Consider the following 57,671-nt stretch of genomic DNA (forward strand, 5'->3'; position numbering starts at 1 on the left):
CTGCTCGCAGTCGGTAGCAGCAACGCCAGTCAAGGTCTTGATAAGGCCCGTATCTGGCCTTCCCGTGCTACCGCAGGTTGCAGTCGCCACGACGCTGCGCGCGATAGCAATCGTCTCGCTTCCGCTATGGGCAGAGCGCCGCCGCGAATAGCGTCCTGGTGTGACCTTATCGTAACCTTTGGATCCGAGCGATCCGCTTCCGCGTGCGCCCACCGTGTGCCGCCGCGTCTCAAATTCAGGAAATCAGCCCATGTTCGGTGGCCTCGCCAAATCCTTGTTCGGTTCGTCCAACGACCGCTACGTCAAGTCGCTCAATCCGATCCTCGCCAAGATCGCTTCGTTCGAGCCGTCGCTCCAGGCGATGTCGGACGAGGAACTCTCCGCGCAGACCGTCAAGTTCCGGGCGCGGCTCGCAGAGGGCGAGAAGCTCGACGACCTGCTCCCCGAGGCGTTTGCGACCGTCCGTGAAGCCGCGCACCGCGTGCTCGGCCAGCGCCATTACGATGTCCAGATGGTCGGCGGCATCGTCCTCCACCGTGGCGAGATCGCCGAGATGCGCACCGGCGAGGGCAAGACGCTCGTCGCCACGCTCGCAACCTATCTCAACGCGCTCCCCGGCGATGGCGTCCACGTCGTCACCGTCAACGATTACCTCGCGGCACGCGACGCGGAGTGGATGGGGCAGGTCTACACCTTCCTCGGCATGACGATCGGCGTCATCATCCCGAACCTGTCGGACGAGGAACGCCGCGCTGCGTACGCCGCGGACATCACCTACGGCACCAACAACGAGTTTGGTTTCGACTATCTCCGCGACAACATGAAGTACGAGCGCAGCGCGATGACGCAGCGCGCGTTCAACTTCGCGGTGGTCGACGAGGTCGATTCGGTGCTGATCGACGAAGCCCGCACGCCGCTGATCATCTCCGGCCCGACCGACGACAAGTCCGAGCTGTACATGCAGGTCGACGCGGTCGTGAAGCAGCTCGATCCCGCCGATTACGACAAGGACGAGAAGCAGAAGACGATCATCCTCACCGAGGACGGTACCGAGAAGGTCGAGCGGATGCTCGAGGCGGCGGGGCTGCTCGAGGGGCAGAACCTGTACGACTTCGAGAATACGCAGGTCGTGCATCACCTCAATCAGGCGCTGCGCGCGATCGTGATGTTCAAGTCGGACATCGACTACATCGTCAAGGACGGCAAGGTCATCATCATCGACGAGTTCACCGGTCGCATGATGGACGGCCGGCGCTGGTCGGACGGCCTGCACCAGGCGGTCGAGGCGAAGGAGGGCGTCCAGATCGAGCCCGAGAACCAGACCATGGCCTCGATCACGTTCCAGAATTACTTCCGCATGTACCCCAAGATCGGCGGCATGACCGGCACCGCGGCGACCGAGGCGGCCGAGTTCTACGACATCTACAAGATCAACGTCGTCAGCATCCCGACCAACGTCGAGGTCAAGCGTGTCGACGAGGAAGACGAGTTCTACAAGGACACCAAGGACAAGTTCGCGGCGATCGCCAAGAAGATCAAGCATCATGCGGACCTGGGCCAGCCGGTGCTGGTCGGCACGGTGTCGATCGAGAAGTCCGAGATGCTGAGCGAGTTCCTGGTCGGCGAGAACGTCGATCACAAGGTCCTCAACGCGCGCTTTCACGAGATGGAGGCGCACATCGTCGCGCAGGCCGGGCGCAAGTCCGCGGTGACGATCGCGACCAACATGGCGGGCCGCGGCACCGACATCAAACTTGGCGGCAACCTCGAATTCCGCATGCTCGACGAGCATCCCGAACTGGTCGAGGGCACGCCGGAGTATGACGAGGCGGCGGCGCGGATCACGATCGAGATCGAGGCGGAGAAGCAGGCGGTGCTCGCCGCGGGCGGTCTGTTCGTGCTCGGCACCGAGCGGCACGAGAGCCGGCGTATCGACAACCAGCTGCGCGGGCGCTCGGGTCGTCAGGGCGATCCGGGCCTGTCGCGCTTCTATCTGAGCCTCGACGACGATCTGCTGCGCATCTTCGGGCCGGACACACTGTTCGCCAAGATGATGCGCAACAACATCGAGGACGGCGAGGCGATCGGCAGCAAGTGGTTGTCGAAGGCAATCGAGACCGCGCAGAAGAAGGTCGAGGCACGCAACTACGACATCCGCAAGCAGGTCGTCGAATATGACGACGTGATGAACGAGCAGCGCAAGGTCATCTACGAGCAGCGCGCGGACATCATGGATGCCGATACGGTCGGCGACGTGGTGACCGACATGCGCGCGGAGACGGTCAACGTGATCGTCGGCGATGCGTGCCCGCCCAACTCGTATCCCGAGCAGTGGGACGTTGCGGGGATGAAGACGCGGCTCGCCGAGGTGATGAACCTCGAACCGCCGATTGATGCCTGGCTGCTCGAGGAGTCGGTCGACCCCGAGGTGATAGAGGAGCGCGTCCGCGCGATGGCGGACGAGGCGATCGCGCAGAAGTCCGCCGATCTCGATACGGAGACGTGGACCTCGGTCGAGAAGTCGATCCTGTTGCAGAATCTCGATCATCACTGGAAGGAGCATCTCGCGACGCTCGACGCGCTGCGTCAGGTCGTCCATCTGCGTGCGTACGCGCAGAAGACGCCGATCAACGAATATAAGCAGGAGGCGTTCTCGCTGTTCCAGCGGATGCTCGAGACGATCCGCGAGGACGTGACCAAGACGATCGCGCATGCGCAGTTCCAGATGCAGGCGCCGGTCGGGTTGCCCGAGCTGCCGGACTTCATCACGACGCATTTCGACCCGTTCACGGGTGAGGATGATTCGAACGACTTCGATGCGGGCACGCGCGGCCACATCACGTCGCAAATGCCGCCGTTGCAGATTCCGCAGCCGCAGGAGGCTGATATCGGCGAGAATCCGGCAAACTGGGAAGGCGTGGTCAGCCGTAATGCACCTTGCCCTTGCGGGTCGGGCCGCAAGTACAAGCAGTGCCACGGGGCTGTTTGATATTTGGACGAACTGACGAGACTTTCCCGAGCTACTACCACCCCGGCGAAGGCCGGGGCCCAGTCGGAAAGGTCGGAGTAACGAAGCGCTCCGGCAATCAGCAACGTCCCCCAACTGGGCCCCGGCCTCCGCCGGGGTGGAGCAATACTCGGTTGGCGTGCAGACACTTTATGCCGCACCCTCCGGTTCTCCCGCGAAGGCGGGAGCCCAGGCTACCAGCGATGGCGTGTGGGACTCCTAGACCCACGCCTTCCGAGGGAACGGTTGTTCGCGGAGGAAGGGATTTCGGAGCCACTCTGCCGACCGATCGTTAGGACCCCATGCGCCAAGCCACCACGATCCTAACCATCGACACCACCCGCCAAGGCCTGATCGACGTTACAGACCAGATCACCCGCTGGACCCGCGACCAACGCTTCACCGAAGGCCTGCTGACGGTATTCTGCCGCCACACCTCGGCCTCGCTTCTGATCCAGGAAAACGCGGCCCCCGAAGTTCGCACCGACCTCGAAGCCTATTTCGCCCGCATCGCTCCTGAGTCACGTGAGTACGAACACGACGACGAAGGCCCGGACGACATGCCCGCCCACCTCCGCACCGCGCTCACCCAGGTCCAGCTCTCGATCCCGCTGATCGACGGCCGACTCGCGCTGGGCACATGGCAGGGCATCTACCTGTTCGAACATCGCCGCCGCCCGCATCGCCGCACATTGGCGCTGCACTTGATCGGCGTTTAGACGAAACGTGAAAAATGAGTCAGTAAGGTGGCGCATTGGAGCGAACCCGTTCATCAACCGTTCCACCACTGACGGCTAATAAGAGGCGTTTCGCCGCACTCGCCGCGAACGGAGACATACCATGTTCATGAAACCTGGTCGCAAGGTCGCATTGGCAGCGCTCGCAACGGGCGCTCTATTGCTGGCCGGTTGCGCGACCGAGACCACCTATCGGCCCGCGACGGGCCAGGGGTTCAGCCGCACCGGCTATAGCGACCGGCAGGTAGAGCCGGGCCGCTTCCTCGTCAGCTTCGCCGGTAACAGCGTTACGTCGCGTGATACCGTCGAGCGTTACCTGTTCTTCCGCGCTGCCGAACTGACGTTGCAGAACGGCTATGACTATTATCTAATGGCCGACCGCGACACCAATCTCCAGTCGCGCACCTATTCGACGCCGGGGATCGGTGGCGGGTTCGGCTATGGCGGCTTCGGCGGCTATTGGGGTCCGTCGTGGCGCTATTACGGGCGCGGCTTTGGCTGGCGTAACTGGAGTCCCTATGGCGGCTTCGGTGGTGGTTTCGGCGGCGGCTATGGCGGGTTCGGTGGTGGCCCATGGGGCAACGACTTCGATATCCGCACGATCGACCGCTACGAGGCGACCGCGGAGATCGTGATGCGCAAGGGCCCGATCCCGCGCGACAACATCCGCGCGTTCGATGCGCGCAAGGTTGTGGACAGCATCGGACCGAGTGTCGTGCTGCCGAAGTAAGCGTTACCTTCGAGATGCCAAAAAGGCCGGGCTACCCCAGGGTAGTCCGGCCTTCTTCGTGCGTTGCTCCCTCTCCCCTTCGGGGAGAGGGTCGGGGTGAGGAGCTGTTGTAGAGGGTAACGCTCGCGGCGCCCCTCACCCAACCCTCTCCCCGAAGGGGAGAGGGCTTAAGAAGCCGCCTTCGCCAAGCCCTTCGACAACTGCAGCGCCCCATGCAGCCGAGCCTTCGGATCGCCCCAGGCCCGCTGCAGCACCAGCTTGCTGTCCGGCCGCAACCGCGCAACCCCGTTCAGCCGCTCGACATACGCCAGCAGCTTGTCGATGTTCGGCGGCTTGTCGTCGTGGAACGAGACCAGCACACCTTTCGGCCCGACGTCGATCTTCGACACGCACGCGCGTTTCGCGTTCAGCTTGATCTCGATGACCTTGATCAAATTCTCGGTCGCATCCGGCAGCGGGCCGAACCGGTCGATCATCTCGGCCGCGAACGCCTCGATCTCCTGGCTCTCGTCGAGGTCGTTGAGGCGGCGATACAGACCCATCCGCAGGTCGAGATCGGGCACGTAATCCTCGGGGATGAGAATCGGAGCGTCGACCGTGATCTGCGGCGAGAAATCGCGCGGCCGGGACGAGGTCATGCCGCCGGCCTTGGCGTCCATGATCGCCTCCTCCAGCATCGCCTGGTAGAGTTCGAAGCCGACCTCCTTGATATGCCCGGTCTGCTCGTCGCCGAGCATGTTGCCCGCGCCTCGGATATCGAGATCGTGGCTCGCCAACTGGAAGCCAGCCCCCAGCGAATCGAGATCGGAGAGCACTTTCAGCCGCTTCTCCGCGGTGACGGTCATCTGCCGCTCGGGTGGCGTCACGAGATACGCATACGCCCGCGTCTTCGATCGACCGACGCGACCACGCAGCTGATACAATTGCGCGAGGCCGAAGCGGTCCGCGCGGTGGACGATCATCGTGTTGGCGGACGCGATGTCGATCCCGCTCTCGATGATCGTGGTCGAGACGAGCACCTCGAACTTCTTGTCGTAAAACGCCGACATCCGTTCCTCGACCTCGGTCGGCGACATCTGGCCGTGCGCGACGACGAAGCGGATCTCGGGCACCTGTTCGCGCAGGAAATCCTCGATCTCGGGCAAGTCCGCGACCCGTGGCGTGACGACGAAGCTCTGCCCGCCGCGGTAATGCTCGCGCAGCAACGCCTCGCGCAACACGACCGGGTCGAACGGCATGATGTACGTCCGCACCGCCAGGCGATCGACCGGCGGCGTCTGGATCACCGACAGCTCGCGGATGCCCGACATCGCCATCTGCAGCGTGCGCGGGATCGGCGTCGCGGTCAGCGTCAGCATGTGGACGTCGGCCCGCAGCGCCTTCAGCCGCTCCTTGTGCGTCACGCCGAACCGCTGCTCCTCGTCGACCACCACCAGCCCGAGGCGCTTGAAGTCGATGTTCTTCGCCAGCAATGCATGCGTGCCGATGACGACGTCGATCGTGCCGTTCGCGAGCCCTTCCTTGGTCGCCTTCGCCTCGCTCGCGGTGACGAGCCGCGACAATCGACCCATGTTCATCGGGAAGCCTTCGAAGCGGGCGACGAAATTGTTGTAATGCTGGCGCGCGAGCAACGTCGTCGGGCAGACGATCGCGACCTGCTTGCCGCCCATCGCCGCGACGAACGCTGCCCGCAGCGCGACCTCGGTCTTGCCGAAGCCGACGTCGCCGACCACCAGCCGGTCCATCGGTTTCCCTGCGGCGAGATCGCCGAGAACGTCCTCGATCGCGCGATCCTGGTCCTCGGTTTCCTCGTACGGGAAGCGGTCGACGAAGCTCGGATAGCCGCTCGCATCGGGTTCGAGCACGTCGCCTGGATGCAGCGCGCGTTCGGCGGCGGTCGCGATGAGTTCGCCGGCGATCTCGCGGATCCGCTCCTTCATCTTCGATTTTCGGCGCTGCCAGCCTTCGCCGCCGAGACGGTCGAGCGTCGCGCCTTCCTCGGACGAGCCGTAGCGCGAGAGGACGTCGATATTCTCGACCGGCACGTACAATTTGTCGCCGCCGGCATAGCTCAGCGCGACGCAGTCGTGCGGGCTCTGGCCAACCGGGATCGAGGTCAGGCCCTCGTACCGCCCGATGCCGTGCTCGGTGTGGACGACGAGGTCGCCCGGCGTCAGCGTGGCCAGTTCGGCTAGGAACGCGTCGGCGGACTTCTTGCGCTTCTTGCGGTGGACGAGGCGGTCACCGAGCATGTCCTGCTCGGTGAGGACCGCGATCCCCGGCGCCGTGAAGCCGTGGTCGAGCGGCAGGACGATCAGCGCGACGCCGAAGCTGCGCGCGGTGTCGGCGATGCCGAGCGCCTCCTGCCAGGTCTCGGCGTGCTTGCCGCCTTTCATGCCGTGGTCGGCGAGCAGGCTCCCCAGGCGTTCGCGTGCGCCGATCGAGTAGCTGGCGAGGATCGGTTTCCGGCCCTGCTTGCGCAATTTCTCGACATGATCCGCGACGGCTTCGTAGATGTTCGTCTGCGCCGCGCGCTCTGGGCCGAAATCGCGCGGGCCGTCGACGTCGAAGTCGAGCACGGTGTCGCTCGGCGGTTCGTGGAACGGCGAGGTGATGTGCGCGGCGAACGCCTCGACGCCGCCGGACCATTCCTGCGCATCGAGATACAGCGCCTTGGCAGGCATCGGGCGGTAGCTGCCGGGCTGGGCCGCCTCGGCGCGCTTGCGGTTCTCGTAATAGTCGGCGATCGATTCGAGCCGGCTTTCGACCGCCGCGGCGACGCCGTTGTCGCGGACCACCACGTCGTCGGCGCCGAGATGGTCGAACAACGTCGCCATCTTCTCCTCGAACAGCGGCAGCCAATGCTCCATGCCCGCGATGCGGCGGCCTTCGGAGATCGCCTGGTACATCGGGTCGCCGGTCGCGGTCGCGCCGAACGCGTCGCGGTAGCGCGTACGGAAGCGCTTGATCGAGTCCTCGTCGAGCAGTGCTTCGGAGGCGGGGAGCAGGACGAAGCCGTCGATCCGGCCGGTCGTGCGCTGGTCGGCGGCGTCGAACGTGCGGACGCTCTCGATCTCGTCGCCGAAGAAGTCGAGGCGCAGTGCATGATCTTCGCCGGACGGGTAGAGATCGACGATCCCGCCGCGCACCGCATACTCGCCCTGGTCGTGGACGGTGTCGGTGCGGACATAGCCGTTCGCCTGGAGCAACATGGCGAGTTTGTCGCGGCCGATCCGTTCGCCGGGCGCCAGACGCGCGACGAGCTGGCGGATGCGGAACGGCGTGAGGACGCGCTGCGTCGCGGCGTTCGCGGTGGTCAGCAGGAGCTGCGGACCCTTGGGTTTGCCTTGCAGGCGTTGGAGCGCGGCGACACGCTCGGCCATGATGCGTAGCGTCGGCGAGGCGCGGTCGTAGGGGAGGCAGTCCCAGGCGGGGAAACTCAGCACTTCGAGATCGGGCGCGAAATACGCCGCGGTCGAGGCAACCGCTCGCATCGCCGCGTCGTCCGGCGCGATGAACACCGCGCGCGTCTTCGCGGCGCGCGCGAGATCGGCGAGCAGCGACGGCTGGAAGCCGGACGGCACGCCGGACAGGATCAGCGGGCTAGTCGCGGAAAGGATCGTCTTGAGGTCTGGCATTGTTTTCCTAAAGCCCTCTCCCCGCTGGGGAGAGGGTTGGGTGAGGGGCTGTTCCGGGCACTGCACTGCTTGGCTGCCCCTCACCCCGACCCTCTCCCCGAAGGGGAGAGGGAGGTACTTACTTCACGACCGTGACGTAATTAATGTCGCGCATCGCCTGCATCATCAGCCCGTCCCACTCGGGCGGACACACGATCGAGCCGATCGCCCAGCCCATGATATCGACGTCCTGTTCCTCCAGCAGCGCCTCGAACCAGTCGAGCTGTTCCGGCGTCCACGTCCGACCATAGGTCGCGAAGAAGCCGCCGATCATCATGTCGGCTTCGCGCGTGCCGCGGTGCGAGCTGCGGAAGCCGAGGCGCTTCAGGCGGGTTTCGTGGTCCATTTCGAACTCCAAACACGAACAGCCGGCGACCGCTGGTGGGAACCCGGCGAAACACTTGCAGGGACCCGTAGCAGCGGACGTCGGCTAGGCTATAGAGGCCAGATAGTCATGCGACCCGAAATCCTCAATCCGCTGTTCGCCGAAACTCTCGTCCTGAAAGGGGTGGGGCCCGCGCTCGCCAAGCCGCTCGACCGGCTCGGGCTCGCGCGCGTCGTCGACGTCGCCTTCCATCTGCCGAGCGGCTACGTTGATCGCTTGCCACGCACAGAGCTCATGTCGAGCGATGCTGGGCGGATCATAACGATTACGCTGACGCCGCGCGACTACAGGATCAGTGCGGGGCGGGGGCCTACGCGGGTGCAGGCGACCGACGAGCTTGGCAATTACGTCAGCCTTGTCTTCTTCGGCGGGAGCTCCGGTTGGGCGAAGAAGCTGCTGCCGATCGGCGAGGCCAAGCGGATTTCAGGCCGGCTCGACGAATACGGCCAGGAATTGCAGATCGTCCATCCCGACATCGTCGAACCCGACGAGGAGTTGCGCGAGCGCGAGCCGATCTATCCGTTGTCGGAAGGCCTCACGTCGCGGCGGCTGGCGGCACTGACCACGCAGGCGGTCGCGCGCGCGCCGGACCTGCCCGAGTGGATCGAACCTGGGCTGAAGGCAAAACGCGAATGGCCCGGCTGGTACGAGTCGCTGGCGCGCATCCACGCCGACCCCTCGGATGCCAAGGCGCGCGAGCGACTGGCGTATGACGAGGTGTTCGCAAACCAGTTGGCGATGACGATCGTCCGCGCGGATACCCGCAAGCGGCGGGGGCGGGCGCTGCGGGGCGACGGGCGGCTGCGCGACCTGCTGAAGCTCCCCTACACGCTGACGGGTGCGCAATCGCGGACGGTCGGCGAGATCGAGGGCGATCTCGCGCAGACCGCGCCGATGCTGCGGCTGCTGCAGGGCGATGTCGGTTCGGGCAAGACGCTGGTCGCGGCGATGGCGATGCTGATCGCGGTCGAGGCCGGCGCACAGGCCGCGATGCTCGCGCCGACCGAAATCCTCGCGCGCCAGCATTACGAGACGCTTCGGAAATCGCTCGCCGGCTTGCCGATCGAGATCGGTGTGCTCACCGGTCGCGACAAGGGGCGCGTGCGCGAGGCGACGCTGATGGCGCTGGCGAGCGGCGAGATCGACATCCTTGTCGGCACGCACGCGATCTTCCAGGATGCGGTCGGCTACAAGGACCTGGGTCTGGTGGTGGTGGACGAGCAGCACCGCTTCGGCGTCGCGCAGCGCATGACGTTGCAGGCCAAGGGTGTCGCGCCGCCACACCTGCTCGCGATGACCGCGACGCCGATCCCGCGGACGCTGACACTCGCGCAGTACGGGGAGATGGATGTGAGCCGCCTCGACGAGATGCCGCCGGGGCGCCAGCCGATCGAGACGCGCGTGATCTCCGAAGACCGGCTAGACGACGTGGTCAACGCGCTCGGGCGGCATCTGGCGGATGGCGGGCAGGCATACTGGGTGTGCCCGCTGGTGGAGGAAAGCGAAAAGAGCGACCTTGCCGCAGCCGAGATGCGCGCCGAGACGCTGCGCGCCCGCTTCGGCGACAAGGTTGCGCTCGTCCACGGCCGGATGAAACCCGTGGAGAAGGACGCGGTGATGGCCGAGTTCTCCGCCGCCCGCACGTCGGTCCTCGTCGCGACGACGGTGATCGAGGTCGGCGTCGATGTCCCCAACGCGACGCTGATCGTGATCGAGCACGCCGACCGCTTCGGCCTTGCCCAGCTCCATCAGCTCCGCGGGCGGGTAGGCCGCGGCACCGGGCGGTCGATCTGCCTGCTGATGCGCGGGTCGTCGCTCAGCGAGACGTCCCGCGCGCGTCTCGCCCTGATGCGCGAGACCAACGACGGCTTCCGCATCGCCGAGGAGGACCTGCGGCTCCGCGGCGCAGGCGAGTTGCTCGGCACGAAACAGTCGGGTGAGATGGCGTTCCGGCTCGCGACGCCGGACATGATGGCCGACCTGCTGCAATGCGCGCACGACGACGCGCGCCTGCTGATCGATCGTGATGGCGGACTGGAGGGACCGCGAGGGCAGGCGGCAAGGACGGCGCTCTATCTGTTCGACCGCGACGCCGGCGTGGCGTTGCTCCGCTCCGGCTGAGGCGTCAGCTGTTGCGGATCATCACCGTCAACATCGTGTAATATTCGGCGAGCGGGATCGTCCGTTCGAGCTCGCAGCCGATCCGACCGCCGAGCGACCAGCGCACGACCGCGTCGACATAGCCGAAGATCGGCAGGCGTATCCGCAGTCGATCACCCGCGGCGGGATCGCCGTCGCACCGTGCCATCAGGCCATTGGCGGACATGTTGACCAGCACCAGCTTGACCATGCGGTCGTCGCCGTCGAGCGCATGCGTGCGGTGCATCACTTCGTCGCGGGGCTCGCCGCGCGCATCGCGAACGGCCATTGCGTAGCGTGGCATCGATCGCTCCCCTGGAATAACCATCCCGCCCGTGTACGGCGTGCGGCGTGAACCCGATACGAACGGTGATGCTTAACGCGACGTTCTTCGAAACGAGAATGCGTCTATTACGAGGGGGTTAGCATCCCATGTCGTTTCTTGCCGAGGCTGAGCCGCACGGGCGATGCGACGTCGATGGTAGCGGTCGGCTCGCGGACGGCCTTGCCATCCACGCGCACCGCGCCCTCGGCGATCTTCCGGCGGGCTTCGCCGTTGGAGGCGACGAAGCCCAGTCCGACGAGCGCTTCGACGACACCGATCGAGCCACCGGAAACGGCGTAGCTCGGTAGCGAGTCGCCCGACGCGCCTTCTTCGAACGTCTTCCGCGCAGTCTCGGCGGCCTGTTCGGCTGCTGCACGTCCGCGACACATCGCGGTCGCTTCGTTGGCGAGGACGATCTTGGCGGCGTTGATCTCCGCGCCTTCGAGCGCCTCGAGACGCGCGATCTCGTCGAGCGGGAGGTCGGTGAACAGCTTCAGGAAGCGGCCGACGTCGCGATCGTCGGTGTTGCGCCAGAACTGCCAGTAATCGAAGTGCGGCAACTGGTCCTCGTGCAGCCAGACCGCACCCGACATCGTCTTGCCCATCTTGCCGCCATCCGCCGTGGTGATCAGCGGAGTGGTGACGCCGTAGACCTCGGTCGAGTCCATGCGACGCGCGAGTTCGATGCCGTTGACGATGTTGCCCCACTGATCCGAGCCGCCCATCTGAAGGCGGCACTCGGCGCGGCGCGACAGTTCGAGGAAGTCGTAGGCCTGGAGAATCATGTAGTTGAATTCGAGGAAGCTCAGCGACTGTTCGCGGTCGAGCCGGAGCTTCACCGAGTCGAACGCGAGCATCCGGTTGACCGAGAAATGCTGGCCGACATCGCGCAGAAACGGGATGTATTCGAGCGCGTCGAGCCATTTCGCGTTATCGAGCATTACGGCATCGGTCGGCCCGTCACCGAACGTCAGGAAGCGTTCGAAGATGCGACGGATCGAGACGACGTTGGCCTTGATCCCGTCCTCGCCGAGCAGCTTGCGCGCTTCGTCCTTGAAGCTCGGGTCGCCGATCTTGCCGGTGCCGCCGCCCATCAGGACGATCGGCTTGTGACCGGTCTGCTGGAGCCGACGGAGCAACATGATCTGGACGAGACTGCCAACGTGCAGCGACGGCGCGGTCGGGTCGAAGCCGATATAGCCGGGCACCACCTGCTTACCGGCGAGCGCATCGAGCGCGGCCGCATCGGTCATCTGGTGGACATAGCCGCGCGAGGTCAGCGTGGTGAGCAGGTCGGACTGGTAGGTCATGGTGCGTCTCGTTCCCCTTCCGCTTGCGGGAGGGGTTAGGGGAGGGGCTTCCTCGCCCCCATGCCCTCCCCCGACCCCTCCCGCAAGCGGGAGGGGAGAATCACGTTCGTGGCAGTTGCGAAGTCGGATCCACCGGAGTCCGCCCCTTGCGCAGTTCGAAGTGCAGTTCGGGGCGATCCGCAAACCCCGTATCGCCCGACAGCGCGATCGTCTGGCCCCGCTTGACGCTCTGGCCGCGTTGCACGAGCAGCTTCGACGCGTGGCCATAGACGCTCGTCCAGCCGCCGCCGTGCTTGATTATGACAAGTCCGCCCAGCGCGGCGATGCCGTCGCCGACATAGGCGACGACGCCGTCCGCGGCCGCGTGGATCGGGGTCGAGACCGGTACGGCGATCTTGATGCCGTCGTTACGTTCGCCGCTGGCGCCGTGGCCGAAGCGTTTCACGACCTTGCCATCGACCGGCCAGAGGAACCCGCCGCTTGCGAGACGCGCCGGCGCGGTGACGACGGCGTTCGACGGCAGCACGCGGCGCGGTGTCGCGATCGGTCTTGCCGGCGCCTGGTTGCTGGCGAGCGCGGGTTCGCCTCCGGTCAGGATGTCGTCGATATCGAGCGTGAACGCCTGCGCTCGTTCGGAGGCGCTCGCGGTGCCGCCGCTTGGCTCGCCGGGAATCTGGATGCGCTGGTCGGCACGCAGCACGTAGGGTTCGACGAGCGCGTTGGCGGCGACGATCCGCGACCATTCGACCCCATATGCGCGAGCGATCGCGATCCCGGTCTCGCCGCGGCGGACCTGGTGATAGCGGCCGCCGGGGATCTGCAATCGTTGGCCGGCTTGGATCGAATAGGGCGATTCGAGGTCGTTCGCGCGCGCGATCGCTTCGAGGCTCGCACCGCTGCGATCGACCACGCGGCTCAGCGTATCGCCGGGCCGGACGACATAGGTCGTGCCGGGGATCGTCTTCGCATCGGCGCTGACGGGGCGTGCCTCCCAGGCGGGGCGCGGAGCGGGCAGGGTGGTGACCTCGCCGGTCTCGCGGCCGGGAATGTCCTGCGGTGGCCGGTCGTCGCGCGGCATATCCTCACGGGGCGAATCGTCACGCGGGCGGGGCGGATCGTCACGGCGGGGCGGGGAACGGTACGGACGCCGTGGCGGATTACCGTAGCCGGCGGGGTGATCGACGTGCGGAATGCACGCGGTCAGCGCGAGCGTCGCCAGCGTAACCAGGACGCCCGCACGCCGCATCAACGATAGGCCTGCGTCAGCATGTCCATCGACTCGAAATGGGTCAGGTCGAGATGCAGCGGCGTGACCGAGACGTACCCCGCCGCGGTCGCTTCAAGGTCGGTCGAGGGCGCCGGCGTCTCGACGGTTCGGCCAAGCGCGAACCAGTGATATTCGTAGCCGCGCGGATCGGTGTTGCTGACGATCTGTAATCGGCCATAGTCGCGGAAACCCTGGCCAACGACGCGCACGCCCTTCACCGCATCGGCGGGGACAGCGGGAAAGTTGACGTTGACCAGCGTGCGCGGGGCCAAAGGTGCGTCGACCAGCGGCCGCAGGACGCGCTCGCCCCACGCCGCGGCGGCCTCGAACGGCACGCTGTCGCCCATGCCTTCGCGGCTGTAGATCTGGCTCAGCGCAATCGACCGGATGCCGCCCAGCGCGCCCTCCATCGCTGCCGAGACGGTCCCCGAATAGGTCACGTCCTCGGCAAGGTTGGCGCCGCGGTTGACGCCCGACAGGATCAGGTCGGGCGGGCAATCCTTCATGATCTTCGCCAGCGCCATCATCACCGCATCGGTCGGCGTACCGGCGACCGCGTAACGCTTCTCGCCATGCTTCCGCACCCGGATCGGCCGCGACAGCGTGAGCGAATGCCCGGCGCCCGATTGTTCCTCGGCGGGTGCGACGATCCAGACGTCGTCGGACAAGGTCCGGGCGATCGCCTCCAGCACCTTGAGACCGGGCGCGTGATAGCCATCGTCATTGGTGAGCAGGATCCGCATCAGCGCTTCGGCTCCAGGACGGTGAGCCCGCCCAGATACGGCTGGAGCACCGCCGGCACCGCGACCGAGCCGTCTTCCTGCTGGTAGTTTTCCAGCACCGCAACGAGCGTCCGGCCGACCGCGAGCGCTGAGCCGTTGAGCGTGTGGACGAACCGCGTGCCCTTCTCGCCCTCGGGCCGATAGCGCGCGTTCATGCGGCGCGCCTGGAAATCGGTGCAGGTCGAGACGCTGCTGATCTCCCGATAGCGCGCCTGGCCCGGTAGCCAGACTTCGAGATCGTAGGTGCGTGCCGCGGTGAAACCCATATCGCCGGTGCATAGGAGCATCCGCCTGAACGGTAGCTGCAACGCATCGAGCACGCCCTCCGCGCACGCCGTCATGCGCTCATGCTCGGCCTCGGACATGTCGGGCGTGACGATCGAGACCATCTCGACCTTGTCGAACTGATGCTGGCGGATGTAGCCGCGCGTATCGCGACCCGCGGCGCCCGCCTCGGAGCGGAAGCACGGCGTCAGCGCGGTGAAGCGCAGCGGCAGTTCGGCTTCGCTGAGGATCTGTTCGCGGACGATGTTGGTCAGGCTCACTTCCGCGGTCGGGATCAGCCAGCGGCCGTCGGTGGTGCGGAACAAGTCCTCGGAGAACTTGGGCAGCTGGCCGGTGCCGAACACGGCCTCGTCGCGGACCAGCAACGGCGGCGAGACCTGTTCGCAGCCGGCGTCGGCGACATGATCGAGCATGAACTGGCCAAGCGCGCGTTGCAGCTTGGCGGCAGGCCCGCGGACCAACGTGAAGCGCGCGCCCGACATCGCCGCGCCGGTCTCGAAATCGAGGCCGATCGCAGGACCGATCGCGTCATGCTCGCGCGCCGTGAACGCGAACATCGTTGGCGTGCCCCTCGTGTGGACCAGCGCGTTGTCGTCCTCGCCGCCGCCCTCGGGCACGTCGGTCGCGGGAAGGTTCGGGATCGCGGCAAGCATGGCCTGGAGTTCGTTGCCAAGCCGCGCTTCGTCGGCCTCCAGTGCCGGCAACGCCTCCTTCAGGCTCGCGACTTCGGCCATCAGCGCCTGCGCCTTGGCCTCGTCCTTCTGTGCCTTGGCCTGGCCGATCGCCTTCGACAGTTCGTTGCGGCGGGTCTGCGCGGTCTGCGAGTCCGCGATCGTGGCGCGGCGCTGTTCGTCGAGCGTCACCAGCGAGGCGGACTGCGGTGCGACACCCCGCTTGGCGAGGGCGGCGTCGAAGGCGGCGGGATCGTCGCGGATCAGGCGTATGTCGTGCATGACTGGGCTATGCCGAGCGCGAGGGGCGTACGCAAGGCGGCGCAACCTCCCCGGCACGCGGCGCGTTCACCCCGCATACGCATAGCGAAAAGGAGAGACACGCATGCATCTTCCCCACAACTCCGTCGTGCTCGTCGCGGACGGCCGGAAAATGCTGTTCCTGCGCAACGAGGGCGACGCCGAGTTCCCCAATCTCGTCGTCGAGAAGGCTCAGGAGCAGGACAATCCGGCGACGCGCGACCAGGCGACAGATTCCGCCGGCCGTGCCTCATCGCCACAGGGCGGTGTGCAGAGTTCGGTCGAGCCGACCGACTTCCACCAGATCGAGGAAGATCGCTTCGCCGCCGACGCTGCGGACTTTCTGAAGACTGGTGCGCTGAAGAACAGGTATGACTCGCTGATCGTGGTCGCACCGCCGAAGACGCTCGGCGAACTGCGCAAGCATTACCACAAGGAAGTCACCAGCCGCCTCAAGGGCGAACTCGACAAGGACCTGACCGGTCATCCGATCAAGGACATCGAGAAGGCCCTGATGAACGCCTGATCGCAGATCAAGAAAAAAAGGCCCCGTCGGAGGATCTCCGGCGGGGCCTTTTCTATGCGAAGGTCCAGCGCTTAAGCTGCAACCGCTTTCGTTTTGGCGAAACGCTTGCGCGCGACGAGCGCTGCTGCTGCCGCACCGAACAGCAACACCATCGGCGGAGCGGGAACGGGTGCCGGCGGACCGCCGCTCGATCCCGTGCTGCCACTCGAACTCGCGCTGCTCGCGCTCGACGCGCTGCTGGCACTGCTTGCGCTCGAACCACTCGATCCGCTCGCGGACGAGCCACTGCTTCCCGACGATCCGGAACTGCCGGACGATCCGTTCGAGCTCCAGCCACCGGTCGAGTTCCAGCCGCCGCTTGATCCCCAACCCTTGCTGCTCGATCCATATCCCGACGAACTACCGCTGCTGGCCGACGACGCGGAGGAGGCGGACGACGCAGACGATGCGCTGCTGGTCGAGGACGACACGTCGCCACTCGATCCGCCCGAGGCCGACGATATGTTGCCGCTTGAGCCACCCGATGCGGACGAGACATTGCCGCTCGACCCACCGGTCGACGAGGTACTAGAAATGGTCGCGCCGCCGGTACTGGTCGACGACCCGCCGCTCGATGTCGAAGACGCGCCGCTGCTGGTCGACGATCCACCGGTCGAAGTCGATCCGCCGCTCGACGTCGAGGAGATGACGATGCTCCCGCTCGATCCGCCGCTGCCACCGAAGCCGCCGCCAAAGCCACCACCGAACCCGCCGCCGAATCCGCCGGGCGTACCGAAGAACCCGCCGCTGCCGCCGACCGCGATCGGGTCCGGACCCGCGCCGCCGCCGCCAATGTAACCGGTGCCGACCGGAACCGGGACGGGCGCTGCGCTTGCGACCGTTACAACGGTCGGGGCGCACGTCTGGCGAGTCGTGGTGACCACGCGGCGGACGCGCGGCCGAGTCACGGCGGCGATCTGTGGCCGCGCGACTCGCTTGACCAGGACTCGCTTGGTATTGGCGGTTCGCTGCGGGCGCTCGGCGATATGCACCGCACCGCCGCCGATCAAAGCGCCACCGCACGCGCACGCGCACAATTTCGCCAGGGCCATCCTCACCGACATATCGTCACTCTTTCGTTGCCGGCACCCTCGTGTTGCCGGATCCCCGTACGCAGTATTCGGAACTGCTATCCGACTAACTGCAAAACAAAGCGTTAAGCGCAAGTAGCTTAACCACATCCGAGATGGTTAAACGAGGATTTACTTATCACGAGGAAGGCATGCCATCGTTAACGTGCCGTGGTGGGACAGAGTCCGCACCGCGTGCCTTGCATCAAGATACGTAGGGTCGAACTGCGGTCGTGAAATTGATGCCGCCGTGGCCGCAATAAAATGTCGGCGAGCAGGTGGAATGCGCAAGTCCTGTCGCTTGTGGTCCCCCGCCCGTGAGACTATAGGCGCTTTCACCATTTGGGGGCGGTTCCTGGAAATCAGCGAGGCTGATGCGACGGGGCCAGAGGGAGAGTGGTATGGCGACCGTAATGAATCGTGTGGACGATACCGGGAATTCCAGTCGAAAGGCCGCCAACGACAGCGGCGAGGATGGGTATCGTCCAGACGCGGACGAGCCCTTCATGAGCTTGAAGCAGCAGGCGTATTTCCGCCGCAAGCTTCAGGAGTGGAAGGAGTCGATCCTGCGGGAGTCGCAGGAAACGCTTTCGCAGTTGCAGGTCGATTCGCTGCGTGAGGCGGATCTCACCGATCGTGCGTCGAGCGAGACCGACTGGTCGATTGAATTGCGCACGCGCGACCGTCAACGCAAACTCGTCTCCAAGATCGAAGCCGCGATTCGGCGGATCGACGAAGGCGAATATGGCTATTGCGAAGTCACCGGCGAGCCTATCAGCCTAGCGCGGCTTGAGGCGCGACCGATCGCGACGATGACGGTCGAGGCGCAGGAACGGCACGAGCGTAACGAGAAGGTGTCGCGCGAGGATTGATCGCGCCCACCGACGGGGAAGAGAAAGCTGTGTTCGATCATGGTAAAATCGGTCGCGGCATGAGCATCGACACCGGGGCGCTCGGCGGCAACGAGAACCGGCGACAGCGTGAGCGGGACAGCTTGCTGCTGGTCGCGCAGGTGCGGATCGGCGACGAGACGACTGCCCGCGAGGCTAGGGTTCGTAACCTGTCCGAGACGGGTTTGATGGCCGAGCTTGCCAAGGTCGTCGATGTCGGGACGCCGGTCACGGTGACGTTGCGCGGGATCGGCGAAGTTGCCGGCACGGTCGCGTGGTGCACCGAGGGGCGGATGGGCATATCGCTCGACTCGCCGATCGACCCGCGGCATGTGCGCAAGCCATCGGGTGCGGCCAAACCCGTGTCGTCATCCTATACGGTCAAGGCGTCGGACAGCGCGTACGCCTTGCGCAATCCGAAGCCACTGTAGCTCCGCCAAGTAGCTCCCCGGATCTAGCCGGGGAGCGGTATCGACGACCGTTATACGCTGACGATCTCTTCCTTCAGTCGCAGCTTCTGCTTCTTCAGGCTCGCCAAAAGGTTCGCGTCGGGTAGCGGACGGTGGGTTTCGTCGGCGATCCGCTGCTCCAGCACGGCATGCTTGGTTTCCAGGGCTGTCTGATGAGTCGTCTGCACGGTGGGTTGCCTCCTGCATTCGGGTTGGGGAACGGAGTAAACCACTCCGTCATCGAAATGTCTTCATCGGAAACGGACCAAATCGATTGGTCGAACGATTTGGCGCGACGGACCGATCGTGCGCGGTGGAGGCGCGCCTCGTCATGAAGTACGTTTTCGACCCCGGTCCGCTCTGCAGGGACGGTTTCACACTCGCGCACTGCGCTGCGTTTGCTAAGGGCAGCGCACACGACGGCAGCCATCGGGGGGCGAGTGGACGACGCGCAGACCAGAGTTCGACTTGATTCATTGCGGATCGAGCATCGCGATCTCGACGACGCGATCGCGGCCCTCGCGCTGGCGTCGACACCCGATCAGTTGCAAATGGCGCGGCTCAAGAAGCGCAAATTGCGGCTTCGGGACGAAATCGCCTCGCTGGAAGACTTGCTGATTCCGGATATTATCGCGTGATTGCAACGTCCTAAACTGGAACGCGCACGTACTGGCGCATTTTGGGACAGGTGATGGTTAGCGGATCGTTAACCTCTCTGGATGACGTCCGGCCGGTGTGCCATTTGTCCAATCGATGACCCACGCCGGCTATGAATCGCGGATGCAGCGCCGCCTGATCGACGCTCTGTATAGCGAAGCGATGCTGCTGGCCGACGAGGCGCGGACCTATTTCGACGAAGCCGGCCGGGTCGAACGCGAGGCGCTCGATCCGCTGATCCGGGTCAGCTTCAGTTGCGAATCGCTCAAGGTGACGACGCGGTTGATGCATGTCATCGCGTGGCTGCTGACGCAACGCGCGGTCCAGGCGGGGGAGCTACGGCCCCGCGACGCGCTCGATCCCTCGCGGCGGCTGGGTGATGCGCCGATTACCGACGCTGCTTTACTTGCAATGCTGCCGACGCGCGCGCGTGAGATGATCGGGGCGAGCACCGATCTGCATCGGCGCGTGGCCCTGATGGATGAGGCGCAGGATATGCCGGAAGTGATCGTGAGTCCGGTTCGGTCGATGCAGAAGCGGATCGCCAACGCGTTCTAGAGCGCTGAGTTTGACTCGGCAGCAGGGCGGCCCGCTGGGCGGTGAGCGCTTACATCATCACGGAGAGTTTGGGTTCGGGGAGGGGGCAAACTCACCCCAATAAAATCGGCAATGGTCGGGGCGATAGGATTCGAACCTACGACCCCTGGACCCCGAGACCAGTGCGCTACCAGACTGCGCCACGCCCCGACAACATTGCCGGTGAGCGCCCTAGCCGCGACATCCCGAACGTTCAAGACAAATATGGAGTGTGTCGGCGATCTATCGCGCACGCGGCGTCGCTGCTAGGAGCGCGCCATGACTCCGCTCGACCGCATCCGCAATTTTTCCATCATCGCCCATATCGACCATGGCAAGTCGACGCTCGCCGACCGGCTGATCCAGGAAACTGGTGGCCTGACCGCGCGCGAAATGTCCGAGCAGGTGCTCGACAACATGGACATCGAGAAGGAGCGCGGGATCACGATCAAGGCGCAGACCGTGCGCCTTGCCTATCACGCGAAGGACGGTCTCGATTACGTCCTCAACCTGATGGACACGCCGGGGCATGTCGATTTCGCCTATGAAGTCAGCCGCAGTCTTGCCGCGTGCGAGGGCGCGTTGCTGGTGGTCGATGCCGCGCAGGGCGTCGAGGCGCAGACGCTCGCCAACGTCTACCAGTCGATCGAGCACGACCACGAGGTCGTGCCGGTGATCAACAAGATCGATCTCCCCGCCGCCGAGCCCGAAAAGGTGCGCAAGGAAATCGAGGACGTGATCGGCATCGATGCGTCCGAGGCGGTGCTCGCGTCGGCGAAGTCCGGGATCGGCATCGTCGAGATCCTCGAGGCGATCGTCACCAAGATCCCGCCACCCAGCGGCGACCCGGAGGCGCCGCTGAAGGCGATGCTGGTCGACAGCTGGTACGATCCGTATCTCGGCGTCGTCATCTTGGTGCGCGTGATCGACGGCGTCCTGAAAAAGGGCCAGCAGATCAAGTTCATGCAGACGGGGACGATGCATCTGGTCGACCGGGTCGGCTGTTTCCGTCCGAAGATCGAGCAGCTGACCGAGCTCGGCACCGGCGAGATGGGCTTCATCACCGCGCAGATCAAAGAGGTCGCGCAGACGCGCGTCGGCGACACGATCACCGATGCCAAGCGGCCTGCGCTCGAAGCGCTCGCGGGCTTCAAGGAAGTCCAGCCGGTCGTCTTCTGCGGCATGTTCCCGGTCGATGCCGCCGAGTTCGAGAAGCTGCGCGAGAGCATCTCGAAGCTGCGGCTGAACGATGCGAGCTTCTCGTTCGAGATGGAGACATCGGCCGCACTGGGCTTTGGCTTCCGCTGCGGGTTCCTCGGGCTGCTGCACCTGGAGATCATCCAGGAGCGGCTGACGCGCGAATATGATCTGGACCTGATCACCACCGCGCCGTCCGTCGTCTATGAGATCGAGCTGACCCACCCCGATCCGTCCGGCACGACGCATATCGAGCTGCACAACCCCGCCGACATGCCCGAGCCGAACAAGATCGCGACGATCAGCGAGCCGTGGATCGAGGCGACGATCTACGTCCCCGACGAGTATCTCGGAAGCGTCCTGAAGCTCTGCCAGGACCGCCGCGGGATCCAGAAGAACCTCACCTATGTCGGCGGTCGTGCGCAGGCGACCTACGAACTGCCGCTGAACGAAGTCGTGTTCGATTTCTACGACCGCCTGAAATCGATGTCGAAGGGCTATGCCAGCTTCGATTATCACCAGATCGGCTACCGCGAGGGCGACCTCGTCAAGATGGGCATCCTCGTCAACGAGGAGCCGGTCGACGCGCTGAGCATGATCGTCCACCGCGGCACCGCCGAAGTGCGCGGCCGCGGGATGGTCGAGCGCTTGAAGGAACTGATCCCGCGCCACTTGTTCAAGATCCCGATCCAGGCGGCGATCGGCGGCAAGGTGATCGCGCGCGAGACGATCAGCGCGATGCGCAAGGACGTGACCGCGAAGTGTTACGGTGGCGACGCGAGCCGCAAGAAGAAGCTTCTGGAAAAGCAGAAGAAGGGCAAGCTGAAGATGCGCGAATACGGTTCGGTCAGCATCCCGCAGGAGGCGTTCATTGCCGCGCTGAGGATGGGCGACGACGCGTAGGCGCCGGAGGTTAAGCGGCGCAGCGCTTAGCTGATGAGGCTAGCGCCAAGCCGGACGGCGACCGACCGAGCTCGTCCTCGGTCGTGTCGTCCGACGACGCGGCTTTGCCGCGGCGCGACCACGTTGCAATCCGTCGTGGCAGGCCTAAGCTCGCTAAATGACGCGAGTCTCATCCAAACCCCTGGAATCGGAATCGCCGATCTCCGCGGAAGCCTATGATCGCTGGCTGCGCGAAAAGGTCGCGCGATCTTTGGCGGACCCTCGTCCATCTATCGCCCACGAAGATGCCATTGCTGCCATGAGATTGGTTGTGTCGTCCATCGATCGGTCAGGCGGAGATCGCTGAAGCTGATCTGGCGCCCCGAGGCGGTTGAGGATGCCACCACTATTCTAGAGTATATCGCCGATTGGAATCCGAGCGCTGCGTCACGCCTGTCGACATTGATCGAGGCATGCGCCGATCGTCTTGTCGATCATCCGTTCGTGTATCGGCCGGGCAGGGCTGACGGTACGCGCGAAGCTGTCGTGCATCCCAATTATCTTTTGATCTATCGTATTGTCTTGGACACGATCGAGGTGATCAACGTCGTACATGCGCGTCGAGATTACCCGTAATCTCGGTAACCAACTGTCATCATACCAACACATTCCCGGCCTAACCGCCCAACCGGGGAGTGAGCGTCGCGAGGCGTCGTCGGGCCGTCCGGGGAGGGCGGTCGATGGCGCGTAGAGACGTTGCGTATTGGGATGTGCGGCCGGTCGTCAGGGACGCCGCTGCACTATTGGGGAATATCATCTTGAAGATTTCGGTCGTTAAGTCGGCGTTGATGCTCGGCGTCGCGTTTGGTTCGGTTGTGGGTGGCTCGGCTGCGTTCGCACAGGCCGCGCCGGTCCAGGATCAGGCCCAGACTCAGGCTGGGCAGTCTGCTTCCGAGGAAGGCTTGGACGACATCGTCGTCACCGCCGAGCGCCGCTCGGAAAACCTCCAGAAGGTCCCGCTCTCGGTCGGCGTCGCGTCGGGCGATGCACTGCGCGCCTATACCGCAGGCGGCGACGACACGCTGCTCGCGCTGTCGGGCCGCGTCCCCGGCCTGTACGTCGAATCGACCACCGGCCGCATCTTCCCGCGTTTCTACATCCGCGGCCTCGGCAATATCGATTTCTACCTCGGTGCATCGCAGCCGGTCACGATCATCCAGGACGACGTGATCCTCGAGCATGTCGTGCTGAAGTCGAACCCGGTGTTCGACGTCCGTCAGGTCGAAGTCCTGCGTGGTCCGCAGGGCTCGCTGTTCGGGCGCAACACCACCGCCGGCATCATCAAGTTCGACACGAACAAGCCGACCAACGACTTCGAGAGCCGCGCATCGGCCTCGGTCGGCAGCTATGGCAGCGTCAGCCTCGATGCGGGCGTCGGTGGTCCGCTGATCAAGGACCTCCTCTCGATCCGCCTGTCGACGCTGCTCCAGCACCGCTCGGATTACATCGACAACGCCTATGCCGGTGTAAGCCAGGACAGCACCGCGACGCCGCGCAAGGACGCGATGGGCGGCTTCGACGATCGCAACGTCCGCGTGCAGCTTGCGCTGACACCGGGCGAACGCTTCACGCTCGACCTGTCGGGCCACGCGCGCTGGTATGACGGCACCTCGACGTTGTTCCACCGCGGCGCGCTCAAGAAGGGTTCGAACGACGTCTCCGCCGAGCCGCGCAACACCGTGTCGCTCGACGAGGGGAACGACAACCCGCAGAGCTACAACACCTATGGCGGCTCGGCGCGTGCGTCCTACGACTTCGGTCCAGCCACGCTGACCTCGATCACCGCATACGAGACCACGTCGGGGTTCAGCCGCGGCGATACCGATGGTGGTGCGGGCGCGAACTTCCCGGTCCGCGGCGTCGCGAACGGCTTCGGCCAGTCGCAGGGCCAGATCCGCGATCTGGATCAATGGTCGCAGGAATTGCGCGTTGCCGGCACCCCCGGTGGCCGCTTCAACTGGCAGCTCGGTGGCTTGTACTTCGACAACCGCGACATCACCGATTTCTACCAGCGGACGTTCTTCCTGACGACGGCGGCGCGCAATCCCAACAACTGGGTGCGGTTGCATGACGTCAATACCTCGTGGGCGGGCTTCGGCCAGGTCAGCTATGAGTTGATGGACAAGCTGACGGTCACACTCGGCGGGCGCATCACCGAGGACAAGAAGCGTACGCAGCTGCTGAAGACCGTTCAGAATGCGGCTGGCGTCAATCAGTATCCGACCAACTTCCGCCGCGACGTCACGCTGAAGTCGACCAAGCCGAGCTGGGATGCGAGCATCCTGTACCAGGCGAGCCCCGACATCAGCCTGTATTCGCGCGTCGCCCAAGGCTTCCGCGGACCGACGATCCAGGGTCGTTCGGCGGTGTTCAACTCCGACTTCTCGACCGCGAATTCCGAGACGATCCTGTCGTGGGAGACGGGGATCAAGACGCGTCTGCTCGACAATACGCTGACGCTCAACGCCACGGTGTTCGGCTACCGCGTCAACGATATCCAGCTGAACGGCAACGACGTCAACGGCAACGGCATCCTGTTCAACGGCAACAAGGCCGAGGCGTACGGCATGGAAGCCGAGGCCAATTGGAAGCCGGTACCGAACCTCACGCTAGGCGCCGGCCTCAGCCTGTTGCACAGCGCGATCCGGGACAAGACGACTGAGGTGCAGATCTGCGCGCTCAATAATATCGTGGTCTGCACGCCCTCGGCGCCGGTCCGCGCGGTTCCCGGCGCTTTCGGTACGACGTACCTGGTCAAGATCGACGGCGAGCCGCTGCCGAATGCGCCGGAATACAATGTCGACCTTACCGCGCGCTATGACCAGCCGCTCGGCAATGGCGGTCGCGCGTTCATCGCAGGCGACTTCAACATCCAGGGCTACACGCAGTTCGTGCTGTACAAGACCAAGGAGTTCACCGCGAACGGCAACTTCGAGGGCGGGCTGAAGATCGGTTACGCGGCGCCGGACGATGCGTACGAACTGGCTGTGTTCGCCCGCAACATCACTGGCGAGAAGAACCTAAAGGGCGTGATCGAGAACTACATGGCGGCGGTATTCAACGAACCGCGGATCATCGGCGTTTCGCTCAGCGGCAAGTTCCGCTGATCTGACCTCCCGCTTGCGGGGGGCTTCTCTTCCCCCCTCCCGTAAGCGGGAGGGGCTGGGGGTGGGCTCGCGCTATCGTCAAGGGCAGCATGTGTTGGGGCCGGGCGCTCACCCCTCGGTCCCCTCCCGCTCGCGGGAGGGGATGCATAAGAGCTATCGGCCCGTCCCTAAACTACGCGTGACGCATTTTTCAGCAGCGCGGGCGCAAACGGCATTGTAGCGCAACGTTGCGGCGAGTTGCCGTTTTCCTTCGGCCGGTTGATACTCGCTCCATGTCGCTCAATCCCGTATTCTATGATGCAAGCGGCCGTCGTCGTCGGCGGTTCACCTTTGGCGTCGCGGCGTTCATCGCCCTGCTGCTGCTGTCGATCGCGATGTTCGCCGTCTCGATCGGTGCGGTGCCGACTGCGCCGCTGCTGCCGATCGAGCCCGAGCACCCTGCGCTCCACAAGCTGCCCGCACCGCGCGGCGGTATCCTCCGCGAGACCCGGCGCGACCTCAATTACTACGCCAAGCAGCTGTTCGGGACGAGTGCGGCCAAGCCCGGTGTCGGCAACGGCGCCAACCCGCCGCTCGCGATCGCCTTCCACGCGCCGTGGGACGAAGCCAGCACGGCGAGCCTCGCGCGGCACGTCGAGCAGCTCGACTGGCTGATCCCCGGCTGGGTATCGATCACCGGCAAGGATCACCACATCACCGTGTTCCGCGACCAGGCCGGGCGCGATATCCTGAACAAGGCGGTGCACCGCCCGATGATCCTGCCGATGGTGCAGAACGCCGTCGACGGCAATTGGGACGGCGCCGGTAGTGCCGCGCTGTTCGCCGATCCGAAGGCGCGCGCCGCCTTCCTCGACAAGCTGGTGCCGTTCCTCAGCGCGAACCATGCCGGCGGCGTATTCTACGATTTCGAGGACCTGCCCGCATCGGCGCAACCCAACTACCGCGCGTTCCTAGCCGAGACACGTGCGCGGTTCGCCCCGCGCGGTTGGGTCGTCGCGATCGCGGCGCCGGTCGCCAACCCCGACTGGAACCTGCCCGCCTACGCCAAGGTGACCGACAAGGTCTTCCTGATGGCCTATGACGAGCACGAGACGAGCGGCGCGCCTGGGCCGATCGCGTCGCAACGCTGGTTCGCGCGCATGGTCGCCGACGCCGCGCGCGGGATCCCCCCCGCCAAGCTGGTCGTCGCGATCGGCTCCTATGCCTATGACTGGCACGCCGGCGCGGACAGCGGCAACGGCGATGCGCTCGACGTCGAGGAGGCGTGGCAGGCCGCAGCGGACTCGGGCACCGTCCCGACCTTCGACAAGACCAGCGGCAACAGCAGCTTCGCCTATTCGGAGGGCGGGGTGCAGCATCAGGTTTGGCTGCTCGACGCGGCGTCGGCGTACAACCAGATCGCGTTCCTGCAAAAGGCGGGCCTCGGCAGCGTCGCGCTGTGGCGTCTCGGCTCCGAGGATCCTGGCCTCTGGTCGATCTGGGGTCGCGACCACCGGAAACTGCCGATCCCCGATTCGATCGATAACATGCCGGCCGGCACCAATGTCGATATCGAAGGCAGCGGCGAAATCCTCAAGATCGCCGCCGAGCCCGTCACCGGCATTCGCGACGCGGTGCCGGCGAAGGACGGCACGATCGCCGACGTCAACTTCACGCGGATGCCATCGCCCTATGTCGTGGTGCGGACCGGCTATCGTCCGAAGCAACTGGCGCTGACGTTCGACGACGGGCCCGATCCCGAATGGACGCCGCAGATCCTCGACATCCTCAAGCGCGAGCATGCGCCCGCGACGTTCTTCGTCATCGGCGAGAACGCGCTCACCGAACGGCCTTTGCTCCAGCGGATGGTCGACGAAGGCCATGAGATCGGCAGCCATACCTATACGCATCCCAACCTCGCGAACGTCTCGCAGCGGCAGGTGAAGTACGAGCTGAACACCACGCAGCGGCTGTTCCAGGCGTTCACCGGGCGCTCGCTCCGGCTGTTCCGCGCACCCTATTTCGGCGATGCCGAGCCGAGCACCGCGGACGAGATCCTGCCCGCGCTCGAGGCGCAGCAGCGCGGCTATATCTCGGTCGGTCTTCACGTCGATCCCGACGACTGGAAGCGGCCCGGCGTACAGGCGATCATTGACCGGACCATTGCGGGCGTCGAGGCGGGCAACCCGGAGCGCAGCGGTAACGTCATCCTGCTCCACGACGCCGGCGGCAACCGCGCCCAAACCGTCGCTGCACTCCCAATCATCATCGAGCGATTGCGCGCGATGGGCTACAGCTTCGTCCCCGTCTCGACGCTCGCGGGGCTCTCGCGCAATCAATCGATGCCGGTGATCTCGTCGAGCGACCGTGTCGCCGCGGTTGCCGATCTCGCGCTGTTCAGCACGCTCGGCGGCATCGTCGTCGCGCTCCGCTGGATCTTCGGGATCGCGATCACGATTGGCATCATTCGCGCGCTGGCCCTGTCCGCACTCGCGTTGATTCAGGCCCGTCGCGAATTGAAGACCGTGTTTCCGGCGATCGATCCGTCGCGGTTCGTCACGGTGATGATCCCCGCGTTCAACGAGGAGCGCGTGATCGTCCGCGCCGTGGAGGGCGTGCTGGCGTCGAACGACGTCGCGATCGAGGTTATCGTGATCGACGACGGATCGAGCGACGGCACCAGCCGCGTCGTCGCCGAGGCGTTCGCCGGCGACGACCGGGTCCGCCTGCTGACGTTGGAGAATGGCGGCAAGGCGCGCGCGCTCAACCGCGGGCTCGAACTGGCGCGCGGCGAGATCGTGATCGCACTCGACGCCGATACGCAGTTCGAGCCGATGACGATCGCTCGCCTCGCACGGTGGTTCGACGATCCGAAGCTCGGCGCGGTTGCGGGTAACGCGAAGGTCGGCAACCGCGTCAATCTGATCACCAAATGGCAGGCGCTCGAATACATCACCGCGCAGAATCTCGAACGGCGTGCGCTCGCGCGGCTGAACGCGATGACGGTCGTGCCGGGTGCGGTCGGCGCATGGCGGCTGGAGGCGATCCGCAGCGTCGGCGGTTATCCCGACGACACGCTTGCGGAGGATCAGGACCTCACGATCGCGATCCAGCGCCACGGCTGGAAGGTGCAGTACGATCAGTTCGCGATCGCCTGGACCGAGGCGCCCGAGACGATGCGTGCACTTGCCAAACAGCGGTTCCGCTGGGCGTTCGGGACGTTGCAGTGTCTCTACAAGCACCGGTCGGCGATCGGCAGTTCGCATCCGCGCGGTCTAGGTTGGGTAGGGTTGCCGCAGGCGATCGTGTTCCAGATCGTGCTCGCATCGATCTCGCCGATTATCGATCTCGCGCTGCTGGTCAGCTTCGCCTCGACCTATCTTGCGGTGCAGGCGCATGGCTGGGAACAGACGAGCCACGACGTCTATACGATGCTCGCCTATTGGCTGATCTTCACCGCGATCGATTTGCTCGCAGCGACGATCGCGTTCGCGCTGGAGCGCAAGGAACGCTGGCGGCTGCTCTGGCTGCTGATCCCGCAGCGGATCGGCTACCGTCAGGTGATGTACTACGTCGTGCTGAAGGCGATCGCCCAGGCGTTGCGTGGGCCGCTGGTCGGCTGGGGCAAGCTGGCGCGGACCGGACGGGTCACTGCGAACTAGGCGCGCAACGTATCGAACCGACTGGCGTTATGGCCCGGCGCTATATATCGGTACGCGCAGAGTTCGAGAGGTAGGTGGCATGCGGTATCTGACGACGGCGCTGGTGATGGCGGCAAGTCTTGGGGTGACGGGTGCGCAGGCACAACAGCGCCCTCCGTTGGTGCTCGCTGCCGCGTCGTTGCAGGAGTCGCTGACCGCGGCCGCCGACGCATGGGCGAAGAAGGGGCATGTAAAGCCGACGATCTCGTTCGCGGCATCGTCGGCGCTCGCGCGGCAGGTCGAGTCCGGTGCGCCGGCGGATTTGTTCGTGTCGGCGGACGAGGATTGGATGAATGAACTCGCCACTAAGAACCTGATCGTCGCCAGCACCCGCGTCACGTTCCTCGGCAACCGTCTCGTCGTCGCGGCGCCGGCGGGTAGCAAGGTAAGAATCCCGGTGCGCCCACCCGCTGCGCTTGTTCGCGTACTGACCGCCGGACCGTTGGCGATGGCGGATACCGCCGTGCCCGCCGGAAAGTATGGTCAGGCGTCGCTTGAGAAGCTCGGAGTCTGGGCGCAGGTGTCGCCAAAGGTGGTGCGCGCGGAAAATGTCCGCGCAACGCTGGCGCTGGTCGAGCGCGGCGCGGCGCCGCTCGCGATCGTTTACGCGACTGATGCCAAGGCGTCGGCCAAGGTTCGTATCGCTGGCGTCTTCCCGGAGGCAACGCACCCGGCGATCACTTATCCGATCGCGCGGCTGAAGACGTCGATGAACCCGGAGGCCGAGGGCTTCCGCCGCTTCCTCGTCTCGCGTGCGGGCAAGGCGATTTTCGTCCGCTACGGGTTCTCCGCGCGCTAGTGCTCGACGCGACCGAATGGGGGATCGTCGCGCTGTCGTTGAAGGTCGGCGGCGTCGCGATGGCGGCGACCTTGCCGATCGCGTTCGCGCTCGCGTGGCTGCTCGCGCGCGTCCGTTTTCCGGGCAAAGTCGTCGTAGACGCGGCGATCCATCTGCCGTTGGTCGTGCCGCCGGTCGTCACCGGTTGGCTGTTGCTGCTCGCGTTCGGTCCCAATGGCCCGATCGGCGCTTGGCTGCAGGAGTGGTTCGGCGTGACGGTCTTGTTCCGCTGGACCGGCGCGGCGATCGCGGCGGGCGTCATGGCGCTGCCATTGATGGTGCGTGCGATGCGGATCTCGATCGAGGCGGTCGATAGGCGGCTCGAGAATGCGGCGCGAACGCTGGGTGCGGGGCCGTGGCGCGTGTTCTGGACGCTGACGTTGCCGCTCAGTATCCCAGGCGTGCTGGCCGGCGCGGTACTCGGCTTTGCGCGATCGATCGGTGAGTTCGGCGCGACGATTACCTTCGTTTCCAACGTGCCCGGCGAGACGCAGACCTTGCCGCTGGCGATCTATTCGGCGCTCCAGCAACCCGGCGCCGATGCGCTTGTGTGGCGATTATCGTGCGTATCCGTGGGCTTGTCGTTGATCGCTCTGATTGCGTCGGAACTGTTGACGCGCCGGGCGGGGCGGGGTCTCCATGTCCTTTGAGATCGATATCGAGAAGCGGCTCGGCGATACGCAGGTGTCTTTGACGCTGGAGGCGGGCGAAGGGGCTACGGTGCTGTTCGGCCCGTCTGGCGTCGGCAAATCCAGCGTTCTCAACATGGTCGCCGGGCTACTCCGCCCCGACCGCGGCCGGATCGCGGTCGATGGCGAAACGCTGTTCGGCGACGGCTTGGACGTACCACCCGAGCGCAGGAGAGCGGGATATGTCTTTCAGGAAGCGCGATTATTCCCGCATAAGCGCGTGCGCGCGAACCTGCTGTACGGCGTTCGTGGCGAAGCGGAGCGGTTCGAGGACATCATCGGCTTTCTAGGCATCGGTCATCTGCTCGATCGCTGGCCGCGCACGCTCTCCGGCGGCGAAGCGCAGCGAGTGGCGATCGGCCGGGCGCTGCTCAGCCAACCGCGCTTCCTGTTGCTCGACGAGCCGCTGTCGTCGCTCGATCGTGCGCGCCGCGAAGAGATCATGCTGGCGATCGAGCATGTTCGCGACGTGCTCAAGCTTCCGATCCTGATGGTGACGCACGACCCTGAAGAGGCCGAGCGGATCGGAAACCGGGTCGTGCGGATGTAACTTCGCGGATGAGCAAGGTTATGCGAGTTCGAAGCTCTGTTTTTCGCCATTGACCGAACTCGTCGCCACCCAGAGGTCGAACAGGCCCGGTTCGATCACCCAATCGCCGTCACCCCAGAAGCGCAGGTCTTCGCGCTTCAAGGTAAGTGTCACGCGCTTCGATGCGCCGGGTGCCAGCGAGACGCGCGCGAACCCCTTGAGTTCGCGGACAGGCCGCGTGCGGCTGGCGACCCGGTCGTGGATGTAGAGCTGCACCACTTCGTCGCCGGCTCGGGCACCGGTGTTCGTAACGGTGGCGGTCACCGTGAGCGCACTGGTCATCCGCGCTGGCATGACGACGTTCGATACCGCGAAACTTGTGTAGCTCAGGCCGTGACCGAACGGATAAAGCGCTTCGTTCTTGGTTTCGCGATAGCGCGATTTATACTCTTGGCTACCCGTATCCGGCGCCGGGCGACCAGTGTTCTTGTGATTGTAGAAATACGGTTCCTGCCCGCTCTCGTTGGGGAAGCTGGTGGAAAGCTTGGCTGAAGGGTTGACGTCGCCCAACAGCACGTCGGCGATCGCGTTGCCGCTTTCGGACCCGAGAAACCACGTCGCGAGGATGGCTGGTGCGGCCTTCACTGCGCCGTGCAGGGCAAGAGCACGGCCGTGGCGGAGGAGGACAATCATTGGCTTGCCGGTCTTCGCGATGGCTTCGGCGAGCGCCATCTGCGGTGCGGGGATAGTAATTTCGGTGCGCGATTGCGCTTCACCCGACATAAGTTGCGATTCACCGACCGCGAGCAGGACGATGTCCGCGTTTTGCGCAGCGGCAACGGCTGCGGCAATTCCGCCGGGCAGGGGGGCTTCGATTTCCGACCCCGGCGCTGTCGTGACCGTCAGTCCGCGTGCGCGGAGCCCTTGGGCGATCGAGACGTTGAGCTTTTCGTCAGCCATGAACGCCCAGGTGCCGACGACGTTCTTGCGATCCTCCGCGAACGGGCCAATCACGGCGATTCGGCCCGGGTTCTTCTTCAAAGGCAGCAGGTTACCGTCGTTCTTTAGCAATACGATCGAACGTGCACCGGCCTCGCGGCTGAGCTTCAGCATGGCGGGCGTCGAGACGCTGGTGCGTTCCGCCTTCTGGCTGACCGAGCGATAGGCATTGTCGAACAGGCCGATCGCATCCTTCAGGTGCAACACGCGCCGAACGCCTTCGTCGAGCCGCGCGAGCGGGACCTCGCCCTTCTCGACGAGGTCGGGGAGCCACAGATTGAACAGGTTGGACTGCATGGCCATGTCCATACCCGCCATGAACGCCTTCTTCGCGGCGTCGCGGCCATCGGCGGCATAGCCGTGCGCGATCAGTTCCTCGTCCGCGGTATAGTCGCCGACGACCATCCCGCGGAACCGCCATTCGCCGCGCAACAGGTCGGTCATCAGCCAGTGATTGCCACTGGAAGGAACGCCGTCGATGTCGTTGAACGCACTCATCAAAGTCGCCACGCCAGCATCGACCGCCGCCTTGAACGGCGCCAGATGGACTTCGTGCAGCGTGGCGGGCGAAATTTCGGTGAAGTTGTAATCTTGGCCCCCGGAAACCGCTCCGTACGCGGCGAAATGCTTGGCACAGGCAGCGACGCGCGTAGGGTCGCGAAGATCGTTGCCCTGGAAGCCGCTGACGCGTGCTTTGGCCAGTTGCATGCCGAGATACGGATCCTCGCCAGAGCCTTCCGCGACACGACCCCAGCGTTGATCGCGCGCGACATCGACCATCGGCGCAAAGGTCCAGTGGATGCCGAGCGCCGTGGTCTCAAGCGCGGCCGCACGTGCGGTGCGCATCGCTAGGTCGGGGTCGAACGCGCAGGCTTCTGCGATCGGCAGCGGGTATGCAGTGCGCAGGCCGTGGATGACGTCGCCGGCGAAGATCAGGGGAATCTTCAAGCGGGTCGCGAGCGCGGCGTCCTGCGCCGCCTTGGCACCGGCATAGCCGACACCGTTGAAGAGCATGCCGATCTGCCCGGTCTTGATCCGAGCAAGCTGCTCCGCCGCGCCGCCGGTGGCGAGGCCCGGGTTGAAGGGGACGCCGATCGGGCGGATCTGATCCGAGAAGCAACTGAGCTGGCCCGCTTTTTCAGCGGGTGTCATCTTGGCGATCAGGCTCTCGATCCGGTCGCTTTGCGCAAACACGGCGGTAGAGCCGAGCGACAGGCCAGCGATGGCCGCGCCGCCGGTCAACATCTGGCGACGGTCTAGAATGGGCGACATATCCTGCTCCTCAGTCTTTGGAGCGGGGTAGTCGCTGGACCGCGGTTCCGCAAACTTGCAAAACCGCGGTCTGGCCGGTTAGCCCAGCGCGCGCGTGAACAGTCGCGTCAGGCGAGCGGAAAATGCCCGTGCATCGACGGGACGCTCCCCGTCGGCAATCTGCGCTTCGTCGAACAACAGGTGCGCCGCGTCCTCGCGCAGGGCCGTCTCGTCCTCGCCGAGCGCCGCCAGCTTCGCGATCAAGGCTGAGCGCGGGTTTATTTCCAGCACTGGCTTGGCGGCCGGCATCGCCTGGCCGCTCGCCGCAAGGATGCGTTCGAGCTGACGATCCATGCCGCTGTCCGCTGCGACGAGGCAGACAGCGCTGTCGGTAAGGCGCTCGGACGCTCGAACCTCGGAGACGGCATCGGCGAGCGTCGTTTTCACGAACGCGATGAAGTCCGCGACTTCGGGCGTCGTATCGGCGGTCGGCTGTTCGGCACCGTCGATGAGCGGGATCAGTCCGAGGTCGGCAGCGCCCTGCGTGACCGACTTGAACGGCTTGCCGTCATGATCGATGCCCGCCGTCACCCAGAAGCCGTCGACCGAGTCCGGCAGCAACAGCACTTCGATCCCGCGGGCGCGGAAACCTTCGAGCTGCGGGGAGGCTTCGAGCCGGTCGAGATCGGTACCGACCGCGTAATAGATCGCGGTCTGGTTGTCCTTCATCGCCGCGACGTAATCGGCGACCGAACGCCAAGCACCGCCGGACGTCGTGGTCTTGAAGCGTGCGAGCTTCAGTAGCGCCTCGCGCCGCTCGAAATCCTCGTACAGCCCCTCCTTCAGGACCGCGCCGAAATTCTCCCAGATCTTCGCATAGGCCTCAGGGTCGCGCGTCGCGACCTTGTCGAGCTCGCCAAGCACGCGCCCGGTCACGCCCTTGCGGATTGCCGAGAGCATCGGGCTCTCCTGAATCATCTCGCGCGAGACGTTCAGCGGCAGGTCGGACGAATCAACCAACCCGCGCATGAAGCGGAGATAGCGCGGCAAGACTTCTGCATCGTCGGTGATGAAGACGCGTTTGACGTATAACTTCATGCGGCCGTTGCGGTCGGGATCGAACAGGTCGAACGGCTTGGCGCCCGGCACATAGGCGAGCACCGTATATTCATGCAGCCCCTCGGCACGATAATGAAGCGTCAGCGCGGGCTCGTCATACTGGCCGGAGACGCTGCGGTAGAAATCGGCATAGTCCTCCGCGGAAATATCCGCCTTCGGCTTGGTCCACAGCGCGGCACCGTCGGCGATGTCGACCGGCTCGGCATCGGGCTTTTCGCGCAGGGTGATCGGCACCGGGACGTGCCCCGACTGGTCCTTGATGAGGCGCTCGACGGTGAACCGGTCGGTATAGGTGGTCGCGTCGTCGAGCAGGTGAAGTACGACGCGAGTGCCGCGGGCAGGCGCGTCGGCGGTCGGCACGTCGGCGATCGTGTAGGTGCCGAGGCCGTCCGACGACCAGAGCGAGGCGGTGTCCGCGCCGGCGCGACGCGAGATCACATCGACCTTCGATGCGACCATGAACGCGGAATAGAAGCCGACGCCGAACTGGCCGATCAACTGCGCGCCATCCGAACCGCTGGATGCCGCGATCCGATCCATGAACGCCTTGGTGCCCGAGCGCGCGATCGTGCCGAGCGCTTCGCCCATGTCCTCGGTGGTCATGCCGATGCCGTTGTCCTCGATCGTCAGCGTCTTGGCCTCGGGATCGAGCGTGATCGCGATTGCCAGCCGGGTCTCGTCGCCAAGCAACTCGGGCGCGCTCAACGCTTCATACCGCAGCTTTTCACACGCATCAGCGGCGTTCGAGATCAGTTCGCGCAGGAATACGGTCTTATCCGAATAGACCGAATGCACCATCATGTGGAGCAGCCGCGCGACGTCCGCCTCGAAGGCGTGGGTCTCGGGCGCGGACGTCTCGGCAGCGGAAGCGGTTTCGATGGTCATAGGATGTGACAGGTCTCTTGGTAAAATGATCAGTCCGAGAATTGGCTGGAGCACGTACCGAATTCAAGGCCCGCGTGTTCGTACGGGTTATCGCCACAAGATCGTCACCGCGGCGTTAAAGATTTCATTTGCGTTACATGCCAAAGCAATGTTCAATCCGGATCGTCCAGTCAAAAGATGCAACGTGTCGAGATATCGCGTGCAAAGGAACGATCTGTTCTTTTGCGATCGCTGTCTGACGTCCATCGGGGCTGGCGGGGGATGATGATCCTGCAAGGCTGCTGACGGGTTCGATCCGCCGGCAATTCTGATGTTCGGCAAACCCAGGGGGGTGCCGTTTCGGGGGGCCTTGATGACTAGACACGGTGTGATGACACGCAGGACCTTGTTGGGCCGACTTGGCCTGATGGGAGGGTTGAGCGCTACGCTTGGCGCAATGCAGGCTTTGGGTCTTACCAATGGATTGATCGGTACCTCGCAGGCGGAGGGGCTGGCGATGCTGCCGCCGGGGGTCGGCAAGGGAACACATGTCGTCGTGCTCGGGGCTGGGATCGCCGGGCTGACCGCGGCATACGAACTCGAACAAGCGGGCTTCCAGGTCACCTTGCTCGAAGCCCGCGAGCGGGTCGGTGGGCGCGCCTGGACGGTGCGTGACGGCGACAAGATCGAGATGATCGGCGAGCAAACGCAGACTGCCAAGTTCTCCGACGGAATCTACTTCAACGCGGGGCCGGCGCGCATTCCGAGCTTTCACCAAGGACTGATCGGGTACGCGAAGAAGTTCGACGTGCCGCTGGAGGTCGAGGTCAATTCTAGCCGTTCGGCGTACGTGATGGGCGAGAACGGCAGCAAGATCCGGATGCGGACCGCGATCAACGACATGCGCGGCCACATCGCCGAACTGTTGGCGAAGGCGATCAATCAGGGTGCGCTCGATCAGTCGGTGACGGCGGCGGACAAGCAGAAACTCCTGCCGTTCCTCAAGGCATATGGCGACCTCGGTACCGACTATGCGTTTGCGGGCACCGAGCGATCGGGGTTCGGGACGGCGCCGGGTGCGGGCGTCACCTTCTCGTCGGCGGGCAGCGCAGTGCCGATGGACCAGTTGCTGGCGAACGAACGGCTGCCGATGACGCTGTTCGAGGACAACCTCTACATGCAGGCGACGATGTTCGAGCCGGTCGGCGGCATGGACCGGATCCATGCCGGGTTCGATCGCAACCTGCGCCGTCCCGCGATCCGCGGTGCGGAGGTCACGAAAGTCCGTCACACCGCCCGCGGCGTCGACGTCGTCTACCGTGACAAGGCGAGCGGCGTGGTCGACACAGTGACGGCGGATTACATCATCTGCACGATCCCGTTCCCGGTGCTCGCGACGATCGATACCGACTTCTCGCCCGCGTTGAAGAAGACGATCGCCGGGGTGGTCTACGATCACTCGAACAAGGTCGCGTTCGAAAGCCCGCGCTTCTGGGAACGCGAACAGATCTATGGCGGCATCTCGTTCGTCGGCGGCCCGACGACACTGATCTGGTACCCATCGGCAGGGCTGCACTCTGCCCGCGGCATGATCCTGGGCTGTTATTCGTCGGGACCCAATGCCGCCGAGTTTGCCAAGCGGCCGATCGCGGAACAGATCGCCTTTTCGCGTGGGGTGATCGATCGGCTGCATCCCGGGCATGGCGGCGATCTGGTCAATGGCATCGCGGTGAACTGGCACAAGATCCCGTACAGCCTGGGGCCTTGGCCCGACTGGAACGCGGGCAGCGCCAATGGGCGGCAGGAGGGGCATATCGATACGCCCGAGTTTCGCCTGCTCCAGCAGCCCGACGGCCGCGTTTATTTCGCGTCCGCCGCACTCAGCCAAACGCCGGGCTGGCAGGAGGGCGGCATTCAGTCCGCGCAAGGGCAGGTCGTCGCGCTGGCTAAACGCGTCGCGGCGCAGGGCGCCAACCGGGCTGTACTGGGTTCACGCGATGGAAGACGCGCAGCCTAACACCAGTGCCTCAAGGCAAAACGTTGCATATTAGTGACAGTATCAACAATAGTTGTGTATTAAATCTTCGTCAGATCCGAATCAGTTGTCACGCATCTTCCTATAGTCAATCCTGACCAAGGTTAAGGACTTAAGCAAATCAGGGTATGGAACTGCGAAATGGTGTTTCGTGGATCGGGTAACTGTAAATAGATGGCATAAGATCATCGAAGAATATTGAGGATGGCTGAAGGCGCTCAACAATAAGGGGGGAAACCTTATGCGGATCGTTACCAGCATTTCACGCGGCGCACTTATCGTGGCGCTCGCCAGCGCCGGACACATGACGGCCTCCGCGCAAACCGCGTCGGTTACCGTGACCGATCCCCAGACTGGATCATCCGAGATACCCGACGACATCATCGTCACCGGCACGCGCGCGACAGGCATTACCGCGGCCGAAAGCGCTGCCCCGATCAAGGTGCTCGACGCCGAACTCATGAGCCATGTCGGCCAGCCCAATCTCAACCAGGTGCTGACCCAGCTCGTACCGTCGTTTACCGCGCAGGCGTTCGGCGGCGACACCGCCAACCTGACGCTGTCGGCGCGGTTGCGTGGGTTGAGCCCGAACCACACGCTGGTCCTGATCAACGGCAAGCGACGACACGGCACCTCGAACCTCGCCGTCCTCGGCGGACCCTACCAGGGCGCGGCGACCGCCGATCTCGACCTGATCTCGCCAGCGTCGATCAAGCGAATCGAGGTGCTGGAGGACGGCGCCGCCGCCCAATATGGCTCGGATGCGATCGCCGGCGTCATCAACGTCATCCTGAAGGACGACAAGGAAGGCGGCGATGCTTCGCTGACCGCGGGAGAGAATTACGACACCGGCGGCCGCACCTATGGGGGAAGCCTGCACCTCGCGACCAAGGTCGGTGAAAACGGCTTCATCAACGTCACCGGCTTTTACCGCTATCACGACTTCACGCAGGTCGGCGGGCTCGATCGCCGCGTCACCGATATTAACGGCAAGCTGCTGACGAGCGCGACGACGCCGTCGATCACGCCGCTTCAGCAAAGTCTCTATCCGGGGATGTCTGACTTTCCCTACGTGAACAAGATCAGCGGCGATGCGCAGTCCCGCCTCATCAACCTCCAGTATAATTCGGGTTACGATTTCGGCGGTATCGAGGCGTACAGCTTCGGCACCTACTCACGCCGGGTCGCCAGCGCCTATGAGAATGTTCGCGTACCGACCCGCGTGTCGCGCACCGTCGCCGGCGTGACGACCTATTTCGATCCCGAGGGCGATAGCCCGGTCAACGGCTTCTCGCCGCGTGAGAAGATCCGCGAGGAAGACATGGCGTTCACCGGCGGCGTTCGCGGCGACGTCAGTGGGTTCCACTACGACCTGTCGTCGACGTTCGGACAGGACAAGAACGAGATCTATACCGTCAATTCGGCAAACGCCTCGCTCTACGCGGACACCGGCTTTACCCCGACGACCTTCTACAACGGCTTTTTCAAATCGAGCGAGCTGACCGCAAACGCCGACTTCACGCATGAGATCGAAGCGGGCATGGCGGCACCGATCAACCTCGCTTTCGGTGGCGAGTATCGCAAGAACGTCTACGAGATCGGCGCGGGCGATGCTGCGTCCACCTACAAGGAAGGCGGGCAGTCCTATCCCGGTTTCCGCAGTTCGGATGCGGGCGTCAACGGGCGCAATTCGCAGGCAGGCTATGTCGATGTCGCGCTGATGCCGGTCGAGGGCTGGAAGGTCGATGTCGCCGGCCGTTACGAGCATTATTCCGATTTCGGCAGCAAGTTCATCTACAAGGGCACAACCCGCTACGACTTCTCCGATGCGTTCGCGCTGCGGGGTACGTTCTCGACGGGGTTCCGTGCACCGACGCTGGCGGAATCGTTCTACTCCGCGACCAACGTCTCGCCGACTTCCGCGTTCGTTCAGCTGCCGGCCAATTCGGCTGCGGCCAAACTGCTAGGTTTCGCCAATCTGAAACCGGAGAAATCGACCAACTATAGCCTGGGCACGGTCATCCGGCCGGTGCCGCGCCTGACGATCACGATCGACGCGTATCAGGTGAAGATCGAGGACCGTATTCTCGGCACGGGATCACTGTTCGGCGGCGGTGGCGCGACCTCGCCGGTCAACGTCAACTTCCCCGTGGTGACCGCGGCGATCCGTGCGAACGGCAACGTGCTCGATCCGACGGTGACGCAGACCGGCATCAACATCTTCACCAACGGCGCGGATACCCGGACGCGCGGTATCGATGTCGTCGCCAGCTATGCGAGCGATTTTGGCGATTACGGCAACGCCACCTGGACCCTGTCGGGCAACTACAACCAGACCAAGATCACCAAGGTCATGTCGGCACCGCCTCTGGTCAACGTGCTGGGGCAGACGATCACGGTTCCGCTGTTCGACGAGGGCGCTCGCGCCAATATCGAGACCGCATCGCCGCGGGTGAAGGTCATCGGCTCGACCTTCTATTCGATCGACAAGTTCTCGATGACGTTGCGCGGTACGGTCTACGGAAAGAGCTCAGCCCGATACAGCCCGGACGGTGGCAAGTTCTACAAGCAGACGATCGGCACCGCGTTCATCGGCGACGTCGAACTGAATTTCAAGGCGACCGACGACCTGGAGCTGTCGATCGGCGCGAACAACGTCTTCAACAAGAAGTCGCCGACGCTTGGCCTGGTGCCGGGTACGACCAACGCGACCTTGGTCGGCGGCGGCAATCAGCTCGATGCGCCGCTGACGTTCAGCCCGTACGGGATCAACGGCGGCTATTATTATGCGCGCATGAACGTCAGTTTCTAATGTCTGCCGGGCGCCGGAAACATCCGGCGCCCGGTTTCTACGAGGGGATATCCATGACGAAGACTTTTGTTCGATCGCTTGCCCTGTTCGCAGCGCTGGCAGGTGCGTCGGTTGCCGGTGCGCAGGCCCCCAAATCCGGCATCGTCCGCCATACCAATACGCCACCGGGGCTGATCCTGCAGGGTGTCACCGTGCCGGCGGGGGCGAAGATGCTCTATCTCAGCGGACAGTTGGCAGCGCCTATCGATCCGGCGAGCAAGACGCCACCCGTGCAGCTGACGATCGCAGATTTCGGCGATACCAAGACGCAGACGATCAGCGTGTTCACCAAGATCAAGACGATCCTGGCGGCACAGGGCTATGCGATGAGCGATATCATCAAGCTAACCGTGTTCGTCGCGGGCGATCCGAAGCTCGGCGGCAAGATGGACTTTGCCGGCATGAACGATGCGTTCAAGATGTATTTCGGGACGGCGGAGAACCCGAACACCGTTGCGCGGTCGACCGTTCAGGTGGCAGCGTTGGCGGGGCCGGCGTTCCTGGTCGAGATCGAGGCGACGGCGGCGAAATAATTTCGAGCGAAAATGGCCTCGTGTTCGCTTTCGATATCAGGTGTTTGGTCCGGTCGGGCGGTTGGCGGACGGTAATCCGCGACTGGATCGAGGCCAGATCGGATGCGTAACGAATTGACGCTCGGGGCGGTGCGTGGGACGATGTTGCACACATCGGATCGGAGACCGCCATGCTCGTCCCCCCGCTCGTTCACGGACTGATCCTCGCCATCGTCATCGGCATCGTCGCGGGGTTGCGCGCGATGCTGGCGCCTGCCGCGGTAGCCTGGGCCGCGAGCAAGGGGACGTTGCCGTTGCAGGGGACCTGGCTCGCGTTCCTCGGCTACCGGTTCACGCCGTGGATCTTCACGCTGCTCGCGGCCACCGAACTCGTCACCGATCAGCTGCCGTCCACGCCCAGCCGCAAGGTGCCGCCGCAGTTCGTCGCGCGGCTGCTCACGGGCGGGGTATCGGGTGCGGCGGTGGGGTACGGCATCGGCGTGCCGTTGCCGGGGATCGTTCTCGGCATCGTCGGTGCGGTCTTCGGAATTTATGGCGGCTCGGCTTTGCGCGCGCGACTGGCGGCAACGTTCGGCAGCGATCGACCGGCCGCGCTGATCGAGGATGCGGTCGCGATCCTTCTGGCGGTGCTGGTGGTGCTGTCGATCTGATGCGGAATTTCGACGCGATCATCATCGGTGCCGGGCAGGCCGGGCCACCGCTGGCAGGCCGCCTTACCGCCGCGGGCATGACGGTCGCGCTGATCGAGCGGAAGCTGGTCGGCGGGACCTGCGTCAACACCGGCTGCATGCCGACCAAGACCTTGGTGGCGAGCGCCTATGCCGCGCACTTGGCGAGGCGCGCGGAGGATTTCGGGATCGCGACCGGCGACGTCACGGTCGACATGCTTGCGGTTGCGGCCCGCGCGCGCAAGGTCGTGATGGACGCACGATCGGGCAACGAGCGCTGGCTCGAGAATATGGCCGGGCTCACTTTCCTACGGGGCCACGCCCGCTTAACCGGGCCGCGGACGATCGCGGTCGACGGCGAAGAGACGACCGCGCCGCGCATCTTCCTCAACGTCGGTGGCCGCGCGATCGTGCCGGACATGCCCGGTGTCGGCGACGTGCCGCATCTCGACAATACCGACATGGTCGCGCTGGAACAGATTCCCAAGCATCTCGTCGTCGTCGGCGGAAGCTATGTCGGGCTCGAGTTCGCGCAGATGTATCGCCGGTTCGGCGCGGCGGTGACGGTGGTCGAGCGTGGCGAACGCCTGATCGCGCACGAGGATGCCGACGTGTCGGACGCCGTGCGGGGCATATTGGAAGACGAGGGGATCACCGTGCGAACCGGCGCGAACTGCATCGCGTTCGCGCGCCATGCGGACGGCGTCGCGGTATCGGTCGATTGCCAGGCCGGCGATCCGAAGGTGATCGGCAGCCACGTGCTGCTGGCGGTCGGCCGGCGCCCGAATACCGACGATCTCGGGCTCGATCTTGCCGGGATCGCGACCGATGCGAAGGGCTATGTCACCGTCGACGACATGCTGCAGACCAACGTGCCGGGCGTTTGGGCGCTGGGCGATTGCAACGGGCGCGGCGCGTTCACGCATACCGCGTATAACGATTTCGAGATCGTCGCGGCGAACCTGCTCGACCATGACGACCGGACGCTGAGCGAGCGGCTGGTCGGCTATGCGCTCTATACCGATCCGCCGCTCGGCCGGGTGGGGATGACGCAGGCGCAGGCGGAGAAGACGGGGCGGTCGATCCTGGTCTCGAAACGGCCGATGACCCGCGTCGGCCGCGCGGTCGAAAAAGGCGAGACGAAGGGGTTCATGAAGATCGTGGCGGATGCGGATACACAACGGATTTTGGGGGCGGCGATCCTCGGCACCGGTGGCGACGAAGCGATCCACGGGATCCTCGACATGATGAACGCCGACCAGCCGGTGGCCGCGCTGCGCTGGGCGGTTCCGATCCATCCGACCGTGTCCGAACTGATCCCGACGCTTCTGCTCGGGCTCGAACCAGTGGTGCAGACATGAGCGATCTCGGCGCGCGCGACCACCAAATGTTCCCGGTGCTCAACGCGGAACAGCTTCAGACGGCAAAGCGCTTTGCGAGCGGTCCGGCGCGCGTGTTTGCTCCAGGCGAGCAGGTCTATGCGATCGGCGAGCACGGCGTCGCGGCATGGCTCGTGCTCGTGGGAACGATCGACGTCGTCCGTCGCGACGGGCTCAGCCACGAGGCGCCGATCACTACGCACGGCCCCGGGCAGTTGACGGGCGAGGTCAACCAGCTTGCCGGGCGCCCGACGATCGCTGGGGGTACCGCTGGCCCTGCCGGCTGCACCGCACTGCCGTTCGACCCGGCGCACCTGCGCGCGCTGATGGTCGGTTCTGCGGACGTCGGCGAGATCGTGATGCGCGCGCTGATCCTGCGTCGCGTCGGCCTGATCGAGCAGGGCAGCGGGGGGACGGTGATCGTCGGCCTGCCCGACAGTCCCGACGTCGTCCGGCTACAGGGGTTTCTCACGCGGTCGGGCTATCCGAACATCGTCCTCGATGCGGCGTCCGACGACGAAGGGCGTGCTCTGGTCGAGCGGACCGGTGTTGCATCGAGCGATCTACCACTGGTCGTTTGTCCAAACGGTACGGTGCTGAAACGGCCGTCGGATATCGAGGTCGCGGCCTGCCTCGGGATCACGCCCGAGCTTGATCCAAACACCGTGTACGACGTCGCGATCGTCGGTGCGGGGCCGGCGGGGCTGGCGGCGGCGGTGTATGCGGCGTCGGAGGGACTGTCGGTGATCGTGCTCGACGAGCGCGCGATCGGCGGACAGGCGGGGGCGTCGGCGCGGATCGAGAACTATTTGGGCTTCCCGACCGGTATCTCGGGACAGGCGCTGGCCGGGCGTGCATTCAACCAGGCGCTCAAGTTCGGCGCGGAGATCGCGATCCCGTTGACCGTCGAGCATCTCGATTGCGACGAGGATCGGCCCACGGGCGATCCGCTAGCGCTCGAACTGCCGGGCGATCGGCGCGTCCAGTCGCGGACGGTGATCGTGGCGTCGGGCGCGCGGTATCGGCGGCCGGACATCCCAGACCTGGCGGAGTTCGAGGGCGCTGGCGTGTCCTATTGGGCATCGCCGATCGAGGCGCGGTTGTGCGAGGGCGAGGAGGTCGCGCTGGTCGGTGGCGGCAACTCGGCCGGGCAGGCGGTGGTGTTCCTCGCACCCCGCGTGAAGCACCTGCACCTGATCGTCCGCCGCCCGCTGGCCGCGACGATGTCGAAATATTTGATCGATCGGATCGCCGCGCTGCCCAACGTGACGATCCGCGTCGGCACCGAGATCGTCGGGCTGGAGGGCGAGCGCGCGACAGGGCTAACCGGGGCAATCTTCCGCCAACGCAGCGACGGCGCCGAGACGCGGTGCGCGATGCGACACCTGTTCCTGTTCATCGGCGCGGACCCCAATGCGGGTTGGCTGAAGGGCTACGTCGATACGGACGAGAAGGGGTTCATCGTCACCGGCGCCGCCGCGCTGCCGTTGCAGACGAGCCGCGCGGGCGTGTTTGCGATCGGCGACGTCCGCGCCGGATCGACCAAGCGCGTCGCGGCGGCGGTAGGCGAAGGCGCGGCGGTGGTCGCGCAGATCCACACGGTTTTGGCGGACATGGCGGAAAGGCATGCGGAATGAGCTACGGTTGCACGCATATGGAGACGATCCGCGACGTGACGCCGAGCGCGAAGGGGTGCGAGGAGTGCCTTCGGATCGGCAGCGAATGGGTGCATCTGCGGCTGTGCCGGGAATGCGGTCATGTCGGCTGTTGCGACGACTCCCCGCACCGCCACGCGACCGCACACTTCCACGCGACGCGGCATCCGATCATCGAGGGCTATGACCCGCCGGAGGGCTGGGGCTGGTGCTTCGTCGACGAGACGATGGTGGACCTGCCGGACCAGACGCCGCAGGTGGGGCCGATCCCGCGGTATGTTTGAGGCGTTGCGGGGAGAGAATCCTGCCGCAGCGGCGATGCCCGATCCGCCTCACGACGACGCTCCCGTGCTGGAGAGAGAAAAGGTCACGCCAACCAACCACCACACCTCCCCGGCGAAGGCCGGGGCCCAGTTGGTATGACCCAAGTGGCATAGCACGAACTTACATCAGCGACGTTTCCCAACTGGGCCCCGGCCTCCGCCGGGGAGGTGCTGCGAATGTGGGCGCCGACCAAGCCAAGCGAAGGTGCTGGCGAGTTTGAACCTCGGGACGTTGTCGAACGGGCACAGCTACGACGCGGCGATCATCAGTCCGCTCAACCACATATCCCAGCGCTCTTGCCTCGCCGCAAACGGACAGGTAGCCGACGCCATCGGTAAAGGCGTGAGTGATCGAAATGCGGCGTTTTATGATCGGCTTCGTAGCGATTGCGGCCTTGGCGACTGCAGGAACGGCGCAGCCAGCGAGGCGGCAGGTTCAGCGCACCGAACCGGGACCGAAACCGGGCCTCGTTCGCGTCCGCATCGTCACCTCCGAAGGCCCGATCTTGCTGGCGCTCGACGCCCGCCATGCGCCGAAGACGACCGCGAATTTCCTCGCCTATGTCGATGACGGTCGGTTCGACGGGACCGACTTCTATCGCGCGAGCCGCCAGAAGTCCGCGCCGAAGCTTGGTTTCATCCAGGCGGGGATCCGCACCGATGCGCGACGAATACTTCCGCCGTTCCCGCTCGAGACCACCGCGATGACCGGGATCAAGCATCTCGACGCGACGATCTCGATGGCGCGGGGGATGACGCCGGCATCAGCTGGCGGGAATTTCTTCATCACGGTCGGCCCGGCGTCGGCGATGGACGCACGTGCGGGCTATCCGGGCTATGCCGCGTTCGGACACGTCGTCGCGGGAATGGACGTGGTGAAGCGCATCCTCGCCAAGCCGACCGGCGGCGGGATGGATGCGTTCAAGGACCAGATGATCCTGAAGCGCGTGGCGCTTGTGAGTGCGCGGCGATTGGATGGCGTGGCCAAGCCGACGGGGCTGCCGCGGGCGTGGCTGATCAAGACGGGGCCGCAGCGGCGGAAGTGAGGGGTGGGTGATCTGGACCTTGCATAGCACATGGACTGTCCGACTCTTACTTTAGTCCGAGGAAGCGTTGGTCCCATTGCAGGCTTCTGTCGCAAACTCGGTCGCCGTCGACGTGCACCGCCCCGGCGAAGGCCGGGGTCCAATTGGAAAGGTCGGAGTAACGATGCTCGGCGTCAGTTAGCGGCGTCCCCCAATTGGGCCCCGGCCTTCGCCGGGGTGGTGTTTTGTCTTGGCAGGGTCATAAGTCAGTTGCCGCAACCTTTAGTTCTCCCGCGAAGGCGGGAGCCCAGGGTAACGAACGCAGGTATTTGTGGCTCCTGGACCCCCGCCTTCGCGGGGGAACGAAACGGCCTAGGCAGTGAGGCTAAGCGCAACCGCCTCCGCGACCTTGATCCCGTCGACCGCGGCAGAAAGAATACCCCCTGCATAGCCAGCGCCTTCGCCAGCCGGGAAAAGCCCCGCCGTGTTGAGGCTGACGAAATCTTCGCCGCGCGTGATCCTCACCGGCGACGAGGTGCGCGTCTCGACCCCCGTCAGCACCGCGTCGGGGTGATCGTAGCCGGGGATCTCGCGGCCGAACGCCGGCAACGCCTCGCGCAGCGCAGTGATCGCGAACTCGGGCAGGCACTCCGACAGGTCGGTCATGTGCACGCCCGGCTTGTACGACGGTATTACCGTTCCGAGCGCGGTCGACGCGCGGCCCGCGAGCAGGTCGCCGATGCGTTGCGCGGGCGCCTTGTAGTTCGATCCACCCGCGACATAGGCACGCGATTCCCAGTGGCGTTGCAGTTCGATCCCGGCGAGCGGGTGGCCGGGATAGTCGCGCTCGGGGTCGATGCCGATGACGATGCCGGAGTTCGCGTTGCGTTCGTTGCGCGAATATTGGCTCATGCCGTTGGTCGCGACGCGGCCCTCCTCGGAGGTCGCGGCGACGACGGTGCCGCCCGGGCACATGCAGAAGCTGTATACCGTGCGCCCGTTCTTGCAGTGGTGCGACAGGCTGTACGCGGCCGCGCCGAGATCGGGATGGCCGGCGCACGGCCCGAACCGGGCTTCGTCGATCCACGACTGGGGGTGCTCGATGCGGACACCGATCGAGAACGGCTTTGCCTCGACGTATACGCCCCTAGCATGCAGCATCTCGAACGTGTCGCGCGCGCTGTGGCCGACCGCGAAGACGACGTGGTTGGCTTCGAGATAGTCGCCGGTGCTCAGGTGCAGACCGCGGAGCTGGCGCGTGCCGGCTTCCTCGACGATGTCGAGACCGTCGACGCGGGTCGAGAAGCGGTATTCGCCGCCGAGCGCCTCGATCGTCTCGCGCATGCTCTCGACCATCGTGACGAGGCGGAAGGTGCCGATATGCGGGTGTGCTTCGGTGAGGATTTCGGGCGGCGCACCTGCTTTCACGAACTCGGTCAGGACTTTGCGGCCCAAGTGGCGCGGGTCCTTGATCTGGCTCCAGAGCTTGCCGTCGGAGAAGGTACCGGCACCGCCCTCGCCGAACTGAACGTTCGATTCAGGGTTGAGGACACTCTTGCGCCACAGACCCCAAGTGTCCTTGGTACGCTCGCGGACGACTTTCCCGCGGTCGAGAATGATAGGGCGGAACCCCATCTGCGCGAGGATGAGCCCGGCGAACAACCCGCAGGGGCCTGCGCCGACCACCACAGGGCGGGGGCCGGTGTAGCTCGCGCCGCCCTTGGTGACGAAGCGGTAGCCTGTGTCGGGGGTGCGCTGGACGTGGCGATCCTTGCGGAAGCGGGTTAGGACGGTGTCCTCGTTCTTCAGCGTGACGTCGACCGAATAGACGAGCTGGATGTCCATCTTGTCGCGGGCATCGTGCGCGCGACGCGCCACGGTGTAACGGATCAGGTCGCGCGGGGTGACGCGCAGGCGATCGCGGATCGCGGCGGGGAGCGCTTCGTCGGCGTGGTTGAGCGGGAGCTTTAGATCGGTAATGCGGAGCATGTCGGTCGCTCTAGCGCCGCGCGGCGCGATCCGCCATCGGGAGCGCAAGAGGACATGATCATGCGGACCGACGACGAGCAGAATGCCAAGAGCGCCAAGCGCAAGGAAGTTCATGACAAGATCGTCGCGAGCAAGACGATAGAGAAGGGGCTGATTATCGTCCACACCGGCAAGGGCAAAGGCAAATCCACCGCCGCGTTCGGCATGGCGGTGCGGATGATCGGGCATGGGCGCAAGGTTGGCGTGGTACAGTTCGTCAAGGGCGCGATGGCGACCGGCGAGAAGACGATCTTCGATGCGTTCCCCGCGTTGTGCGAGTTCAAGCCGATGGGAGAGGGTTTCACCTGGGACACGCAGGATCGCGCGCGCGACATCGCGGTGGCGCGCGAGGCTTGGGACGAGGTGAAGCGGATGATCGCGGATCCGTCCTATGCGATGGTGGTCGCGGACGAGCTGAACATCGTTTTGCGGTATGAGTATCTGCCGGTCGACGAAGTCTTGGCGGTGTTGGCGGCGAAGCCCGAGATGAAGCATGTCGTGGTGACCGGGCGGAACGCGCCGGATGCGCTGATCGACGTAGCGGATCTGGTGACCGAGATGACGCAGGTGAAGCATCCGTTCCGGTCGGGGGTGAAAGCGCAGGCGGGGGTAGAGTTCTAGGCGCGTTTCCGACGGCGGTTGGGTCGGTCGCGCTGCTGACCCAAAGCTCCGTCATCCTGACGAAAGTCAGGACCCAGAGCCACGAAGGCCACCTCCCGTTACCCTAGGTCCTGACTTTCGTCAGGATGACGGGAGGGTTTGGGGGCGGCTGGCGGACGTCTAACCGACGTAGCCGTGTCTTGCGCCGTGTCTTCCTCCCGCCTATCGCTCCCTCCGCGACAGGTTCCCCCGATGCTCGCGCGGAGGGGGATGAATGGGAACGGGAAACACCCGGCTGCCCCTGCAACTGTACGCGGCGAGCCATCGTGCCTCATGCCATTGGGATGTTCCCGAGAAGGCGGCGCGGACGGCGTTGACCCGCGAGCCAGGAGACCTGCCCGTCGCGGTCGTCTTTCGTCCGGCCAGGGTGCGCCGAACGGACGGGTAACACCCCGAGCGACGACATCGCTTCGCGTTGCGCGGAGGCTGGAGGCGTGCGCCTTCGCCCTTCGCGTGGTGCGGGACCGATTGTCCGAAGGGGTTCCTATGCCAAGTTCACGTCATTCTAAGATCGTCCGGGAACGGACATGCTGAAGCCAGTCGAGGACGGCGTCGCGGTGGTCGCGTGCAATACGTGCCGCCATTCCGCGGACTCGCGCGATGACGAGCAGGGCAATCGCGGCGGCGCACGGCTCGTCGCTGCGTTAAAGACGGTGCAGGCGAGCGATCCCGCCTATGCCGACGTAGCCGTGCAGGAGATGCCGTGTCTGTTCGCGTGCCAGGATTTCTGTACGATCCATCTGCGCGCACCCGCCAAGGTCGGGTATGTACTCGGCCGGTTCGAGCCTACCGAAGACGCCGCGCGCGCGATCCTCAATTACGCGCGACTCTACGGCGAGAGCGCGTTCGGACAGGTGCCGTTCAAGCAATGGCCGCAGGGCGTGAAGGGCCACTTCATCACCCGCACGCCGCCCGCTGGGTTCGTCGTGGAATGACCTTTTTTCCGACGGCCGCGGCATTTCTATCATCCTTGAGCGCGTTGCCGCAGCCGGACGAAGCCGCTCGATCGGCGGCGGTGGCGCGGCAGGGCCAACTGACCAAGCCGCCGGGTTCGCTCGGGCGGTTGGAAGAGATTGCCGTCTTCATGGCCGGCTGGCAGGGCCATGAACGCCCGCGGCTCGATCGCGGCCGGGCGGTGATCTTTGCGGGTAATCACGGCATCGTCGATCGCGGCGTCAGTGCGTTTCCGGCCTCCGTCACCGCGCAGATGGTGGCCAATTTCGAACATGGCGGCGCGGCGATCAACGCGCTGTCGCGCGCGGCGGGGCTCGATCTCAGAGTCGTCCCGCTCGATCTCGACCGGCCGACGACCGATTTCACAGTCGCCCCGGCGATGTCGGAAGAGGAATGTCTTGCGGCGATCAACGCGGGCGCCGCCGTCGTTGCGGACGCGCCCGATCTGATCGTGCTCGGCGAGATGGGGATCGGCAATTCGACCTCGGCCGCCGCGCTGTGCCTTGCCAGCTTCGATGGATCGGCACGCGACTGGGTCGGGCCCGGTACCGGAGTCGACGACGACGGCATGGCCCGCAAGATCGTGACCGTGGAGGCCGGTCTGGCGCTGCACCGGGACGCACTGACTACCCCGTTCGAGACGCTACGCAGGCTTGGCGGTCGTGAACTTGCGGCGATCGCAGGCGCTGTCCTCGCGGCGCGTCTGGCCGGCGTACCCGTCATGCTCGATGGCTTCATATGCTGTGCCGCGGTCGCGCCGATCGCCGCTGCGTGCCCGGATATCCTCGCGCATTGTCTTGCCGGCCACGTGTCGGCCGAGCCGAGTCATGCGCGCCTGTTGCGAGCGTTGGACCTCGATCCCCTGTTGTCGCTGGGCATGCGGCTCGGCGAGGGGAGCGGCGCGGCGACTGCGACCTTGCTCGTCCGCGCGGCGCTGGCGGCGCATGACGAGATGGCGACCTTTGCCGAGGCGGGGGTCTCGGTCGCGTGACCGGTTCGCACATGCTGTACCTGATGCGGCATGGCGCGCCCGTCCGCGAAGGCCTGTTGCTGGGGCGAACGGAAGATCCGGTGACGGAGGCCGGCGTTGCGGCGTGCGTCCAGCGCGCCGTAGGATTGGAAGTCGCCGCGATCGTGTCGTCCGACCTTATGCGTACACGCGATTGCGCGACGGCGATCGGCAACGCGCGGGGCATCGTCGGCGAGGTCGATCGACGGTGGCGTGAACTCGACTTCGGCGCGTGGGACGGAATGCGTCCAGCCGATATCGATCCGGCGGCCTTCGCGCGGTTCCACGACGATCCGGACGCTGCCCCGCCGCCGGACGGTGAGCGATGGTCGTCGTTGCTGGACCGGGTCGGCAATGCCTTGGCGGTACTTCCGTCGATGCCGACGTTGGTCGTCACGCACGGTGGCGCTATCCGGGCGGCGCTCGCGGACCTGTGCGGGTTCGATCGTCGCCAGACATGGGCGTTCGACCTGCCTTATGCCGCGCTCGTGTCGTTGCGGATCTGGCCGGGGCCGGATCGGACGGTGCAGATCGTCGGGCTGGCGACGTGAAGCGGCTGGTCGTCGCGTTCGGTTTCCTGACGCGCCTGCCGATGCCGCGCGTCGAGGCAGGGGCGGACGACTTTGCCGCGGCGATCCGGTGTTATCCGCTCGTCGGATTGGCGATTGGCGTGCTCGTCGCCTCGGCGGGATGGGCAGGCGCGTTGATCGACCCATGGATCGGGGCGTGCGCCGCGTTGCTGACGTGGATCGCCGTCACGGGCGCATTGCATCTCGACGGGCTGGCCGATCTCGCCGACGGACTGGGTGCGGCGCACGGCGACCGGACGCGGCTGCTCGCGGTGATGGCGGATCCGCATATAGGCAGCTTCGGTGTCGTCGCGATCGTCGCCCAGATGATCGCCAAGCTCGTGCTGCTGCACGCGGTCGGGCTGACGGCGTGGTGGCTGGTCATCTTGGTACCGTTTGCGGCGCGCATGGGGCCACTTGCCTGGGCAGTCCTGTTGCCGCCGTTGCGGGCGGGCGGATTGGGCGCCGCGGTCGCCGGCGCAGTCCGATCGCGCGACCTGGTCGGCTGGGGGCTCCTCCTGGCGCTCGCGGCCGTCGCGGTTCCCGCGCTGTTGGCGGTTCCGCTCCTGATACTGGCCGTCGCTGCGTGGTTACGGCGTAAATTGGGGGGCGTGACCGGAGACGCGCACGGGGCGGGGATCGAGCTTGTCGAGACCGCCGTCCTGCTCGCTTTTGCCATCGCCGGTGCGTCAGCCGGCGCGCTGGGCTAGGTCGAGCATCGCATCGAGATCGACGTGACGTTCGAGCGTCGCCGCGATCGCGTCGAGCGCGGCATCGATCGAGGCAGCATGGTCAGGTCCGACAGCGTCGACGCCGAGCCGGCCCAGCCACGCCGCGCGTTGCTCGGCAAGCCCGAACAACCCGTGGACATAACTCCCGTGGACCAGTCCATCGGCGCTCGTCGAACCCTCCGCGCTGCCGTCGGAGCGGTGACCGACGGGGCGGTTCAGGTCGGCGCCGGTGGTCGCGCCCATGTGCATCTCATAGCCTTCGAAGCGCGCGCCGTTGGCGATCCCCTCGATCCGCTCGAGCGTCTTGGTCGGTGTGAGCACCGTGTCGATATCGAGCAGCCCAAGCCCGGGAATAGTCGTCGCCGCGCCTTCGATACCGTGCGGATCGGCGATGCTGCGACCCAGCATCTGGTAGCCGCCGCAGAGCCCCAGTACCGGCTTTCCCCGGCGGTGATGCGCAAGGATATCGATGTCCCAGCCTTGCGTGCGCAGGAAGGCCAGATCGGGGATCGTGGCTTTCGAGCCGGCCAGCACGATCAAGTCCACGTCCGGAATAGGCGTGCCGGACGGAACCATCACCAGCGAAACGCCTTGTTCGAGACGCAGCGGGTCGAGGTCGTCGAAATTGGCGATCCGTGGTGTGATCGGACAGGCGATCGTCACGCGCCGTTCCGCACTGGCGACGGGGCGTTCGAGGATCACTGCATCCTCGCTGGGCAGCCGTGTGGCGTCCGCTAGCCAGGGTACGACGCCGTAGCCGCGCCATCCACTGCGCGCTTCGATCGCGCGATAGCCGTCGTCGAACAGCGCAGGGTCGCCGCGGAACTTGTTGATGAGGAAGCCGTGGATCATCGCCGCGTCGGCCGGATCGATCACCGCGCGCGTGCCGACGATCGCCGCGATGACACCACCGCGGTCGATATCGCCGACCAGGATCACGGGGACATTGGCGGCGCGGGCGAAGCCCATGTTGGCGATGTCGCTTGCGCGCAGGTTGACCTCAGCTGGGCTCCCCGCACCCTCGACGACGACGAGATCGCAGCTGGCCGACAGCCGCTCGAAACTGTCGAGCACGTCGACCAGCAACCCCTCGCGTCCCTCGCGCCACCGTGCGGCGGCGAGCGTGCCGCGGACCTGCCCGCGGACGATCAGTTGCGAGGTGCGGTCGCCCTGCGGCTTGAGCAGCACCGGATTCATGTCGACGCTCGGCGCGACGCGGCACGCGATCGCCTGCGTCGCCTGCGCGCGGCCGATCTCGCCACCATCGGCGGTGACGGCCGCGTTGTTCGACATGTTCTGCGGCTTGAACGGGCGGACCGACAGGCCACGGTTGGCGAACGCGCGGCACAGTCCGGCGACGAGCACGGACTTGCCGACGTCGGAGCCTGTGCCCTGCAGCATCAGAGCCGCCATGCGAGTACTCCGGCGATGACGAGGAGAAGAATGCAGGCCCGGCGATAGATGCCGAGCGCCGCGCGGAGGTCCGTGGCGGTTACGCCGGTGCGACCGTCGCCGATATAGGGCTTTGCGGCGACGACGCCGTCATAGACGATCGGTCCGGCGAGGCGAAGGCCGAGCGCGCCGGCCATCGCTGCTTCGGGCCATCCTGCGTTGGGCGAGGCATGGTTCCGGGCATCGCGTACCATCGTCCGCCAACCGCCCCAGCCTGCGACGCAAAGCAAAACACCGCTGATCCGCGCGGGGATGAGGTTGGCGACGTCGTCGGTCCGCGCCGCCGCCCAGCCGAACGCGCGCCACCTGTCCTCGCGGTGTCCGATCAGGCTGTCCGCGGTGTTGATCGCCTTGTACGCCCAGAGGCCGGGCAGGCCGGCGACCAGCAGCCAGAACAGCGGCGCGACGACGCCGTCGCAGACGCTCTCCGCGAGGCTCTCGATCGCGGCGCGCGCGACGCCGGCTTCGTCGAGTGTCGCGACGTCCCGGCCGACGATCATCGCGACGCGGGCGCGTGCGGCTTCGAGGTCACCGGTTTCGAGGGCGCGCGCGACCGGCACGACATGGTCGTACAGGCTGCGGATCGCGAGGCCGGGCGCCGCCATCAAGCCGATCGCGATCCAGGCCATGGGACCAAGTATCCAGCGCGCGACGGACGTTGCGGCGAGCGCTACTGCAACGGCTATTCCGATGAGTGAGACGATCGTGACGCCACCGGCAGCGCGACGGACCGTGTCCGATAGCGTAGGGCGGTTCCAGCGCGTCTCGGCCCAGCCGATCATCCGCGCGAAGCCACCAACCGGATGACCGATCCGCGCATAGAGCGGCGCCGGCCAGCCGACCGCGGCGTCGATGATGATCGCCAGCACGGCGACCGGCTCAACCACCGCCAAGCGCCTCGTCGAGCCGTGCAAAGGCTTGGTCGCTGCCCGGGACGCCCATACGAAGCCAGCGCGGCGAATGATCGAAGGTTCGAGTCAGGATGCCGACCCGTGCAAGCCGTTCGAACAGCGCTGGTGCCGCGTCGGTGTCGATCAGCCGGAACAACGCGCAATCGCCGCCGGCTTGGAGGCCATGACGTGCCAACATCGTGTCGAGCCTCGCTGCGCGTTCGACGATCGAGACCCGCGCGGCGGCGATCCATTCGGCGTCTCCGTAGGCGGCGAGGCCATAGGCCACGGCGTGCGCCGATATCGGCCAGCTGCCGAGCCGCCGTCGTATCTCGGCGACGTGCTCCAGCGGCCCGATCATGAACCCGAGCCGCACGCCGGGCAGGCCGAAGAATTTGCCGAACGACCGAAATACGATCGCGCGGTCGTCGGGGCGGAGCAGGGGGATGAGGCTAGATCCGGGCGCTACGTCGGCAAACGCTTCGTCCACGATCAGGAAGGCACCGCTGCGGGCGATCGTCAGCAGGCGTTGCGGCGTGTCGCACTGGCCGTCCGGATTGTTGGGGTTGGCCAGCAGCAGCGTGCCGTCCGCGACCGTCCCGATCGCATCTCGCGCTATCGGAACGGCGCCGTCGATCGCTTCGGCATGCGTGGCGTAACTCGGCACGACGAACCGGGCGGGGGTAGGCAGGTCCAGCGCGGCCAGCATTCGCAGACCGAGTTCACTGCCGGGCAACGCGACGACCCGGTCCGCGGTTGTGCCGAACACCGCCGCCGCCGCCGCTTCCAGATCCGCGATTGCTGCGGGTGAGGGCAGGCTGTGCAGATCGACCGTCGGAACGCGATCGGTAGGCCACGCGCAGGGGTTGATACCCGTCGACAGGTCGAGCCATGGTCTCTGCGCATCCGGATAGTGGACGGCGGCGAGGTCGATCCGTCCACCGTGGATGCGCAGGGCGTTCATACTGTCTTTCACTCGGACCCGCGGGCTTTCGCTTGATCTTCCGGGCGTCATCGTCATTCCGGGCCCGTCGAGCAAGCGCGAAGGAAACGGTAGGATGCAATCGGTCGGGACGCCGTTCGGAAAAAGCCTGTTCGTGCTGGGTGGCGCGCGCTCGGGGAAAAGCCGCCACGCGCAAGGCTTGGCCGAAGCCGCGGCGACAGACCACGCGACGCGGCTCGTCTATATCGCGACCGCGCAGGCGTTCGACGGCGAGATGGAGGATCGGATCGTGCGTCACCGCGCCGACCGTGACGACCGGTGGCGAACGGTCGAGGCTCCTCTGGCGCTTGGCGAGGCGCTGAAGAGTGAAGACGGCCCGGACGTCGTGATGCTGGTCGATTGCCTGACCCTGTGGGTGTCGAACCTGCTGCTAGCCGACGAGGCTATCGCCGCGCGCGTGGACGATCTGGTCGAGACGATCGCGCGGTTGGAAGGCCGCGTCATCCTTGTGTCGAACGAAGTCGGATTGGGTATCGTCCCGGACAATGTGTTGGCCCGGCGTTTCCGGGATGCGGCAGGGTTGCTGCATCAGCGGATCGCCGAGGAGGTCGATTCCGTCGACATGGTCATGGCCGGTTTGGTTCAGCGCTGGAAGACGCCGAACGCAGAGTATAGATCTCAGAATGACTAGCGATCACATTTCTCACGATGGTCAAGTATTCGCGGTGACCGGAAGCGATCATTTGTGCGATATAAAAAACTGATCTGGTTTTTAGTATCTCGAATTCCGGCAATATGATCGGCAGATCGTGAAACCGATATTTTTAATTTTTTTTGTACGACCTCAAAATTAATTGGAGCAGATCGGTCCGCTCAACATTAATTAAAACATTTCCGTTCGAGCTATGTTAAAAGAGCTTATCGCCAGCCGATTTTTGGGCCCTGACGACCGAGAGATGCATGTGCTCCCGCCCCGAATTTTGCGGGATTACTCTCATGGCTACGACGCTCAGCCCCTTGGCGCTGATGGTTCGGAAGTTGGAAACGCACGCTGTGCTGGACGACGGCGATCGCAAGGCGCTGCTCGCGCTGCCATATACCCTTCGCACGTTCGAGCCGTCCTCCTATCTCGTGCGCGAAGGCGACGCGCCGGATCAATGTGCGGTACTGTTGTCGGGGTTCGCGTATCGCCAGAAGCTGACCGGCGCCGGCATGCGACAGATCGTGTCGCTGCACATCCCGGGTGAGCCGCTCGACTTCCAGCATCTGTTCCTCGACGTCGCGGACCACAACGTTCAGACGCTGACCCGCGCCGAGGTTGCGACGATTCCGCGGTCGGCGTTGCGCGAACTGGCGCGGAACCGTGCGGCCATCAGCAACGCGATCTTCGTCAATACGCTGGTCGAGGGATCGATATTTCGCGAATGGATTCTCAATATCGGTCGCCGCGATGCGCGGTCACGGCTGGCGCATTTCCTGTGCGAATTCGCGATCCGTCTCGACATGCAGGGGCTGACCGGCGCCGATGGCTATGAATTGCCGATGAGCCAGGAGCAGCTTGGTGATGCCCTCGGACTGACGGCGGTACATGTGAACCGCACGATAAAGTCGCTCGAAGCGGATGGTCTGATCGGGCGCAATCGCCGCCGGATCAGCTTTCCGCAATGGGATGCACTGCGCGAACTCGCGGACTTCTCGAGCCGCTATCTGCATCTTGCCCAGCAGATTAGCTAATCGCTCTTATCGTTGATGCGCGTGATCGACCGAATCGATGATACGCCCGCCAGCCATGAAGACGGCGATCGGGCAGGCGGCGAACAACAGCCAGCCGCCGTAGCCGGGATATTGCTGGAGATAGTGCATCCCGCGTTCGACCGCGCCGACGCCTAGGCCGTAGATGACGAGGAAAGCCTCGAACTTGGTCTTGATGATGAAAAGGCGAGCAAACCGGGTCCACATGGTGGACGTCTGAGCAAGATGCGTACCAGTGGCTGATATGCGCGATTCAGACGCTAGAAAATATGGTTACCTGTAAATTAACTCGACGTTTTACGTTGGATTGCGGCGGTCAGATGCGAGCGACGTGCGTGACCCGGTCGGCTTCTGCGACGCCCAACAACCGCGCGCAATCATCGGCCAGCACGACACCGTCCTCGGTCTCGCGGACCTTCCCGAATGCAGCGCGGAAGTCGGCAAGATTGCCCGTCGCAACCAACGCGTCCTTACCATCGCCGTCGATCGCCACGACGCTGCTGTCGCGCGCGTCGGCGATCGAGCGGACCTGATCGGTGCGGGCAGTCATCGTCGGGCCGCCATCGAAGATGTCGACGTAATTCTCGAACGCAAAGCCTTCGTTCTCCAGCATTCGCATCGCCGCGCGGCCCGAGGGATGCGGCAGGCCGATAGCCGCGCGTGCGGTCTCGGTCAGCATCGCAGTGTAGATCGGGTGCTTGGGCATCAGGTCGGCGATGAACTGGTGACCGTTGATGGCATTGAACTGGTCCGCGTCCTGGAAATTCATCCCGAAGAAGCGGCCTGCGAGGCCGTCCCAGAACGGCGAGCCGCCTGCCTCGTCGATGACGCCGCGCAGTTCGGCGAGGATCCGGTCGGCAAAACGCGCGCGGTGCATCTTGATGAAGAGGTAGCGGCTGCGCGCGAGCAACAGGCCAAGGCCGCCAGCGCGTTCGCCGGGATGGAGGAACAGCCCGCCGACCTCGCTTGCGCCTTCCAGATCGGTGGCGAGCGTGAGCATGTCGGCGCGGAAGGTTCGGTTCAACTCGCGGCTATGCTGCGTGAGCTGGCCGATCCGGTAGCTGTAGAAGGGGTAACTCTGGCCCACCTGCGTGAAGATCTGGCAGGTGCCGCGGACTTCCTTCGTCTCGATGTTCTCGAGGATCAGCACGAACAGCTCGTCCTGGACCGGGCCATC

General features: G+C 65.2%; 49 protein-coding genes, 1 tRNA gene and 1 riboswitch (1 of these 51 cut by a window edge). Of the genes, 33 read left to right on the plus strand and 17 right to left on the minus strand.

Annotated elements, in window-relative coordinates:
* The first annotated feature begins 250 nt into the window (after window positions 1–250).
* From secA to C8J42_RS08365, 3 genes are all read left to right on the plus strand, one after another.
* Window positions 251–2,989, plus strand: coding sequence for a preprotein translocase subunit SecA (gene secA / locus C8J42_RS08355; protein ID WP_133019623.1), 2,739 nt, complete (start codon window positions 251–253; stop codon window positions 2,987–2,989).
* Between the two features lie 320 nt (window positions 2,990–3,309).
* Window positions 3,310–3,726 carry a secondary thiamine-phosphate synthase enzyme YjbQ gene (locus C8J42_RS08360; RefSeq protein ID WP_133019624.1) on the plus strand — a complete coding sequence of 139 codons (417 nt, stop codon included), beginning with the start codon at window positions 3,310–3,312 and terminating at the stop codon, window positions 3,724–3,726.
* Between the two features lie 127 nt (window positions 3,727–3,853).
* Window positions 3,854–4,474 carry a hypothetical protein gene (locus C8J42_RS08365; RefSeq protein WP_056059563.1) on the plus strand — a complete coding sequence of 207 codons (621 nt, stop codon included), beginning with the start codon at window positions 3,854–3,856 and terminating at the stop codon, window positions 4,472–4,474.
* Between the two features lie 167 nt (window positions 4,475–4,641).
* Here C8J42_RS08365 and mfd read toward each other — a convergent pair whose 3' ends face one another.
* Complete coding sequence (mfd, locus tag C8J42_RS08370; protein WP_133019625.1) at window positions 4,642–8,112, minus strand: transcription-repair coupling factor; 3,471 nt, start codon at window positions 8,110–8,112, stop codon at window positions 4,642–4,644.
* A gap of 118 nt (window positions 8,113–8,230) precedes the next feature.
* Window positions 8,231–8,497, minus strand: coding sequence for a succinate dehydrogenase assembly factor 2 (locus C8J42_RS08375; RefSeq protein WP_133019626.1), 267 nt, complete (start codon window positions 8,495–8,497; stop codon window positions 8,231–8,233).
* 108 nt (window positions 8,498–8,605) lie between these two features.
* Between C8J42_RS08375 and recG the strand changes: the two genes are divergently transcribed.
* Window positions 8,606–10,657, plus strand: coding sequence for an ATP-dependent DNA helicase RecG (gene recG, locus C8J42_RS08380; RefSeq protein ID WP_133019627.1), 2,052 nt, complete (start codon window positions 8,606–8,608; stop codon window positions 10,655–10,657).
* A 4-nt stretch (window positions 10,658–10,661) separates the two neighbouring features.
* Here recG and C8J42_RS08385 read toward each other — a convergent pair whose 3' ends face one another.
* The 5 genes from C8J42_RS08385 to serS form a co-directional block, all read right to left on the minus strand.
* Window positions 10,662–10,979 (minus strand): PilZ domain-containing protein, encoded by a 318-nt coding sequence (locus tag C8J42_RS08385; protein WP_056058490.1) that lies wholly within the window; start codon window positions 10,977–10,979, stop codon window positions 10,662–10,664.
* Window positions 10,980–11,086: 107 nt separating this feature from the next.
* Window positions 11,087–12,310, minus strand: coding sequence for a tyrosine--tRNA ligase (tyrS, locus tag C8J42_RS08390; protein ID WP_133019628.1), 1,224 nt, complete (start codon window positions 12,308–12,310; stop codon window positions 11,087–11,089).
* A gap of 100 nt (window positions 12,311–12,410) precedes the next feature.
* Entirely contained in the window at window positions 12,411–13,556 is a 1,146-nt protein-coding gene (locus C8J42_RS08395) for a M23 family metallopeptidase (RefSeq protein WP_133019629.1), read from the minus strand.
* Window positions 13,556–14,320: a 5'/3'-nucleotidase SurE gene (gene surE / locus C8J42_RS08400; protein ID WP_133019630.1), complete on the minus strand. Its 765-nt coding sequence runs from the start codon at window positions 14,318–14,320 to the stop codon at window positions 13,556–13,558. The genes C8J42_RS08395 and surE overlap by 1 nt, the downstream gene beginning before the upstream one ends.
* On the minus strand, window positions 14,320–15,597 hold the full coding sequence (gene serS / locus C8J42_RS08405; RefSeq protein ID WP_133019631.1) for a serine--tRNA ligase: 1,278 nt from the start codon (window positions 15,595–15,597) through the stop codon (window positions 14,320–14,322). Before serS ends, surE begins: the two co-directional genes overlap by 1 nt.
* 103 nt (window positions 15,598–15,700) lie before the next feature.
* Here serS and C8J42_RS08410 point away from each other — a divergent pair, with 103 nt between their 5' ends.
* The 4 genes from C8J42_RS08410 (at window position 15,701) to C8J42_RS08425 (ending at window position 18,571) form a co-directional block, all read left to right on the plus strand.
* On the plus strand, window positions 15,701–16,141 hold the full coding sequence (locus C8J42_RS08410; RefSeq protein ID WP_133019632.1) for a host attachment family protein: 441 nt from the start codon (window positions 15,701–15,703) through the stop codon (window positions 16,139–16,141).
* A 105-nt stretch (window positions 16,142–16,246) separates the two neighbouring features.
* The gene (locus tag C8J42_RS08415; protein ID WP_243644196.1) at window positions 16,247–16,978 is read left to right on the plus strand and encodes a hypothetical protein; all 732 of its coding nucleotides are present in this window, start codon (window positions 16,247–16,249) and stop codon (window positions 16,976–16,978) included.
* Between the two features lie 673 nt (window positions 16,979–17,651).
* Window positions 17,652–18,122: an RNA polymerase-binding protein DksA gene (gene dksA, locus C8J42_RS08420; protein WP_133019633.1), complete on the plus strand. Its 471-nt coding sequence runs from the start codon at window positions 17,652–17,654 to the stop codon at window positions 18,120–18,122.
* A 59-nt stretch (window positions 18,123–18,181) separates the two neighbouring features.
* Window positions 18,182–18,571: a PilZ domain-containing protein gene (locus tag C8J42_RS08425; RefSeq protein ID WP_133019634.1), complete on the plus strand. Its 390-nt coding sequence runs from the start codon at window positions 18,182–18,184 to the stop codon at window positions 18,569–18,571.
* 50 nt (window positions 18,572–18,621) lie between these two features.
* Here the strand turns inward: C8J42_RS08425 and C8J42_RS08430 are convergent, their stop codons facing one another.
* On the minus strand, window positions 18,622–18,777 hold the full coding sequence (locus C8J42_RS08430) for a YdcH family protein (protein WP_082441033.1): 156 nt from the start codon (window positions 18,775–18,777) through the stop codon (window positions 18,622–18,624).
* 252 nt (window positions 18,778–19,029) lie between these two features.
* Between C8J42_RS08430 and C8J42_RS08435 the strand changes: the two genes are divergently transcribed.
* Window positions 19,030–19,227, plus strand: coding sequence for a DUF465 domain-containing protein (locus tag C8J42_RS08435; protein ID WP_056058507.1), 198 nt, complete (start codon window positions 19,030–19,032; stop codon window positions 19,225–19,227).
* A 115-nt stretch (window positions 19,228–19,342) separates the two neighbouring features.
* Window positions 19,343–19,804 carry a DUF1465 family protein gene (locus tag C8J42_RS08440; protein ID WP_243644199.1) on the plus strand — a complete coding sequence of 154 codons (462 nt, stop codon included), beginning with the start codon at window positions 19,343–19,345 and terminating at the stop codon, window positions 19,802–19,804.
* A gap of 112 nt (window positions 19,805–19,916) precedes the next feature.
* On the opposite strand, the gene C8J42_RS08445 is transcribed toward C8J42_RS08440, so the two are convergent.
* A tRNA-Pro gene (locus C8J42_RS08445) sits at window positions 19,917–19,993 on the minus strand.
* Between the two features lie 108 nt (window positions 19,994–20,101).
* Here C8J42_RS08445 and lepA point away from each other — a divergent pair.
* The 8 genes from lepA to C8J42_RS08485 all read left to right on the plus strand — a co-directional run bounded on the left by lepA (window position 20,102) and on the right by C8J42_RS08485 (window position 30,825).
* Window positions 20,102–21,922 carry a translation elongation factor 4 gene (lepA, locus tag C8J42_RS08450; protein ID WP_133019635.1) on the plus strand — a complete coding sequence of 607 codons (1,821 nt, stop codon included), beginning with the start codon at window positions 20,102–20,104 and terminating at the stop codon, window positions 21,920–21,922.
* A 157-nt stretch (window positions 21,923–22,079) separates the two neighbouring features.
* Complete coding sequence (locus C8J42_RS20675) at window positions 22,080–22,268, plus strand: hypothetical protein (RefSeq protein ID WP_133019636.1); 189 nt, start codon at window positions 22,080–22,082, stop codon at window positions 22,266–22,268.
* A 53-nt stretch (window positions 22,269–22,321) separates the two neighbouring features.
* Window positions 22,322–22,537 (plus strand): type II toxin-antitoxin system RelE/ParE family toxin, encoded by a 216-nt coding sequence (locus tag C8J42_RS08460; RefSeq protein ID WP_243644276.1) that lies wholly within the window; start codon window positions 22,322–22,324, stop codon window positions 22,535–22,537.
* Between the two features lie 212 nt (window positions 22,538–22,749).
* The gene (locus C8J42_RS08465) at window positions 22,750–25,068 is read left to right on the plus strand and encodes a TonB-dependent receptor (RefSeq protein WP_133019965.1); all 2,319 of its coding nucleotides are present in this window, start codon (window positions 22,750–22,752) and stop codon (window positions 25,066–25,068) included.
* Between the two features lie 272 nt (window positions 25,069–25,340).
* Window positions 25,341–28,709 carry a polysaccharide deacetylase family protein gene (locus tag C8J42_RS08470; RefSeq protein WP_133019637.1) on the plus strand — a complete coding sequence of 1,123 codons (3,369 nt, stop codon included), beginning with the start codon at window positions 25,341–25,343 and terminating at the stop codon, window positions 28,707–28,709.
* 79 nt (window positions 28,710–28,788) lie between these two features.
* On the plus strand, window positions 28,789–29,547 hold the full coding sequence (gene modA, locus C8J42_RS08475) for a molybdate ABC transporter substrate-binding protein (protein ID WP_133019638.1): 759 nt from the start codon (window positions 28,789–28,791) through the stop codon (window positions 29,545–29,547).
* Window positions 29,547–30,236: a molybdate ABC transporter permease subunit gene (gene modB, locus C8J42_RS08480; RefSeq protein WP_133019639.1), complete on the plus strand. Its 690-nt coding sequence runs from the start codon at window positions 29,547–29,549 to the stop codon at window positions 30,234–30,236. Before modA ends, modB begins: the two co-directional genes overlap by 1 nt.
* Window positions 30,226–30,825 (plus strand): ATP-binding cassette domain-containing protein, encoded by a 600-nt coding sequence (locus C8J42_RS08485; protein WP_133019640.1) that lies wholly within the window; start codon window positions 30,226–30,228, stop codon window positions 30,823–30,825. The genes modB and C8J42_RS08485 overlap by 11 nt, the downstream gene beginning before the upstream one ends.
* Before the next feature lie 18 nt (window positions 30,826–30,843).
* Here C8J42_RS08485 and C8J42_RS08490 read toward each other — a convergent pair whose 3' ends face one another.
* Together C8J42_RS08490 and htpG are read right to left on the minus strand one after the other, a co-directional pair.
* Complete coding sequence (locus C8J42_RS08490; RefSeq protein WP_133019641.1) at window positions 30,844–33,075, minus strand: glycoside hydrolase family 3 N-terminal domain-containing protein; 2,232 nt, start codon at window positions 33,073–33,075, stop codon at window positions 30,844–30,846.
* Between the two features lie 78 nt (window positions 33,076–33,153).
* Complete coding sequence (gene htpG, locus C8J42_RS08495; protein WP_133019642.1) at window positions 33,154–35,058, minus strand: molecular chaperone HtpG; 1,905 nt, start codon at window positions 35,056–35,058, stop codon at window positions 33,154–33,156.
* A 463-nt stretch (window positions 35,059–35,521) separates the two neighbouring features.
* Here htpG and C8J42_RS08500 point away from each other — a divergent pair, with 463 nt between their 5' ends.
* The 8 genes from C8J42_RS08500 to C8J42_RS08535 all read left to right on the plus strand — a co-directional run bounded on the left by C8J42_RS08500 (window position 35,522) and on the right by C8J42_RS08535 (window position 45,527).
* On the plus strand, window positions 35,522–37,054 hold the full coding sequence (locus C8J42_RS08500; protein ID WP_165895461.1) for a flavin monoamine oxidase family protein: 1,533 nt from the start codon (window positions 35,522–35,524) through the stop codon (window positions 37,052–37,054).
* A gap of 259 nt (window positions 37,055–37,313) precedes the next feature.
* Window positions 37,314–39,884, plus strand: a complete 2,571-nt coding sequence (locus C8J42_RS08505; protein WP_133019644.1) for a TonB-dependent receptor — start codon at window positions 37,314–37,316, stop codon at window positions 39,882–39,884.
* Between the two features lie 53 nt (window positions 39,885–39,937).
* Window positions 39,938–40,456 (plus strand): RidA family protein, encoded by a 519-nt coding sequence (locus C8J42_RS08510; protein WP_133019645.1) that lies wholly within the window; start codon window positions 39,938–39,940, stop codon window positions 40,454–40,456.
* A 170-nt stretch (window positions 40,457–40,626) separates the two neighbouring features.
* A complete protein-coding gene (locus C8J42_RS08515; protein WP_133019646.1) occupies window positions 40,627–41,106 on the plus strand; it encodes a DUF4126 domain-containing protein in 480 nt (159 codons plus the stop codon).
* Window positions 41,103–42,485 (plus strand): FAD-containing oxidoreductase, encoded by a 1,383-nt coding sequence (locus tag C8J42_RS08520; protein ID WP_207897103.1) that lies wholly within the window; start codon window positions 41,103–41,105, stop codon window positions 42,483–42,485. The genes C8J42_RS08515 and C8J42_RS08520 overlap by 4 nt, the downstream gene beginning before the upstream one ends.
* The gene (locus C8J42_RS08525) at window positions 42,482–44,140 is read left to right on the plus strand and encodes an FAD-dependent oxidoreductase (RefSeq protein ID WP_133019648.1); all 1,659 of its coding nucleotides are present in this window, start codon (window positions 42,482–42,484) and stop codon (window positions 44,138–44,140) included. Before C8J42_RS08520 ends, C8J42_RS08525 begins: the two co-directional genes overlap by 4 nt.
* The gene (locus C8J42_RS08530; protein ID WP_120300145.1) at window positions 44,137–44,442 is read left to right on the plus strand and encodes a UBP-type zinc finger domain-containing protein; all 306 of its coding nucleotides are present in this window, start codon (window positions 44,137–44,139) and stop codon (window positions 44,440–44,442) included. The genes C8J42_RS08525 and C8J42_RS08530 overlap by 4 nt, the downstream gene beginning before the upstream one ends.
* A 395-nt stretch (window positions 44,443–44,837) precedes the next feature.
* Window positions 44,838–45,527 (plus strand): peptidylprolyl isomerase, encoded by a 690-nt coding sequence (locus C8J42_RS08535; RefSeq protein ID WP_243644203.1) that lies wholly within the window; start codon window positions 44,838–44,840, stop codon window positions 45,525–45,527.
* Window positions 45,528–45,878: 351 nt separating this feature from the next.
* Here the strand turns inward: C8J42_RS08535 and C8J42_RS08540 are convergent, their stop codons facing one another.
* Entirely contained in the window at window positions 45,879–47,495 is a 1,617-nt protein-coding gene (locus tag C8J42_RS08540) for an NAD(P)/FAD-dependent oxidoreductase (RefSeq protein ID WP_133019649.1), read from the minus strand.
* Between the two features lie 54 nt (window positions 47,496–47,549).
* On the opposite strand from C8J42_RS08540, the gene cobO reads away from it, so the two are divergent.
* The 5 genes from cobO (at window position 47,550) to cobS (ending at window position 51,436) form a co-directional block, all read left to right on the plus strand.
* Entirely contained in the window at window positions 47,550–48,155 is a 606-nt protein-coding gene (cobO, locus tag C8J42_RS08545; protein WP_133019650.1) for a cob(I)yrinic acid a,c-diamide adenosyltransferase, read from the plus strand.
* Between the two features lie 203 nt (window positions 48,156–48,358).
* Window positions 48,359–48,551: riboswitch (cobalamin riboswitch) on the plus strand.
* Window positions 48,552–48,721: 170 nt separating this feature from the next.
* On the plus strand, window positions 48,722–49,129 hold the full coding sequence (locus tag C8J42_RS08550; protein WP_133019651.1) for a DUF1636 domain-containing protein: 408 nt from the start codon (window positions 48,722–48,724) through the stop codon (window positions 49,127–49,129).
* A complete protein-coding gene (gene cobT, locus C8J42_RS08555; RefSeq protein WP_133019652.1) occupies window positions 49,126–50,139 on the plus strand; it encodes a nicotinate-nucleotide--dimethylbenzimidazole phosphoribosyltransferase in 1,014 nt (337 codons plus the stop codon). Before C8J42_RS08550 ends, cobT begins: the two co-directional genes overlap by 4 nt.
* Before the next feature lie 11 nt (window positions 50,140–50,150).
* Window positions 50,151–50,708, plus strand: coding sequence for a histidine phosphatase family protein (locus C8J42_RS08560; RefSeq protein WP_133019966.1), 558 nt, complete (start codon window positions 50,151–50,153; stop codon window positions 50,706–50,708).
* Complete coding sequence (gene cobS, locus C8J42_RS08565) at window positions 50,705–51,436, plus strand: adenosylcobinamide-GDP ribazoletransferase (RefSeq protein ID WP_133019653.1); 732 nt, start codon at window positions 50,705–50,707, stop codon at window positions 51,434–51,436. Before C8J42_RS08560 ends, cobS begins: the two co-directional genes overlap by 4 nt.
* Here the strand turns inward: cobS and C8J42_RS08570 are convergent.
* From C8J42_RS08570 to C8J42_RS08580, 3 genes are read right to left on the minus strand one after another with little or no spacing between them, the layout of a single operon-like run.
* Complete coding sequence (locus C8J42_RS08570; RefSeq protein WP_133019654.1) at window positions 51,416–52,870, minus strand: cobyric acid synthase; 1,455 nt, start codon at window positions 52,868–52,870, stop codon at window positions 51,416–51,418. The genes cobS and C8J42_RS08570 overlap by 21 nt on opposite strands.
* Window positions 52,858–53,796 carry an adenosylcobinamide-phosphate synthase CbiB gene (gene cbiB, locus C8J42_RS08575; RefSeq protein ID WP_133019655.1) on the minus strand — a complete coding sequence of 313 codons (939 nt, stop codon included), beginning with the start codon at window positions 53,794–53,796 and terminating at the stop codon, window positions 52,858–52,860. Before cbiB ends, C8J42_RS08570 begins: the two co-directional genes overlap by 13 nt.
* Entirely contained in the window at window positions 53,789–54,763 is a 975-nt protein-coding gene (locus tag C8J42_RS08580; protein WP_133019656.1) for an aminotransferase class I/II-fold pyridoxal phosphate-dependent enzyme, read from the minus strand. The genes cbiB and C8J42_RS08580 overlap by 8 nt, the downstream gene beginning before the upstream one ends.
* A 94-nt stretch (window positions 54,764–54,857) precedes the next feature.
* Between C8J42_RS08580 and cobU the strand changes: the two genes are divergently transcribed.
* Window positions 54,858–55,433: a bifunctional adenosylcobinamide kinase/adenosylcobinamide-phosphate guanylyltransferase gene (gene cobU / locus C8J42_RS08585; protein WP_133019657.1), complete on the plus strand. Its 576-nt coding sequence runs from the start codon at window positions 54,858–54,860 to the stop codon at window positions 55,431–55,433.
* A 305-nt stretch (window positions 55,434–55,738) separates the two neighbouring features.
* Window positions 55,739–56,476 carry a Crp/Fnr family transcriptional regulator gene (locus C8J42_RS08590; RefSeq protein WP_133019658.1) on the plus strand — a complete coding sequence of 246 codons (738 nt, stop codon included), beginning with the start codon at window positions 55,739–55,741 and terminating at the stop codon, window positions 56,474–56,476.
* Between the two features lie 6 nt (window positions 56,477–56,482).
* Here the strand turns inward: C8J42_RS08590 and C8J42_RS08595 are convergent, their stop codons facing one another.
* Both C8J42_RS08595 and C8J42_RS08600 read right to left on the minus strand, forming a co-directional pair.
* The gene (locus tag C8J42_RS08595; RefSeq protein WP_056058579.1) at window positions 56,483–56,701 is read right to left on the minus strand and encodes a hypothetical protein; all 219 of its coding nucleotides are present in this window, start codon (window positions 56,699–56,701) and stop codon (window positions 56,483–56,485) included.
* Window positions 56,702–56,810: 109 nt separating this feature from the next.
* A protein-coding gene (locus C8J42_RS08600) for an arginine N-succinyltransferase (RefSeq protein ID WP_133019659.1) crosses the window boundary here: on the minus strand, window positions 56,811–57,671 show its 3' portion. It continues 153 nt past the right edge of the window; 861 of the gene's 1,014 nt are visible here — the last part of the coding sequence; the start codon falls outside the window, past its right edge — the gene reads right to left on this strand; the stop codon is at window positions 56,811–56,813.

This window comes from Sphingomonas sp. PP-CE-1A-559, assembly GCF_004340965.1.
Classification (GTDB): Bacteria; Pseudomonadota; Alphaproteobacteria; order Sphingomonadales; family Sphingomonadaceae; genus Sphingomonas.

Excerpts from the sequence above, each read along its gene's own strand:
- cobT (WP_133019652.1), top strand. The coding sequence starts at position 49,126 with ATGACCTTTTTTCCGACGGCCGCGGCATTTCTATCATCCTTGAGCGCG.
- C8J42_RS08440 (WP_243644199.1), top strand. The coding sequence starts at position 19,343 with ATGACCCACGCCGGCTATGAATCGCGGATGCAGCGCCGCCTGATCGAC.
- C8J42_RS08470 (WP_133019637.1), top strand. The coding sequence starts at position 25,341 with ATGTCGCTCAATCCCGTATTCTATGATGCAAGCGGCCGTCGTCGTCGG.
- C8J42_RS08535 (WP_243644203.1), top strand. The coding sequence starts at position 44,838 with ATGCGGCGTTTTATGATCGGCTTCGTAGCGATTGCGGCCTTGGCGACT.
- mfd (WP_133019625.1), bottom strand. The coding sequence starts at position 8,112 with ATGCCAGACCTCAAGACGATCCTTTCCGCGACTAGCCCGCTGATCCTG.
- htpG (WP_133019642.1), bottom strand. The coding sequence starts at position 35,058 with ATGACCATCGAAACCGCTTCCGCTGCCGAGACGTCCGCGCCCGAGACC.
- C8J42_RS08395 (WP_133019629.1), bottom strand. The coding sequence starts at position 13,556 with ATGCGGCGTGCGGGCGTCCTGGTTACGCTGGCGACGCTCGCGCTGACC.
- C8J42_RS08560 (WP_133019966.1), top strand. The coding sequence starts at position 50,151 with ATGCTGTACCTGATGCGGCATGGCGCGCCCGTCCGCGAAGGCCTGTTG.
- C8J42_RS08595 (WP_056058579.1), bottom strand. The coding sequence starts at position 56,701 with ATGTGGACCCGGTTTGCTCGCCTTTTCATCATCAAGACCAAGTTCGAG.
- C8J42_RS08485 (WP_133019640.1), top strand. The coding sequence starts at position 30,226 with ATGTCCTTTGAGATCGATATCGAGAAGCGGCTCGGCGATACGCAGGTG.
- serS (WP_133019631.1), bottom strand. The coding sequence starts at position 15,597 with ATGCACGACATACGCCTGATCCGCGACGATCCCGCCGCCTTCGACGCC.
- C8J42_RS08540 (WP_133019649.1), bottom strand. The coding sequence starts at position 47,495 with ATGCTCCGCATTACCGATCTAAAGCTCCCGCTCAACCACGCCGACGAA.
- cobU (WP_133019657.1), top strand. The coding sequence starts at position 54,858 with ATGCAATCGGTCGGGACGCCGTTCGGAAAAAGCCTGTTCGTGCTGGGT.
- tyrS (WP_133019628.1), bottom strand. The coding sequence starts at position 12,310 with ATGACCTACCAGTCCGACCTGCTCACCACGCTGACCTCGCGCGGCTAT.
- surE (WP_133019630.1), bottom strand. The coding sequence starts at position 14,320 with ATGCGGATCCTGCTCACCAATGACGATGGCTATCACGCGCCCGGTCTC.
- C8J42_RS08510 (WP_133019645.1), top strand. The coding sequence starts at position 39,938 with ATGACGAAGACTTTTGTTCGATCGCTTGCCCTGTTCGCAGCGCTGGCA.
- dksA (WP_133019633.1), top strand. The coding sequence starts at position 17,652 with ATGGCGACCGTAATGAATCGTGTGGACGATACCGGGAATTCCAGTCGA.
- C8J42_RS08490 (WP_133019641.1), bottom strand. The coding sequence starts at position 33,075 with ATGTCGCCCATTCTAGACCGTCGCCAGATGTTGACCGGCGGCGCGGCC.
- C8J42_RS08410 (WP_133019632.1), top strand. The coding sequence starts at position 15,701 with ATGCATCTTCCCCACAACTCCGTCGTGCTCGTCGCGGACGGCCGGAAA.
- C8J42_RS08530 (WP_120300145.1), top strand. The coding sequence starts at position 44,137 with ATGAGCTACGGTTGCACGCATATGGAGACGATCCGCGACGTGACGCCG.
- modA (WP_133019638.1), top strand. The coding sequence starts at position 28,789 with ATGCGGTATCTGACGACGGCGCTGGTGATGGCGGCAAGTCTTGGGGTG.
- recG (WP_133019627.1), top strand. The coding sequence starts at position 8,606 with ATGCGACCCGAAATCCTCAATCCGCTGTTCGCCGAAACTCTCGTCCTG.
- C8J42_RS08570 (WP_133019654.1), bottom strand. The coding sequence starts at position 52,870 with ATGGCGGCTCTGATGCTGCAGGGCACAGGCTCCGACGTCGGCAAGTCC.
- C8J42_RS08515 (WP_133019646.1), top strand. The coding sequence starts at position 40,627 with ATGCTCGTCCCCCCGCTCGTTCACGGACTGATCCTCGCCATCGTCATC.
- lepA (WP_133019635.1), top strand. The coding sequence starts at position 20,102 with ATGACTCCGCTCGACCGCATCCGCAATTTTTCCATCATCGCCCATATC.
- C8J42_RS08580 (WP_133019656.1), bottom strand. The coding sequence starts at position 54,763 with ATGAACGCCCTGCGCATCCACGGTGGACGGATCGACCTCGCCGCCGTC.
- C8J42_RS08590 (WP_133019658.1), top strand. The coding sequence starts at position 55,739 with ATGGCTACGACGCTCAGCCCCTTGGCGCTGATGGTTCGGAAGTTGGAA.
- C8J42_RS20675 (WP_133019636.1), top strand. The coding sequence starts at position 22,080 with ATGACGCGAGTCTCATCCAAACCCCTGGAATCGGAATCGCCGATCTCC.
- C8J42_RS08365 (WP_056059563.1), top strand. The coding sequence starts at position 3,854 with ATGAAACCTGGTCGCAAGGTCGCATTGGCAGCGCTCGCAACGGGCGCT.
- C8J42_RS08550 (WP_133019651.1), top strand. The coding sequence starts at position 48,722 with ATGCTGAAGCCAGTCGAGGACGGCGTCGCGGTGGTCGCGTGCAATACG.
- C8J42_RS08505 (WP_133019644.1), top strand. The coding sequence starts at position 37,314 with ATGCGGATCGTTACCAGCATTTCACGCGGCGCACTTATCGTGGCGCTC.
- C8J42_RS08465 (WP_133019965.1), top strand. The coding sequence starts at position 22,750 with ATGCTCGGCGTCGCGTTTGGTTCGGTTGTGGGTGGCTCGGCTGCGTTC.
- cobO (WP_133019650.1), top strand. The coding sequence starts at position 47,550 with ATGATCATGCGGACCGACGACGAGCAGAATGCCAAGAGCGCCAAGCGC.
- secA (WP_133019623.1), top strand. The coding sequence starts at position 251 with ATGTTCGGTGGCCTCGCCAAATCCTTGTTCGGTTCGTCCAACGACCGC.
- C8J42_RS08525 (WP_133019648.1), top strand. The coding sequence starts at position 42,482 with ATGAGCGATCTCGGCGCGCGCGACCACCAAATGTTCCCGGTGCTCAAC.
- C8J42_RS08360 (WP_133019624.1), top strand. The coding sequence starts at position 3,310 with ATGCGCCAAGCCACCACGATCCTAACCATCGACACCACCCGCCAAGGC.
- C8J42_RS08385 (WP_056058490.1), bottom strand. The coding sequence starts at position 10,979 with ATGCCACGCTACGCAATGGCCGTTCGCGATGCGCGCGGCGAGCCCCGC.
- C8J42_RS08375 (WP_133019626.1), bottom strand. The coding sequence starts at position 8,497 with ATGGACCACGAAACCCGCCTGAAGCGCCTCGGCTTCCGCAGCTCGCAC.
- C8J42_RS08425 (WP_133019634.1), top strand. The coding sequence starts at position 18,182 with ATGAGCATCGACACCGGGGCGCTCGGCGGCAACGAGAACCGGCGACAG.